The 55158-nt window shown below is 74.3% G+C and carries 53 protein-coding genes and 1 pseudogene; 33 read left to right on the top strand and 21 right to left on the bottom strand.

Translation table 11 applies throughout. The annotated features are described in order from the left end of the window. Window positions 1-119: 119 nt before the first annotated feature. On the bottom strand, window positions 120-983 hold the full coding sequence (locus ACZ6R9_RS16730) for a universal stress protein (RefSeq protein WP_465538679.1): 864 nt from the start codon (window positions 981-983) through the stop codon (window positions 120-122). Between the two features lie 244 nt (window positions 984-1227). Between ACZ6R9_RS16730 and ACZ6R9_RS16725 the strand changes: the two genes are divergently transcribed. Further along, a complete protein-coding gene (locus ACZ6R9_RS16725) occupies window positions 1228-1920 on the top strand; it encodes a pyridoxamine 5'-phosphate oxidase family protein (protein ID WP_465538678.1) in 693 nt (230 codons plus the stop codon). 39 nt (window positions 1921-1959) lie between these two features. Here ACZ6R9_RS16725 and ACZ6R9_RS16720 read toward each other — a convergent pair whose 3' ends face one another. Further along, a complete protein-coding gene (locus tag ACZ6R9_RS16720) occupies window positions 1960-3336 on the bottom strand; it encodes an MFS transporter (protein WP_465538854.1) in 1377 nt (458 codons plus the stop codon). Window positions 3337-3419: 83 nt separating this feature from the next. Between ACZ6R9_RS16720 and ACZ6R9_RS16715 the strand changes: the two genes are divergently transcribed. The 5 genes from ACZ6R9_RS16715 to ACZ6R9_RS16695 all read left to right on the top strand — a co-directional run bounded on the left by ACZ6R9_RS16715 (window position 3420) and on the right by ACZ6R9_RS16695 (window position 9701). After that, window positions 3420-4007, top strand: coding sequence for a CGNR zinc finger domain-containing protein (locus ACZ6R9_RS16715; RefSeq protein ID WP_465538677.1), 588 nt, complete (start codon window positions 3420-3422; stop codon window positions 4005-4007). A 114-nt stretch (window positions 4008-4121) separates the two neighbouring features. Next, window positions 4122-5624 carry an SDR family oxidoreductase gene (locus ACZ6R9_RS16710; protein WP_465538676.1) on the top strand — a complete coding sequence of 501 codons (1503 nt, stop codon included), beginning with the start codon at window positions 4122-4124 and terminating at the stop codon, window positions 5622-5624. Window positions 5625-5725: 101 nt separating this feature from the next. Continuing rightward, on the top strand, window positions 5726-7945 hold the full coding sequence (locus tag ACZ6R9_RS16705; RefSeq protein WP_465538675.1) for an NADP-dependent isocitrate dehydrogenase: 2220 nt from the start codon (window positions 5726-5728) through the stop codon (window positions 7943-7945). Window positions 7946-8235: 290 nt separating this feature from the next. After that, a complete protein-coding gene (locus ACZ6R9_RS16700; protein WP_380480624.1) occupies window positions 8236-8706 on the top strand; it encodes an NUDIX hydrolase in 471 nt (156 codons plus the stop codon). Window positions 8707-8762: 56 nt separating this feature from the next. Further along, entirely contained in the window at window positions 8763-9701 is a 939-nt protein-coding gene (locus ACZ6R9_RS16695; RefSeq protein WP_465538674.1) for a CehA/McbA family metallohydrolase, read from the top strand. Window positions 9702-9757: 56 nt separating this feature from the next. On the opposite strand, the gene ACZ6R9_RS16690 is transcribed toward ACZ6R9_RS16695, so the two are convergent. Further along, window positions 9758-11455: a TROVE domain-containing protein gene (locus ACZ6R9_RS16690; RefSeq protein WP_465538673.1), complete on the bottom strand. Its 1698-nt coding sequence runs from the start codon at window positions 11453-11455 to the stop codon at window positions 9758-9760. A 429-nt stretch (window positions 11456-11884) separates the two neighbouring features. On the opposite strand from ACZ6R9_RS16690, the gene ACZ6R9_RS16685 reads away from it, so the two are divergent. Together ACZ6R9_RS16685 and ACZ6R9_RS16680 are read left to right on the top strand one after the other, a co-directional pair. Beyond that, window positions 11885-13225 carry an NAD(P)/FAD-dependent oxidoreductase gene (locus ACZ6R9_RS16685; RefSeq protein ID WP_465538672.1) on the top strand — a complete coding sequence of 447 codons (1341 nt, stop codon included), beginning with the start codon at window positions 11885-11887 and terminating at the stop codon, window positions 13223-13225. 108 nt (window positions 13226-13333) lie between these two features. After that, entirely contained in the window at window positions 13334-13993 is a 660-nt protein-coding gene (locus ACZ6R9_RS16680; RefSeq protein ID WP_380480631.1) for a double zinc ribbon domain-containing protein, read from the top strand. A gap of 393 nt (window positions 13994-14386) precedes the next feature. On the opposite strand, the gene ACZ6R9_RS16675 is transcribed toward ACZ6R9_RS16680, so the two are convergent. Next, the gene (locus ACZ6R9_RS16675; protein ID WP_465538671.1) at window positions 14387-14632 is read right to left on the bottom strand and encodes a hypothetical protein; all 246 of its coding nucleotides are present in this window, start codon (window positions 14630-14632) and stop codon (window positions 14387-14389) included. A gap of 160 nt (window positions 14633-14792) precedes the next feature. On the opposite strand from ACZ6R9_RS16675, the gene ACZ6R9_RS16670 reads away from it, so the two are divergent. Genes ACZ6R9_RS16670 through ACZ6R9_RS16660 form a run of 3 tightly spaced genes read left to right on the top strand, consistent with a single transcriptional unit; the run spans window position 14793 to window position 17409 of the window. Next, on the top strand, window positions 14793-15437 hold the full coding sequence (locus ACZ6R9_RS16670; RefSeq protein WP_380480635.1) for a helix-turn-helix transcriptional regulator: 645 nt from the start codon (window positions 14793-14795) through the stop codon (window positions 15435-15437). 32 nt (window positions 15438-15469) lie between these two features. Next, entirely contained in the window at window positions 15470-15949 is a 480-nt protein-coding gene (locus ACZ6R9_RS16665) for a DUF3291 domain-containing protein (RefSeq protein ID WP_380480637.1), read from the top strand. Window positions 15950-15993: 44 nt separating this feature from the next. After that, window positions 15994-17409 carry a tetratricopeptide repeat protein gene (locus ACZ6R9_RS16660; RefSeq protein WP_465538670.1) on the top strand — a complete coding sequence of 472 codons (1416 nt, stop codon included), beginning with the start codon at window positions 15994-15996 and terminating at the stop codon, window positions 17407-17409. Between the two features lie 37 nt (window positions 17410-17446). Here the strand turns inward: ACZ6R9_RS16660 and ACZ6R9_RS16655 are convergent, their stop codons facing one another. The 3 genes from ACZ6R9_RS16655 to ACZ6R9_RS16645 form a co-directional block, all read right to left on the bottom strand. After that, a complete protein-coding gene (locus ACZ6R9_RS16655; RefSeq protein WP_380480640.1) occupies window positions 17447-17848 on the bottom strand; it encodes a hypothetical protein in 402 nt (133 codons plus the stop codon). Further along, the gene (locus ACZ6R9_RS16650; RefSeq protein ID WP_465538669.1) at window positions 17812-18753 is read right to left on the bottom strand and encodes a threonine/serine dehydratase; all 942 of its coding nucleotides are present in this window, start codon (window positions 18751-18753) and stop codon (window positions 17812-17814) included. Before ACZ6R9_RS16650 ends, ACZ6R9_RS16655 begins: the two co-directional genes overlap by 37 nt. Before the next feature lie 109 nt (window positions 18754-18862). Then, complete coding sequence (locus ACZ6R9_RS16645; protein WP_465538668.1) at window positions 18863-19516, bottom strand: DUF5701 family protein; 654 nt, start codon at window positions 19514-19516, stop codon at window positions 18863-18865. A gap of 200 nt (window positions 19517-19716) precedes the next feature. On the opposite strand from ACZ6R9_RS16645, the gene ACZ6R9_RS16640 reads away from it, so the two are divergent. Continuing rightward, a complete protein-coding gene (locus tag ACZ6R9_RS16640; protein WP_465538667.1) occupies window positions 19717-21048 on the top strand; it encodes a cryptochrome/photolyase family protein in 1332 nt (443 codons plus the stop codon). Window positions 21049-21076: 28 nt separating this feature from the next. On the opposite strand, the gene ACZ6R9_RS16635 is transcribed toward ACZ6R9_RS16640, so the two are convergent. Further along, complete coding sequence (locus tag ACZ6R9_RS16635; protein ID WP_465538666.1) at window positions 21077-21880, bottom strand: VOC family protein; 804 nt, start codon at window positions 21878-21880, stop codon at window positions 21077-21079. Between the two features lie 287 nt (window positions 21881-22167). On the opposite strand from ACZ6R9_RS16635, the gene ACZ6R9_RS16630 reads away from it, so the two are divergent. After that, entirely contained in the window at window positions 22168-22605 is a 438-nt protein-coding gene (locus ACZ6R9_RS16630; protein WP_380480650.1) for an STAS domain-containing protein, read from the top strand. A 168-nt stretch (window positions 22606-22773) separates the two neighbouring features. On the opposite strand, the gene ACZ6R9_RS16625 is transcribed toward ACZ6R9_RS16630, so the two are convergent. Both ACZ6R9_RS16625 and ACZ6R9_RS16620 read right to left on the bottom strand, forming a co-directional pair. Continuing rightward, entirely contained in the window at window positions 22774-24402 is a 1629-nt protein-coding gene (locus ACZ6R9_RS16625; RefSeq protein ID WP_465538665.1) for a sigma-70 family RNA polymerase sigma factor, read from the bottom strand. Between the two features lie 288 nt (window positions 24403-24690). Next, complete coding sequence (locus tag ACZ6R9_RS16620) at window positions 24691-25950, bottom strand: SLC13 family permease (protein ID WP_465538664.1); 1260 nt, start codon at window positions 25948-25950, stop codon at window positions 24691-24693. A gap of 163 nt (window positions 25951-26113) precedes the next feature. On the opposite strand from ACZ6R9_RS16620, the gene ACZ6R9_RS16615 reads away from it, so the two are divergent. The 3 genes from ACZ6R9_RS16615 to ACZ6R9_RS16605 all read left to right on the top strand — a co-directional run bounded on the left by ACZ6R9_RS16615 (window position 26114) and on the right by ACZ6R9_RS16605 (window position 28745). Then, entirely contained in the window at window positions 26114-26413 is a 300-nt protein-coding gene (locus ACZ6R9_RS16615; RefSeq protein WP_380480655.1) for a hypothetical protein, read from the top strand. Between the two features lie 125 nt (window positions 26414-26538). Then, window positions 26539-27141, top strand: coding sequence for a LysE family transporter (locus tag ACZ6R9_RS16610; protein WP_380480657.1), 603 nt, complete (start codon window positions 26539-26541; stop codon window positions 27139-27141). Between the two features lie 101 nt (window positions 27142-27242). Continuing rightward, window positions 27243-28745, top strand: coding sequence for a carboxylesterase/lipase family protein (locus tag ACZ6R9_RS16605; RefSeq protein ID WP_465538663.1), 1503 nt, complete (start codon window positions 27243-27245; stop codon window positions 28743-28745). 43 nt (window positions 28746-28788) lie between these two features. Here the strand turns inward: ACZ6R9_RS16605 and ACZ6R9_RS16600 are convergent, their stop codons facing one another. Next, complete coding sequence (locus ACZ6R9_RS16600; RefSeq protein ID WP_465538662.1) at window positions 28789-28923, bottom strand: hypothetical protein; 135 nt, start codon at window positions 28921-28923, stop codon at window positions 28789-28791. Here ACZ6R9_RS16600 and ACZ6R9_RS16595 point away from each other — a divergent pair. From ACZ6R9_RS16595 to ACZ6R9_RS16580, 4 genes are all read left to right on the top strand, one after another. Beyond that, complete coding sequence (locus ACZ6R9_RS16595; RefSeq protein WP_465538661.1) at window positions 28900-29619, top strand: aminoglycoside phosphotransferase family protein; 720 nt, start codon at window positions 28900-28902, stop codon at window positions 29617-29619. The two genes, ACZ6R9_RS16600 and ACZ6R9_RS16595, sit on opposite strands and share 24 nt — an antisense overlap. Window positions 29620-29856: 237 nt before the next feature. Then, complete coding sequence (locus tag ACZ6R9_RS16590; protein WP_380480665.1) at window positions 29857-30213, top strand: hypothetical protein; 357 nt, start codon at window positions 29857-29859, stop codon at window positions 30211-30213. 248 nt (window positions 30214-30461) lie between these two features. After that, window positions 30462-30917, top strand: a complete 456-nt coding sequence (locus tag ACZ6R9_RS16585; RefSeq protein WP_465538660.1) for a hypothetical protein — start codon at window positions 30462-30464, stop codon at window positions 30915-30917. Between the two features lie 114 nt (window positions 30918-31031). After that, a complete protein-coding gene (locus ACZ6R9_RS16580; protein WP_465538659.1) occupies window positions 31032-31688 on the top strand; it encodes a class I SAM-dependent methyltransferase in 657 nt (218 codons plus the stop codon). Window positions 31689-31892: 204 nt separating this feature from the next. On the opposite strand, the gene ACZ6R9_RS16575 is transcribed toward ACZ6R9_RS16580, so the two are convergent. Then, window positions 31893-32165: a helix-turn-helix domain-containing protein gene (locus ACZ6R9_RS16575; RefSeq protein ID WP_380480670.1), complete on the bottom strand. Its 273-nt coding sequence runs from the start codon at window positions 32163-32165 to the stop codon at window positions 31893-31895. A gap of 165 nt (window positions 32166-32330) precedes the next feature. Continuing rightward, window positions 32331-32787: pseudogene (locus tag ACZ6R9_RS16570) on the bottom strand (nuclear transport factor 2 family protein). 114 nt (window positions 32788-32901) lie between these two features. On the opposite strand from ACZ6R9_RS16570, the gene ACZ6R9_RS16565 reads away from it, so the two are divergent. After that, window positions 32902-33462 (top strand): TetR/AcrR family transcriptional regulator, encoded by a 561-nt coding sequence (locus tag ACZ6R9_RS16565; protein ID WP_465538658.1) that lies wholly within the window; start codon window positions 32902-32904, stop codon window positions 33460-33462. A gap of 262 nt (window positions 33463-33724) precedes the next feature. Here ACZ6R9_RS16565 and ACZ6R9_RS16560 read toward each other — a convergent pair whose 3' ends face one another. After that, entirely contained in the window at window positions 33725-35323 is a 1599-nt protein-coding gene (locus tag ACZ6R9_RS16560) for a serine protease (protein WP_465538657.1), read from the bottom strand. A 147-nt stretch (window positions 35324-35470) separates the two neighbouring features. On the opposite strand from ACZ6R9_RS16560, the gene ACZ6R9_RS16555 reads away from it, so the two are divergent. From ACZ6R9_RS16555 to ACZ6R9_RS16540, 4 genes are all read left to right on the top strand, one after another. Further along, a complete protein-coding gene (locus tag ACZ6R9_RS16555) occupies window positions 35471-36208 on the top strand; it encodes an RNA polymerase sigma factor (protein WP_465538656.1) in 738 nt (245 codons plus the stop codon). Continuing rightward, entirely contained in the window at window positions 36205-37296 is a 1092-nt protein-coding gene (locus tag ACZ6R9_RS16550; protein ID WP_465538655.1) for a CU044_5270 family protein, read from the top strand. The genes ACZ6R9_RS16555 and ACZ6R9_RS16550 overlap by 4 nt, the downstream gene beginning before the upstream one ends. Before the next feature lie 385 nt (window positions 37297-37681). Next, complete coding sequence (gene map / locus ACZ6R9_RS16545; RefSeq protein ID WP_465538654.1) at window positions 37682-38449, top strand: type I methionyl aminopeptidase; 768 nt, start codon at window positions 37682-37684, stop codon at window positions 38447-38449. Window positions 38450-39060: 611 nt separating this feature from the next. Next, window positions 39061-39474: a transglycosylase family protein gene (locus tag ACZ6R9_RS16540; protein ID WP_380480683.1), complete on the top strand. Its 414-nt coding sequence runs from the start codon at window positions 39061-39063 to the stop codon at window positions 39472-39474. Window positions 39475-39576: 102 nt separating this feature from the next. Here the strand turns inward: ACZ6R9_RS16540 and ACZ6R9_RS16535 are convergent, their stop codons facing one another. Further along, window positions 39577-39933, bottom strand: coding sequence for an immunity 51 family protein (locus ACZ6R9_RS16535; RefSeq protein ID WP_380480685.1), 357 nt, complete (start codon window positions 39931-39933; stop codon window positions 39577-39579). Between the two features lie 185 nt (window positions 39934-40118). After that, on the bottom strand, window positions 40119-41216 hold the full coding sequence (locus ACZ6R9_RS16530) for a YihY/virulence factor BrkB family protein (protein ID WP_465538653.1): 1098 nt from the start codon (window positions 41214-41216) through the stop codon (window positions 40119-40121). A gap of 152 nt (window positions 41217-41368) precedes the next feature. Between ACZ6R9_RS16530 and ACZ6R9_RS16525 the strand changes: the two genes are divergently transcribed. The 3 genes from ACZ6R9_RS16525 to ACZ6R9_RS16515 are packed head-to-tail and all read left to right on the top strand — an operon-like array spanning window position 41369 to window position 44326. Then, window positions 41369-42385, top strand: coding sequence for a hypothetical protein (locus ACZ6R9_RS16525; RefSeq protein ID WP_380480688.1), 1017 nt, complete (start codon window positions 41369-41371; stop codon window positions 42383-42385). Beyond that, complete coding sequence (locus ACZ6R9_RS16520; protein ID WP_465538652.1) at window positions 42382-43689, top strand: sensor histidine kinase; 1308 nt, start codon at window positions 42382-42384, stop codon at window positions 43687-43689. Before ACZ6R9_RS16525 ends, ACZ6R9_RS16520 begins: the two co-directional genes overlap by 4 nt. Next, on the top strand, window positions 43679-44326 hold the full coding sequence (locus ACZ6R9_RS16515) for a response regulator (protein ID WP_380480692.1): 648 nt from the start codon (window positions 43679-43681) through the stop codon (window positions 44324-44326). The genes ACZ6R9_RS16520 and ACZ6R9_RS16515 overlap by 11 nt, the downstream gene beginning before the upstream one ends. 42 nt (window positions 44327-44368) lie before the next feature. Here the strand turns inward: ACZ6R9_RS16515 and ACZ6R9_RS16510 are convergent, their stop codons facing one another. Then, complete coding sequence (locus ACZ6R9_RS16510) at window positions 44369-45328, bottom strand: polysaccharide deacetylase family protein (RefSeq protein ID WP_465538651.1); 960 nt, start codon at window positions 45326-45328, stop codon at window positions 44369-44371. A 350-nt stretch (window positions 45329-45678) separates the two neighbouring features. On the opposite strand from ACZ6R9_RS16510, the gene ACZ6R9_RS16505 reads away from it, so the two are divergent. Together ACZ6R9_RS16505 and ACZ6R9_RS16500 are read left to right on the top strand one after the other, a co-directional pair. Beyond that, the gene (locus ACZ6R9_RS16505; RefSeq protein WP_465538650.1) at window positions 45679-47010 is read left to right on the top strand and encodes a methyltransferase domain-containing protein; all 1332 of its coding nucleotides are present in this window, start codon (window positions 45679-45681) and stop codon (window positions 47008-47010) included. 350 nt (window positions 47011-47360) lie between these two features. Then, window positions 47361-48995, top strand: a complete 1635-nt coding sequence (locus tag ACZ6R9_RS16500) for a sensor histidine kinase (protein ID WP_465538649.1) — start codon at window positions 47361-47363, stop codon at window positions 48993-48995. Here ACZ6R9_RS16500 and ACZ6R9_RS16495 read toward each other — a convergent pair. The 3 genes from ACZ6R9_RS16495 to ACZ6R9_RS16485 form a co-directional block, all read right to left on the bottom strand. Further along, window positions 48967-49272 (bottom strand): hypothetical protein, encoded by a 306-nt coding sequence (locus ACZ6R9_RS16495; RefSeq protein ID WP_465538648.1) that lies wholly within the window; start codon window positions 49270-49272, stop codon window positions 48967-48969. The genes ACZ6R9_RS16500 and ACZ6R9_RS16495 overlap by 29 nt on opposite strands. A 124-nt stretch (window positions 49273-49396) precedes the next feature. Further along, window positions 49397-50215 (bottom strand): hypothetical protein, encoded by an 819-nt coding sequence (locus tag ACZ6R9_RS16490; RefSeq protein WP_380480699.1) that lies wholly within the window; start codon window positions 50213-50215, stop codon window positions 49397-49399. Between the two features lie 53 nt (window positions 50216-50268). Further along, a complete protein-coding gene (locus tag ACZ6R9_RS16485) occupies window positions 50269-50976 on the bottom strand; it encodes a P-loop nucleotide/nucleoside kinase family protein (RefSeq protein ID WP_380480701.1) in 708 nt (235 codons plus the stop codon). 214 nt (window positions 50977-51190) lie between these two features. Between ACZ6R9_RS16485 and ACZ6R9_RS16480 the strand changes: the two genes are divergently transcribed. The 3 genes from ACZ6R9_RS16480 (at window position 51191) to ACZ6R9_RS16470 (ending at window position 54709) form a co-directional block, all read left to right on the top strand. Then, on the top strand, window positions 51191-52075 hold the full coding sequence (locus ACZ6R9_RS16480; protein WP_465538647.1) for an ATP-grasp domain-containing protein: 885 nt from the start codon (window positions 51191-51193) through the stop codon (window positions 52073-52075). Beyond that, window positions 52072-52851: an ATP-grasp domain-containing protein gene (locus ACZ6R9_RS16475; protein ID WP_465538646.1), complete on the top strand. Its 780-nt coding sequence runs from the start codon at window positions 52072-52074 to the stop codon at window positions 52849-52851. The genes ACZ6R9_RS16480 and ACZ6R9_RS16475 overlap by 4 nt, the downstream gene beginning before the upstream one ends. A 145-nt stretch (window positions 52852-52996) precedes the next feature. Next, complete coding sequence (locus ACZ6R9_RS16470) at window positions 52997-54709, top strand: sensor histidine kinase (protein WP_465538645.1); 1713 nt, start codon at window positions 52997-52999, stop codon at window positions 54707-54709. A gap of 67 nt (window positions 54710-54776) precedes the next feature. Here the strand turns inward: ACZ6R9_RS16470 and ACZ6R9_RS16465 are convergent, their stop codons facing one another. Beyond that, window positions 54777-55136, bottom strand: a complete 360-nt coding sequence (locus tag ACZ6R9_RS16465) for a winged helix-turn-helix transcriptional regulator (RefSeq protein ID WP_380480709.1) — start codon at window positions 55134-55136, stop codon at window positions 54777-54779. Window positions 55137-55158 lie beyond the last annotated feature (22 nt).

Raw genomic sequence — 55158 nt, 5'->3', positions numbered from 1 at the left:
TGTGACAGCGCACGGGCCCGAAGCCATGTGGCCGCCCCGTCGCCACCCGGAGGCGGTGGGCGGTGACGGGGCGGCCTGGCGACCCGGTCCGGGGGAGGAACCGGGGGCTTGAGGGGGCGTCAGTCGTGCGGGACGACCGCCACCGGGGCCTGCGCGTGGTGGATCACCGCGTGCGCGACCGAGCCGAGCTTCGGGCCGAGGTTGAGGGCGCGGGTACGGCGACCCACCACCACCAGGTCCGACTGCGCGGACGCCTCCACCAGCGCGGCCGCACCGCCGCCGGTCCGGACGTCCTCCAGCACCAGGGTGCGCGGGTACTTCTCCCGCCACGGCGCGACCGCGTCCGCGACCATGCCGACGGCCAGCGCACCGAGCTCCTGGCGCTCGGACTCCACCGGGACCCAGCCCGCGTACCCGTAGGTCGGCGGCAGCTCCCAGCCGTGCACCACCCGCACCCGGGCACCGCGCAGCTGCGCCTCCTCGAACGCGAACTCCAGGACGGCGTCCGCCGGTTCGAGCGCGTCGAAGCCGACCGTCACCTCTGGCTCGGGCGACTCCGGCGCGGGACCGCCCTCGCGGACCAGTACCACCGGCGTCTTCGACCGGCCGGCCACGCCCAGACTCACCGAACCGACCAGCAGCCCGTGGAACCCGCCCAGACCCCGGGTCCCGATCACCAGCAGCTGGCCCTGCTCGGCGGCGGCCGTCAGACCGTCGATCGCCGCGTCCGGCACCAGCTCGGAGGAGACCGCCACCCCCGGGTACGCGGCGGCGAGCTCCTGGGCGAGGTCGCCCAGCATGTTCTGTGCGCCCACCTCCAGCTCGTCGATCTTGACCAGGTCGTTGACCTTCCGGCCCATGTACGGCCAGGCGTGCAGCAGGCGCAGCGGCGCTCCCCGCCGGGCGGCCTCCTGCGCGGCCCACTGAGCGGCGGCCCGGCTGCGGACGGACGCGTCCACGGCGGCGAGAACGGGACGATTCATGGCGGTGCCTCCCTGTTCGAATCCCCGCGGGCCCTGTCGCCCGCCTCGGGAGTCGTTGACCACTCTTCCCCCAGCCCCGGGGGCTCGCCATGGGTCGCCGGGCCCGCCCGAGTGGGCCGTTGGTCCCTTCGGCGCAGCGGGGCACCGAGGTGGGCCCGAACGGGCCCAACTCCTGTGCCGGAGCGGGCCCCCGGCGCGCACCATGGAGCTACCGCCACCAGCCACCAGCAGGGAGGTGACCGAAGTGACCGACGAACACGCACCTGCCACGCCCGCGACACCGGCCGTGCCCGCGACACCGGCCGAGCTCGTCCGGCGTTTCGCCGACCGCCTCGCCGACCTCGGGCTCACCGAGGCGCAGGCCGCGACCAGGGCCGGCATGTCGATCGCCTACCTGCGCCGGGTGCTGGACCTCGGCTGCGACTTCGACCGGCCTGCGCTGCTCCGGCTGGCGGCGGTCCTCGGCCTGGAGTACCAGGAACTCGTCTCCGGCCGCCCCGAGGAACGCCTGCACGCCGGCGCGCCCGACGCGGACAGCGCCCCACTGGTCGGACCACCGCTCCTGGGCGAACTGACCGTCCCCGAATGCTGGACCCGCCTCGGCCCCGGCGGCCTCGGCCGCCTCGCCCGCACCGGCCCCGACGGCCCCGTGGTGCGACCGGTCGGATACCTGGTGCACGACCGGACGATCCTCTACCGCACCAACCCCGACGGTGCCCTCGCCCCCGACGCGAACCGCGAGGCCGCGTTCGAGGTGGACCGCACCGACCCGAAGCTCCACGAGGGCTGGAGCGTCCTGATGACCGGCCCCCTCGAATACGTCACCGACCTCGCCCTCCTCGCCGAGCTGCCCCAGCCCCCCGCCCATGGCCGCTGGGTCCGCCTGACGCCCGGGACTGTCACCGGACGGACGATCAGGACTGCGTCGGCCAGATGACGAAGGCGCCCACCGCGAGGGTGAGCCGGTGACGGGAGGTCAGGCCCGGGTGCGGTGGGGGCGCAGCGTCGTGGCGGCTGTCAGCGCGGCGGCGAGGACGAGTGCCGTGGGGACGGAGTGGGTGGCGATCGGGCCGGCCAGGGCGGTGCCCAGGGCGAAGGCGGTGATCTTGAGGCTGGCGCCGGTGGTGAAGATCTGGCCCCGCAGGTGGGCGGGTGCCTCGCGGTGACGGACGGCGAACAGGCCGGTCAGCAGCGGCCCGTCGCCGAGGCCCGCCAGCGTGGCCGCCAGGAGCAGCACCCACGGCCGACCGTTCGCTCCGGTCGCGGCCAGGGCCAGTGCGGCCGCCTGCACGAGCGCGCCGATGCGGACCGCCGCGTCCGGCGCGAGCAGGTGGGGGCGTCGGGCGAGTGCCGCGTTCGTCAGCAGGGCGGCCACCGCCGTGCAGGTCAGCAGCAGCGGGCCGCGGCTCGCGCCGCCCAGCGTGCGTTCGCCCAGCAACGGCAGGCAGGCCGCCAGCATGCCCTGGCCCGCGCAGGCGCCGACCGAGCTGAGAGTCGCCCGGGCCAGCGCCGGGCGGGACGTCAACGCCCGTAGGCCGGAGGCGAGTTCGGATCGCACCGAGACGGGTCTCCGGCCGGGTCGGGTGTGGTCCGGGCCCGCCCCGGTGTTCCGGTCGGAGCGGGAAGCGTCGCGGTGCGAGGCATCGTCCCGGGATGTGGCGGCGTCCTGGCCCGAGCGGGCGCGGCTGCGGCGCGAGCGGGCAGCGCGCCGGTGCGGGCGGGCGTCGTCCTGGCCTGGCGGGGCGCCCTGGCCCGGGCGGGCTCTGTCCCGGTCCGACGCGTCCCGGTCCGACGCGTCCCGGTCCGTTCGGGCGGCATTGTCATCCGACCGGGTCTCGGGCCGGCCCGGCAGTGTCCAGGCCGCCGGGAGGGCGGTGGCGATCAGGGCTGCCGCGAGCAGCACCGCCGCGTCCGCCCCGCAGGCGGCCGCGAGCACGCCGGCCAGGGCCGGGCCGGCGAGGGCTGCCACGTCGTACGTCATGGCGTCGAGGGCGTTGGCGCGGGGGAGTCGGTCGGGTGGTGCGACGTGGGGGAGTTGGGCCGTCCAGCCGCCGGACAGGGCGGGGCCGAGCAGGCCGGTCGCGGCAGCGAGGGCCAGGACGGCGGGCAGCGGGAGGTGGCCCAGGGAAGCGAGGACGGCGAGGAGGCCCGCCGCGTACAGCGCGAGTGCCCGGGCGAGCAGCCGGCCGGGGTGGCGGGCGCGGTCCAGGCGGACGCCGAGCAGGGGGCCGCCGAGGGCCGATGCGGCGGTCAGGGCTGCCAGCAGGGCCGATGCCTCGCCCGTCGAGCCCGCTGCGGCGAAACCCGCCAGCAGCAGGGCGGGCCCCGACATTTCGTCACCCGTTCGGGCCACCGCGGCCCCCGCCAAACACCGTCCGAGGAAAGAACTCCTGATCACCCGCCGGACGCTACGTCGGTAACGGAAAACTCGACAAGATGCGTTACATTGCCGAGGTGTCGACCACATCGCCCGCCGACCCGCCGCTACGGCCCTCCGTCCTGACCTCGGCGGCCCGCGCCACCGCGCTGATCAACGCCTTCGCCGCCGACCACGCCCCCGGCCCGGCCGAGCTCGCCGCGATCCTGCGCGCCCACGGCGAACCCGAGCCTGTCGATCTCACCGCCGAGGACGTGGCCGCCCTGCGCACCGCCACCGACCGGCTGCGGGAGGTGTTCCTCGCGCCCGACACCGACCGCGCGGCCGCCGCCCTCAACCGGCTGCTGCGCGAACACACCGGCCCGCTGCGGCTCACCACCCACGGCGGCGCCACCGGCTGGCACCCCCACCTCGACCACGCGGACGACGCCCCGTGGGACGAGTGGCTGATCGCCTCGTCCTGTCTGGCCCTCGCCGTCCTGCTGTGGGAGCGTGGCCGCCCGCCCGGCGGGAGCTGCGCCGCATCCCGCTGCCGGAACGTGTACCTCACCCAGGGCAGCGGCATCGAGCGCCGCTACTGCTCCCGCCGCTGCGCCACCCGCGAACGTGTCGCCGCCCACCGCCGCGCCCGCGCCACGCCGAGCTGACGCGCGGGCGCTGCGGAGCGCGCGAGCTTCCTTCGCCCGGTTCTGCCGGGCATGGCACGGCCGGCCAGCATGCTTCGGTCGATCATGTGACGCTGGGGACGGGAGGCGGTGGCGGTGCGGTGTCTGGTGACGGGGGCGACGGGGTATCTCGGTGGGCGGCTGGTGCCCGAACTGCTGGCCGCCGGCCATCGGGTGCGCTGTCTGGTGCGGGAGCCCGCGCGGCTGCGTGACTACCCGTGGCGGGGCGCGGTGGAGGCCGTCGCGGGGGACGTCACCCGGCCCGAGACGCTCGACGGGCCGCTGGACGGCATCGACGTCGCGTACTACCTGGTGCATTCGCTCGGCACCGGGCCGGACTTCGAAGCCGTGGACCGGGAGGCCGCCCGCGCGTTCGGGTGGGCGGCGGCCCGGGCCGGGGTGCGGCGGATCGTCTACCTCGGCGGACTGGTGCCACCGGACGTGCCGCAGGCGCAGCTCTCGCCGCACCTGCGGTCCCGGGTCGCCACCGGCCGGGCGCTGCGCGAGGGCGGGGTGGCCGTCACGGAGCTGCGGGCGGCGGTGGTGATCGGGTCCGGTTCGGCGTCCTTCGAGGTGCTGCGGTACCTGACCGAGCGGCTGCCCGTGATGGTCACGCCGCGCTGGGTGGACACCCGGATCCAGCCGATCGCGGTGCGTGACGTGCTGCGGTGCCTGGTCGGCGCGGCCGGCCTGCCGGACGGGCCGGACACCGACCGGGTGTTCGACATCGGCGGGCCGGAGGTGCTCACGTACCGCGCGATGATGCAGCGCTACACCCGCGTGGCGGGCCTGCGGCGCCGGCTGATCGTCGCGGTGCCGGTGCTCTCGCCCGGTCTGTCCGCGCGGTGGGTCGGCCTGGTGACGCCCGTCCCCGGCGCGCTGGCCCGGCCGCTGGTCGAGTCGCTGCGGTACGAGGTGGTGTGCGGCGAGCGTGACCTCGCCCGGTGGATTCCGGACCCGCCGGGTGGCGCGATCGGGTTCGACCGGGCCGTCGAACTCGCGCTGCGCCGGATCCGCGACGACGAGGTCGCCACCCGCTGGTCCTCCGCCTCGCTGCCGGGCGCGCCCAGCGACCCGCTGCCGACCGACCCGGACTGGGCCGGCGGCAGCCTGTACCAGGACGTCCGGGAGCGGTACGCCGACGCCCCGCCGCAGGCGTTGTGGCAGGTGGTCGAGGGGATCGGCGGCGAGCACGGCTGGTACTCGTTCCCGCTGGCCTGGTGGGTGCGCGGCGCGCTGGACCGGCTGGCGGGCGGCGTCGGGCTGCGGCGCGGGCGCCGCTCGCCCGGGCGGCTGCGGGTCGGCGATTCGCTGGACTTTTGGCGGGTCGAGGAGATCGAACCCGGCCGGCTGCTGCGGCTGCGCGCCGAGATGCGCCTGCCGGGTCTGGCCTGGCTGGAACTCACCGTCACCCCCGAGGGCGAGGGCGCGCGTTACCACCAGCGCGCCCTGTTCCACCCGCACGGCCTGCCCGGCCAGGCGTACTGGTGGTCGGTCGCGCCGTTCCACGCCGTGGTGTTCGGTGGAATGGCACGCAACATCGCCGCCCGCGCACAGGCCGCGGCCCGTGCCGAAGCCGCCCGCGCGAAGGCGCACTGAGACCTGGGGACGGACCCCGCGCGGGGGGTTGGTTGCGGAGATGCCCCCGAGTCGAGATATCTTGACGTCAAGACGTTGCAGACGTGGAAGCTGGAGCTACGGTGACTGACTCGACCATCATCTACACCCACACGGACGAGGCCCCCGCCCTCGCCACGTACTCCTTCCTGCCGGTTGTCCAGGCCTACGCCGCCACCGCAGGTGTGAGCGTGGAGACCCGTGACATCTCGCTGGCCGGTCGGATCATCGCCGTCTTCCCGGAGTACCTCCAGGAGGACCAGCGCATCGCGGACGCCCTCGCCGAGCTGGGCGAGCTGGCCAAGACCCCCGGCGCGAACATCATCAAGCTGCCGAACATCTCGGCCTCCATGCCGCAGCTGAAGGCGGCCATCGCCGAGCTGCAGGCCCAGGGCTACGCGCTGCCGGAGTACCCGGACGAGCCGAAGACCGACGAGGAGCGCGACATCCGCGCCCGCTACGACAAGGTCAAGGGCTCCGCCGTCAACCCGGTGCTGCGCGAGGGCAACTCCGACCGCCGCGCCCCGCTGTCGGTGAAGAACTACGCCAAGACCCACCCGCACCGCATGGGTGCCTGGTCGGCCGACTCCAAGACCAACGTCGCCACCATGGGCGTCAACGACTTCGCCTCCACCGAGAAGTCCGCCGTGATCGCCGCCGACGGCGCGCTGCGCATCGAGCTGGTCGCCGAGGACGGCGCCGTCACCGTGCTGCGCGAGAAGGTCCCGGTGCTGGCCGGCGAGGTCGTCGACGCCTCCGTGATGCGCGCCGCCGCGCTGAACGAGTTCCTGGCCGCGCAGGTCGCCCGCGCCAAGGCCGAGGGCGTGCTGTTCTCGGTGCACCTCAAGGCCACCATGATGAAGGTCTCCGACCCGATCATGTTCGGCCACGTGGTGCGCAGCTTCTTCCCGAAGACCTTCGCCGCGTTCGGCGCCGACCTGGCCGCTGCCGGTCTGAACCCGAACAACGGCCTCGGCGGCATCCTGGCCGGCCTGGACAAGCTCGCCAACGGCGCCGAGATCAAGGCCTCCTTCGACGCCGAGATCGCCGACGGCCCGGCCCTCGCCATGGTCGACTCCGACAAGGGCATCACCAACCTGCACGTCCCCAGCGACGTCATCGTGGACGCCTCGATGCCGGCCATGATCCGCACCTCCGGCCACATGTGGGGCCCGGACGGCCAGGAGGCCGACACCCTCGCCGTGCTGCCGGACAGCTCCTACGCGGGCGTCTACCAGGCCGTCATCGACGACTGCCGCGCCCACGGCGCGCTGGACCCGGCCACCATGGGCTCCGTCCCGAACGTCGGCCTGATGGCCCAGGCCGCCGAGGAGTACGGCAGCCACGACAAGACCTTCGAGATCGGCGCCGCCGGCACCGTCCGCCTGGTCGACACCAACGGCGAGACCGTGCTGGAGCAGGCCGTCCAGCCGGGCGACATCTTCCGCGCCTGCCAGACCAAGGACCTGCCGATCCAGGACTGGGTCAAGCTGGCCGTCACCCGCGCCCGCGCCACCGGCGACCCGGCCGTGTTCTGGCTGGACCCGAACCGTGCGCACGACGCCGTGCTGATCGAGAAGATCAAGACCTACCTCCCCGAGCACGACACCGAGGGCCTGGACATCCAGATCCTCTCCCCGGTCGAGGCCACCAAGCTCTCCCTGGAGCGCATCCGCCGCGGCGAGAACACCATCTCGGTCACCGGCAACGTGCTGCGCGACTACCTGACCGACCTGTTCCCGATCCTGGAGCTGGGCACCAGCGCCAAGATGCTGTCGGTCGTCCCGCTGATGGCGGGCGGCGGCCTGTTCGAGACCGGCGCCGGCGGCTCCGCCCCGAAGCACGTCCAGCAGCTGGTCAAGGAGAACTACCTGCGCTGGGACTCGCTCGGCGAGTTCTTCGCGCTGGCCGCCTCCTTCGAGCACCTGGCCACCACCACCGGCAACGCCGGCGCGAAGGTCCTGGCCGACACCCTGGACCGCGCCACCGGCACCTTCCTCAACGAGGACAAGTCGCCGTCGCGTCGCCTCGGCGGCATCGACAACCGCGGCAGCCACTTCTACCTGGCCATGTACTGGGCCCAGGAGCTGGCCGCCCAGAGCGAGAACGCCGCGCTCGCCGCCGCGTTCGCCCCGCTCGCGAAGTCCCTCGCCGAGCACGAGCAGACCATCGTCGACGAGCTGATCGCCGTCCAGGGCCAGCACGCCGAGCTCGGCGGCTACTACCAGCCCGACCCGGCCAAGGCCGCCGCCGTGATGCGCCCGTCGAAGACCTTCAACGACGCGCTCGCCACGCTGGCCTGACGCCACGTCGCACTCTGACGCCGGTGCGCCGTCGTCGGCCCCTTCGCGGGGGTCGGCGGCGGCGCACCGCGCGTTTCGGCGGCGGACCGCGCGTTTCGGCGGCGGACCGCGCGTTCGGCGGCGGACCGCGCGTTTCGGCGGCGCCGTACTACTACTTCTCCGCTTGGGAATTCCGCATCCAGGGCTTCGGCCGCAGGCGGGGTGGCGGGCAGCGTTCCGCGTTCCGGCGGCCCCGGACACGGTGCGGACAGTGGTTGCCTCCCCGTCGTGCCGCTGCCTAGGGTGCGGGCATGGCGACCCCGAAGTTCATCCTCGACCTGCGCGAGCACATCGGACACGCCCCGCTGTGGCTGTCCGGCGTCACCGCGGTGGTCGTTCAGGAAGGCAGGATCCTGCTCAACCGGCGCTCCGACAGCGGCCGTTGGGCGCTGCTGCACGGCATCATGGAACCCGGCGAGCAGCCCGCCGACGCGGTGGTGCGCGAGGTGCGGGAGGAGACCGGCGTCAGCGTCCGCCCCGAGCGGATCACCAGCGTGCACACCCTCCCCGCGTCCGTCTGCGCCAACGGCGACCACGTCCAGTTCCTCAACGTCGCCTTCCGCTGCCGCTTCCTGGCCGGCACCGCGCACGTCAACGACGACGAATCCCTCGCCGTCGAGTGGTTCCCGCTGGACGCGCTGCCGCCGCTGTCCGCGAACGACACCTTCCTGCTCGGCAAGGCGCTGGAGGATGCCCCGTCCCCGTGGTTCGCCCTGGGCTGATCCCCCGGCGGAACTCCCTTGCCGCGCAATGCCGTTGACGGCGGGGGAGGTGGACGATGGGCGGACGGACGCGCGGACCGGGCTGGTACCGGGGTGACTGCCACGTGCACTCGGTGCATTCGGACGGGGAGCTCACCCCCGCCGAACTGGCAGCGGCGGCCCGCGCCGCCGGGCTGGATTTCCTGGCCGTCACCGAACACAACTTCCCTGCCCCGTCCGGCGCTTGGGACGGCATCGGTGGCGACGATCTGCTGATCCTGCCCGGTCAGGAAGTCACCACCCGCACCGGCCACTGGCTGGCGCTCGGACTGCGACCCGGCCAACTCGTCGACTGGCAGCACCGGGTGGGCGAAGAGGCGTTCCGCCGGGCGCTGCGCGAGGTGCGGGCGGCGGGCGGGCTGTGCGTCGCCGCGCACCCCCACGCGCCGTACCCCGGCGGGGACTTGATGTTCCCGCTGGGGAGCTTCGACACGGTCGAGGTGTGGAACGGCGAGTGGACCTCGGACCGGCCGTGGAACGCCGACAACGAAGCCGCGCACGCCGAATGGGGCCGTCGCCTGGCCGCCGGTGTGCACGCCGGTCACTGGCAGCCCGTCCTCGGCAACAGCGACACCCATCTGGCGGGCCAGCTCGGCACCCCGCAGACCGTGGTGTACGCCGAGGAGCTCAGCACCCCGGCGATCCTTGCCGCACTGCGTGCCGGGCGCAGTTGGATCGCCGAATCCGCCGCCGTGGAGCTGGAGTTCACCGCCGAGGCGGACGGCCGCCGGGCCGGCGTCGGCGAGCGCCTGGCCACTGGCGGCCGCCCCGTCGAGCTGCGTCTGCGGCTGGCCGGTGTCCCCGACCCGCGGGTGCGTGTGCACACTGAACGCGGCAAGGCGGACTGGGAGACCGGGCGGGTCGTGGGCGCCGCCGGGACGTCCTTCGTGCGGGTCGAGGTTCGGCACCCGGACGGGCGGATGGCGGCGCTGACCAATCCGATCCTGCTGTCCTGACCTTGGAGGCCGCTCTCGTCACCCCGTTCTTTCCGGGCCGGGCCCGGCGCGGTCGATCAGCCGGTGGTCGGCGACTCCCACGGCCACCGGTCGAGCCCGCCGGCCTCCAGCAGCGGCACCAGCCGGAAGGCGGCGTCGGAGAGGCCGCCGAAGAGGTGGCGGTGCGGGCCGGTCGGGGCGTGACCGAACTGGTAGCCGCCCAAGTTCCAGGTGTACACCGGGACTTCGGGCGGGATCGGGGCGAACGGGTCGGCTGCCCCGGAGTAGTGCGGCTGCTCGTCGGTGATCACCACCACGCGGTCGTGGCCCTGGTAACGCCTGGCCACCGCGCCCGCGGTGTCGGTGCCGCCCAGGTTGTGGAAGCGGTCGACGGTACGCAGCAGCGAGCCGTCCGGTGCCGGCGGCACGTTGCGGCTGCCGGTGCCGAACTCGATCAGGTCGGCCTGTTCGGCGCGCAGCGCGAGCGCACTGCCGAACACCGCCGCCGCGTCCGCCCTGGTGAGGGAGGTGCCGGTTTCGGGGATGTAGAACATCGACCCGGAGCGGTCCACCAGGATCAGCGTCCGGCCGGGCAGCGCCGGGACGTTGGCCAGCGAGTGGCCGAGCGCCGCCTCCAGGGCGTCCGCCCAGTGGGCGGAGCGGGCCGCGCGGTGGGCGGCCAGGAAGCGGAACGGGAACTGGCGGGACCGGGCGACCCCGGCCGGGTCGGAGATCCGTGCGGCGACCTCGGCCACGGCCCGGTCGTCGATCCCGGCCCGGTCGAAGTTGCGCAGGTTGCGCACCAGGGCCATCGGGCCCATGGACGGGACGACCGCCTCCCAGGCCGCCGCGTCCATCGGGCCCTGCAGCCAGCCCGCCAGCGCCTCCCAGGTCATTCCGGCGGCGGCAAACGTGTCGGCGGCGTCCGGTTCGTCCAGCAGGGCGCGGCGATCCGCGACCGGCACGGCGAGCAGCCGGTCGTGGGCCGTCAGCATCGGCTCGGTGGCGGGCGGGAGAGCGTGCCGGGGGCGGTGGCGGCGGTCCAGGGCGTAGCGGAACAGCTCGCCCTGCCAGGGCCGGTCGGCGGCGGGGGCGGGGTGGACGAGTTCCAGCACGTCGGCGAAGCGGAAGGCGTGCGAGGGGGTGTCGTACTTGAGCAGGGCCCGGCCGGTGTACAGGCGGCGCACCGCGTCGCCGAGCCCCCGGCGGACCGGCTGGGGAATCCGGCGGCCGTACCTGGCCGTCCAGAGGGCGAGGAACTCGCCCGGCTCGTCCGGGCGTTGGAGCACCGCATCGACGGCCTGCCGGGAGAGGCCGGGGGCCTTGGCCTCCGTCCTGGCCCGGGCGAACTCGACCGCGCCGGCGAGCGCGGCGGACCGGATGTGGGCCTCGGTGCGCAGCCAGCGCAGCAGGCCCAGCGTCCACTCCGGGTCCTCCAGTGCGAAGCGGCGCACCAGCGAGGTGAAGCGCGCCTCGCGGCTGTCGGCGCTCTCGTAGAAGGTGTGCTGGCCGGAGAAGTGCGTCACGGCGAGCACGAACAGTTCCGACCGGGGATCGCGCTGCCACCCGTGCCCGCCCTGGTGGTTGACCAGCGGCGGAACGACCTGCGGCGGCGCGGGCGGCGCGGGCGGCGCCTGCACGGCCCGCGGGGCGACCGGCCACTGCCCGTGCATCACCAATGCCCCACTGGCCCCGCCTGCGAACAATTCCGGTGTCTCGGTGCGGATTTCCGCCCTGGTCTCGGCCTTGCTGCGCTGACGGTTGAAGCGGGCCATGCAGAAATCCCCCAGGTGGGTGGGTGTGCCGACGGAAGGCAGGCCGGGGCGCGGCCGGCGCGAAGCAGCGGGCCGGACAGCGGCGGGCCGAGGAACGCCCCCCGTGATCGAAGCGGGTGCCGGTGCGTCATTGTCAGGAAGTAACCGGAAGACCCAGCGCATCGGGAGGCGTCCGGGGGACACCGTAGACGGCGCGCGCGGCGCTGTCATCCGAATTTGTCGTCCGGTCGATGTGCCGTCGGGCCGACCGCCCCCAGCCCGGCCAATGTGCCGTCGGGCCGGCCGCCCCAGGCCCGGCCGATGTGCCGTCAGGCCGACCGCCCCCAGGTCGGCCGATGTGCCGTCGGGCCGGCCCCGGGGCGCTGCGCCCGGCGAGCGGGTGTGTCCGCACCGGTGACGGTGCGGGGCGGGTCGCCTACTGTACGGGGCATGAGTCCTGCGGGGAGGGCGGTCGGGGACCGCGGTACGGCGGTGGTGATCGGTGGCGGGCTGGCCGGGTGTCTGGCCGCGTGGGCGTTGCGCGGGGTCGCGCGGCGGGTGGTGGTGGTCGAACGCGACCGCTACCCGGACGGGGTGGACTTCCGGGCGGGCGTGCCGCAGGCCCGGCACGGGCACCTGCTGCTGGAGGCCGGGCACCGCACCATCGACGAGCTGATGCCCGGTGCGCGGGCCGAACTGCTCGCCGCGGGCGCCGAGTTGGTGCCCGTCCCCGGTGGGCTGCGGTGGCTCACCCCGGTGGGGCGACTCGCCTCGTACGACAGCCGGCTGGCGATGCTCAGTTGCAGCCGCCCGCTGCTCGACCACACGGTGCTGCAACGGGTGCGCAGCGAGCCGGCGATCGAGATCCTGGAGGGCACCGAGGTGGTCGGCCTGCTCGGCACCCGGCACGGCGTCACCGGGGTGCAGCTGCGTGAACGCGGCCGGGACGGCGCCCCCGTCACCGAACTGTCCGCCGAGCTGGTGATCGACGCCGCCGGACGCGGCACCCGTTCCGGGCGGTGGCTGATCGACCTCGGCTTCCCGACCACCCCCGTGGAGCGGGTGGACACCGGTGTCGCCTACGCCAGCCGGTTCTACCACCGGCCGCCCGGCCGCGAGGACCAGCCCGCCGTCTACGTGCAGACACACGCCCCCGAGCACGGCCGGTTCGGCGTCCTGCTGCCCGTCGAGGGAAACCGCTGGATCGTCGGCATCGGTGGCATGCGCGGCTTCGAACCGTCCATCCAGCCCGAGGAGTTCGAGAAGCAGCTCGGCCAACTCCGCGACCCCGCCATCGCGGAGGCCGTCGCAGGCGCCCAACCCGTGGGCCCCGCACGCGGGTTCGTGCCCGGGCCGAGCGTCCGGCGCAAGCACGAACGCATCGACCCGCTCGGGTTCCTCGCCCTCGGCGACGCCTCCTGCACCTTCAACCCGGTCTACGGGCAGGGCATCTCCGTCGCCGCGCTCGGTGCCCGCGCCCTGCGCGAGGCCGCCCGCCGGCGCGGCGGACTCGGGCCCGCCACCGTCCGCGAGGCCCGCCGGGCGATCGCCGCCACCGCCAAGAACCCGTGGGTGATGGCCGCCGGCGAGGACGTCCGCTTCCCCGGCACCACCGGCGGCCCGCGCGGCCCCGTGATCCGCCTCCAGCACCGCTTCCTCGACCGCCTGCTGACCCGCGCCACCACCGACGCCACCGTCTCCGCCGCGTTCGGCCACGTCACCGCCATGGTGGAACCGCCGAGCACACTGCTCCGTCCCTCCGTGCTGGGACCGGTCCTGTTCGGTCGTTGACGCACCGTCAGCATCCCGATAAGGGCCCGGTTCCGGCTCCGCACATCCGTGTGGGAGCCTGTGTGACTGCGGCGAACATGTGAGAAGTGTGGGGGTATGGCGGCGGCCATGAGTGAGATCTACTTCAGCAACAACTACCGCGACCTGAGCGAGCAGCACGGCACCGGCGCCGGATTCCAGTTCGAGTTCTCCTGCTCGCGCTGCTACGACACCTGGCGCTCACCGTTCGAGCCGTTCCGCACCGGACAGGCCGCGAGCTGGATCAACAAGGGCGTCAGCGCCGCGTGGAGCCTGATCGGCGGCAACGCCTCCAACGGCCTCACCAACGCCGCCGACGGCCTGGCCGGCGCCAGTTGGGGCAGCGGCCGGGACGCCGCGTTCCAGCGCGCCGTCACCAACGCGCAGCAGCACTTCAACCGCTGCGCCCGCTGCACCCACTACGTCTGCGAACGCTGCTGGAGCGCCGCTCAGGGCCTGTGCCTGGGCTGCGCGCCCGACACCGCCGCCGAGGCCGTCGCCGCCCAGCAGCGCGGCCTCAACGACGCCGTGGTCGAGAACGCGTACCGGCACGGCCAGTCCCAGGCCCAGCAGTTCGACGTCACCGCCGCGCGCCAGCTGGTCTGCCCGCAGTGCAGTGCCGACACCCACGGCACCCCGTTCTGCCCGTCCTGCGGCTTCCGCCTCGCCCAACCCCCGCAATGCACCTCGTGCCACGCCGAGTTGCCCGCCAACTCCGCGTTCTGCCCCAGCTGCGGCACACGCCGCTGACCGCCCGACCTACCGCCCGACTGCCCGTCAGGCCCGGCCGGGTGCGCGGCGGCCGGGCCGCGGGGCGGCCGCCGACAGCGGTCGGCGGGTGAAGTCGCGGATCCTGAGGACCGTTGGAAAGTGTGCCACGCGGCCGCCGAGAGGCCGGTGAAGGACGGACGGACGGAGGAAGCGGCCGCACTGCTGCGGGAGTTCGGGAACGACGAGCTGACGGACTCCACCTGCCGGGGCCGGGCGCTCGCAGGAACCGCGGCCCGTCGTGGTCCGTGCCCCGGGGGCTGTTGCCGGTCGAGGAGTTCGCGCGGGTCGCCCCGGAACCCGTCCCGCTGCTGGTGGATTGGTGGACCCGGTGGTGGCGGACGAGGAACCGGCGGTCGGCGCCGGGTGAGCCCGTCAGGTGCCGTTCGTGGGCAGGAGCAGGATCCGTTCCGGGTCGTACGGACACCACAGCGGCGCCGCGCCGATGAGGCGCAGGCGGCACCAGGGGGTGCCGTCGGGGGCGTGCCACCAGGCGTTGATCCGGCCGAGGGTCCAGGTGGCAGTGTCGTCGAGGCGGACTTCGACGGGTTGGTAGGCGGGGCGGACTTCGGGTTCCGGCGGGGACCAGGTGGGGTCGGTCTGCAGCTGCGGAGGGAGCACGGTGGGCCTCCTTCGAGTCCGATCGGGGGAGATCACTCTACAGAGGTGTAGATAGTGGTGGCGGGGAATCCCGGAGCCTGGCGCAAGGTGGCCGGTGCGGGCAGTGATTCGCGCCACCGGGGGGTCTTTCGGATACGACCATTGGTCATAGACTCGGTGGATGGCTTCTGAGGACGACTCGTACGCGGCGCTGGGCGCGCTGGGCGATCCGGTGCGGCGCCGGCTGTACTGGCATGTGGCGGCGGCGCCGGAGGAGGTGGGGCGGGACGCGGCGGCGGAGGCGGCGGGGATCTCCCGGTCGCTGGCGGCGTTCCACCTGGACAAGCTGGTCGAGGCGGGGCTGCTGGCGGTGTCGTACCGGCGGCTCTCGGGGCGGACCGGCCCGGGCGCGGGGCGGCCGGCGAAGCTGTACCGGCGGGCGGAGGGGGAGTTCGCGGTGTCGGTGCCGCCGCGTTCGTACGACGCGGCGGGCCGGCTGCTCGCGGAGACGGTGGAACGGGCGGGGCTGGACCGGGAGTTGCAGGCGGCGGCGAAGGCCGCGGGCGCGGCGGATCCGGACGCGGCCGGGTCGGGGGCGGACCTGGAGGAGGTGCTGCGGGCGCGCGGGTACGCGCCGTTCTGGGACGGCGAGGTGCTGCGGCTGCGCAACTGCCCGTTCCACGCGCTGGCGGAGGAGTTCCCGGGGCTGGTGTGCGGGATGAACCTGGCGCTGCTGGGCGGGCTGGCGGGGGAGCAGTGGGCGCCGAGGATGGAGGCGTGCGCGGGCGGCTGCTGCGTGGCGCTTTCTAAAAACAAAATTCGTTGACGTTACATCGTGGGCCGCGCCATGCTTGTCCCATGACCGGTTTTCAGCTCGCGCAGATCAACGTCGGCCGCCTTCTCGCGCCGCCCACCGACCCGCAGGTCGCGGACTTCATCGGTCAGATCGGCGAGATGAACGCGCTCGCCGAGCGCAGCCCCGGGTTCGTCTGGCGGCTGGTGGACGACGCGGACGCGGAGGCGGTGGCCGCCTTCCCCGAGGTGGCCGACGAGCGGTTCCAGATCAACTGCTCGGTGTGGGAGTCGGTCGAAGCGCTGTGGGAATACGCGTTCCGCAGTGACCACCTGCGGGTGCTGAGCCGCCGCCGGGAGTGGTTCGAGCGCCCCGACGGCCCGCACCAGGCGCTGTGGTGGGTGCCGGCCGGCCACCGCCCGAGCCTCACCGAGGCGATGGGGCGGATCGCCCGCATCCGCGACCACGGCACCGGCCCGGACGCGTTCACCTTCCGCGACCGCCACCCGGCACCGGCCGCCCAGGTGACGGCCGCGCAGCTCTGACGGTGGGCCGGGGCGCTGTCGGAGCGAACTCCTATGCTCCGGCCGTGAACATCGACGATCTTGAATGGCAGGAGAGGTCCCATGCCGGCGGGGTGCCCCCGGCGATGGCCGAGCGGTTGGTCGGGCTCGGACGCCTGGATCTGGTGATCCGGGCGGCGGCCGAGCGCGGCGAGTGGTTCTGTGCCGTGGTGGCGGTGCGCGAGCTGTGCGCGGTGGGGGACTTCGACGGGGCGTGCACGGCCGTCGAACCGTTCGCCGCCACGGGCTGGAAGCCTGCGGTGGTGCTGTTGGCGGACGTGCTGTTCCAGTGGGGCCGGACCGAGGAAGCCCTGGCGCTGGTCCGGCCGGCCGCGGACGTCCAGGACGGGCGCGAGTGGCGGGAGTTCGCCCTGATGCTGGCCCGGGCCGGGCGGGTGGACGACGCGATCGAGGTGCTCGTCCCACACCTGCGCGACTGGTGGCTGGTGGAGACCCTGGTCGATCTGACGGAGGGACAGGGCCGCGACGAGCAGGTCCTGGAACTGCTCGACCCGCTGGCCGAGGCGGCCGGACAGTGCGGGGCGAACCGCGACCACCGTCACGAGCCCTGGAACGCCCAGGAACTCCGGGCCCGCGTCCTGGAACGCACCGGCCGCGCGGACGAGGCGATCCGGACCCTCGGGGCGGACGTGGCAGCGGGCCGGTACCTGAGTCAGAACACGCTCACCTGCTACGCCGAACTGCTCGCGCGGCACGGGCGGATCGAGGAACTCCGGATCCTGGGCACCGGTGCGAAGGCCTCCGCCGTCCTGGGGCACTACGCGAAGGCACTGGAGGACGCGGGCCGGGCGCAGGAGGCCGAGGTCGTGCTGCGCGAGTTCCTCGAGATCACCGGCCACGACACCCACCGCATCAGCCTGATCGGCCTGTTGAGCCGGCAGGGGCGGATCGACGAGGCCGTCGAGGTGGGGCGGCCCACCTTCGAGTACGACGGCGGCTGGAACCAGCTCGACCTGATCACCCAGCTGCTGGTCGAGGACGGCCGGCCGGAACGGGCGCTGGAGCTCCTGGACGAACGCAGCGCCTCCTACGTCCAGGAACACCTCTGGTGGTTGCGGCCCACCAGGCTCCGGCTGCTGGCGGAGGCCGGCCGCCTGGACCAGGCCGTCGCGGAGGCCAAGGCGCTGACCGTGGAGGAGTGCGGCGAGCGGGACTGCGAGACCGCACGGCTGCTGGCCAGGAACGGGTGCGTGGAGGAAGCCGTCGAGCTGCTGCGCTCGTCGGCCGAGACCTTCGCGCCCCGGAGGCTGGCGGAGCTCCTGATCGAGCAGGGCCGGGCCGAGGAGGCCATCGCCGCCCTTCCCCCGGTGTCCGTCGCGCGCCGGCGGGCCGAGGAGCGTCGGCGGGCCGACCCCAGCGACATGGATCTGCTGTTCGACCGCCTGCTGGCCGCCCAGGACCGTGACACCGCGACGGACTGACCTGCGGCCGCCCCGCCGGGTCGGCCGCGGGCGGGAATCAGGTGCCCGCGACCGGCGGGCTCAGGCGGAGGACGGCCAGGTCGAGTTGGCCGAAGCCGTCCTGCCAGCCCATCACCGGCGCGCAGCCGTACGCGTCGAGGCCCCAGGCCGGGGCGTCCTCGACCATCGGCATCAGGCCCTCCTCGCCGTCGGTGAGGAAGTGGGCGAGGTGGGCACGCAGGCCGGGGTGCTCGACGGTGGCGAGGCCCTCCTCCCAGCTCTCCTCGGGCTCGGTCTCGAACGGCACCAGGTCCTCGGGGGCGCGGCCGGTGTCGAGCGCGGCACGGAAGGCGTCCAGCAGGGTGCCGTCGGAGCGCAGCCGGGCGAAGAACTGGCCGCCCTCCGACAGCGCGCCACGCGTCCTCAGCCGAGCGTGCCCGGGTCCGTGTTCGCCCCGCACAGCACCACGCACACCCGCTCGCCCTCGGCGGGCCGGTACGCGCCGCCGGTGAGCGCGGCCAGCGCCGTCGAGGCGGCATGCTCGACGGCCAACCGGTAGCCGTCCCACAGGAGTTGACGGGCCCGGACGATCTCGCTGTCGGGGACGAGAACGGTGCGGACGCCGTCCTGCCCGGTGGCCCACAGGGCGGTCGCGGAGGCCCGCCGGGCACCGAGCGCGTCGGCGGCGACCGAATCGACGGCCACGTCCACCGGGCGGCCCGCGGCCATCGCGGCGTGCAGCGCCTGCGAACCCTCCGGCTCGACGGCGACGGTCCGCACCCCGTGCTCGCGGGCCGCCGTGGCCACGCCCGCGAACAGGCCGCCACCGCCGACGGACACCACCACCGTGTCCAGCTGCGGGAGTTGACGGCGGATCTCGTCCAGCAGGGTGCCCGCGCCGGCGGCGATCAGCGGGTGGTCGTAGGCGTGCGAGGCCAGCGCGCCGGAGGACGCCGCGTACTCCTCGCAGGCCGCCAGCGCCTGCGCGTACTCGCTGCCCACCTGCCGCACTTCGGCGCCGTAGCCGCGCAGCCGGGCCACCTTCACCGCCGGCGCGGTCTCCGGCACGAACACCGTGGCCCGGACGCCCAGTTGCTGCGCCGCCCAGGCGCACGCCAGGCCCGCGTTGCCACCGGAGGCGATGGTCACGCCCGGGTCGGGGAGCGTGCCGGCCTCGCGGTGCGCCCGCAGGAAGTTCTGTGCGCCCCGGGCCTTGAACGACCCGGTGTGCTGCAGGAGTTCGAGCGCCGCCCAGACCTCCCCACCCCCGTCGGGAAGGTCGAGCGGGGCCACCGCGACGGGCCGGACCCGCCCGGCGATCCGCTCGCCGGCCGCCTTGATGTCGCCGTACGTGAGCTGGTGCACGCTGTCACTCCTGTCGCGTCGAGGGCGCGCGGGCCGGTCGGGGGCCCGCGCCGTTCGGACCCGACGGTACTGGGACTCCCGACCCGACCCGCCGCGCTTTTCGCGGTTGCTACCGGTGGCGGCCCGTCGCGGACCCGAAGCCCAGCCAGGTGTGCCGGTTGCCCGCCCAACACCAGCCGACCTTCGGGGCGTTGCGGCGCTCACGGCCGTCCCGCCCCGTGCCGTTGCTGATCCAGATCGCCGGGGTACGGGCGTCCAACGCGCCGTTCGGTTTGCGCAGCCGGGAGCCGATGGTCATGAAGCAGCGGTTGCGTTCCAGCGCGGCGGGCTGCTGGAGCACCCAGTGGATGCCTTCGGTGAGCAGCAGCGGGGTGCGGGCCTCGCCGGTGAGGGCGGGCAGCGCCTCGTCCGGGCTCCAGTTGGCCATCCGGTCGCCCCGGTTGACGCCGGTCAGCAGGTAGAGCGGGCCGTCGGGCAGCGCCACCGTGTCGAGCGGAGCGAAGTCGTCCACGTCGGGCATGTCGACCACGACGAAGCCCGGCTTGTCGTCGCGGCGCAGCAGCGGTGCGAGTACGGAAGCGGGTGCGCGGTCCGGGTGGACGGCGAGCAGGGCGCCTTCGCCGGACGGGGTGGCGCCGGCGGCCTCGGCGAAGGCGCGGAGTTCGGCGGCGGACAGACCGGCGAGCTCGTGCACCCCCAGCTCGATCAGCCGTTCGGCCTGCACAGTGAGGGACGGAAGGACGGCGGACGCAGTTTCGGGCACGACGCTCCTGAGCAGTGAGGCAGCGGGACCTCGGGTGAACGAGACCCGCCGCCGAGATGTTCCCGCACCGGGGACACTCATCCAAACCGGTGCGGCCGCCGATGAGGAGACGGGGACGGCCCGTCCCCCGCGGCCCGCCCCAGGCCCGCGCATCCCCAACGCCCCACCGCCGGGCCCGAGTACGGAAGCCGCGCCCCGAAATGACCCTCGCCGTCGTCCTGTTCACCCAGGACCTGCGCCTGCATGACAACCCCGCCCTGCACGCCGCCCGCACCGCCGCCGACCAGGTGGTGCCACTGTTCGTCACCGACCCGGCGATCGCCGCCGCCGGCTTCGACGCGCCCAACCGCCGGGCGTTCCTGGCCGGTTGCCTCACCGACCTGGACGCCTCGCTGCGCCGCGCGGGCGGCCGGCTGCTGGTGCGCGAGGGCGACACCGCCGAACAGACGGCCCGACTGGCCGCCGAACTCGGCGCGCGGAGCGTGCACGTCGCCGCCGGAGTCAGCGCCTACGCCCGGCGGCGCGAACAGCGTCTGCGCCGCGCGCTCGGCGAGCGCCTGCGGGTGCACGAGGGATCGCTGACGGCCGTGCCACCCGGTGCGGTGACACCCGGGGGACGCGACCACTACGCGGTGTTCACCCCGTACCACCGGGCCTGGCAGCAGGCCGGCCGCCGCACCCCGCTGCCCGCGCCGCACACCCTGAACACCCCGAAGGGCCTGCACGGCAAGGCAGTTGAAACCGCGAAGCCCACCGCCCGCGGCCTGCCCGAGCCCGGCGAGCGCGCCGCCCGCCGGGCCTGGCAGCACTGGCACACCGCCCAGTACGCGCAGCTGCACGACGACCTCGCCGCCGACGGCACCTCGCACCTGTCGCCGTACCTGCACTTCGGCTGCCTGTCCGCGAACGAACTCGTCCACCTCGCCGAGCGGCGCGGCGGGGCGGGCGCCGAGGCGTTCGTCCGGCAGCTGGTGTGGCGCGACTTCCACCACCAGGTACTGGCCGCCCGCCCCGCCGCCGCACACGCCGACTACCGTACCCGGCACGACAGTTGGCGCACCGACGAGGCCGAACTCACCGCCTGGCGGCAGGGCCGCACCGGGTTCCCGATCATCGACGCCGGGATGCGGCAGCTCGCCGAGACCGGCTGGATGCACAACCGGGCACGGCTGCTCACCGCGAGCTTCCTGGCCAAGTCCCTGTACCTGGACTGGCGGCTCGGCGCCCGGCACTTCCTCCACCACCTGGTTGACGGCGACGTGGCCAACAACCAGCTGAACTGGCAGTGGGTCGCCGGTACCGGCACCGACACCCGGCCCAACCGGGTCCTCAACCCGCTTGCCCAGGCCGACCGTTACGACCCCGAGGGCGCATACGTCCGCCGCTGGGTGCCCGAACTCGCCGAGCTGCCCGGTCGGTCGATCCACCGCCCCTGGCAGGCCCGTCATCGCCCCGTCGGCTATCCGGCCCCGCTGATCGCGCCCGGCAGCACCGGACACCGGCTGCGCGAGGCGCGCGGGCTCGCCAAGTGATTAGATCTGTATGGTAATTGACGAGACGTCAGGGCGTGCTCGGCGCCGGGGTCAGCAGCACGAAGTCCGCGCCCGCGCCGTCCACGCACACCGCCATCCGTCCGATGCCGGGCGCGTCCGAGGGGCCCATCAACACCTCTCCGCCCTTGCTGCGCACGGTGGTGGCGGCCGCGTCGCAGTCGGTGACCGTGAACACCGGGTGCCAGGACGGCACGCCCCGGGACACGGCCAACTGCTCCGGCGGCACCTGCAGCACACCGCCGTGCATCCGCTCCGAGGGCTGCCCGGCCGGGGTGACGATGGTGTAGGTGGTGTCCCCGCCGCCCGGCATCGGCATGTCCTCGCGCTGCCAGCCGAACACCGTCTCGTAGAACGCCAGCGCCGCCGAGGCGTCCGTGGTGTACAGCTCCGTCCAGCACAGCGCGCCCGGGTCGTCCGTCGTCTCCAGACCGCGCGCCCGGCCCGGCGTCCACGCCGCGAACTGGCCGCCCAGCGGGTCGCTGAACTGCGCGATCGACGCCCAGCCGTCCGCGTCCTGCGGCTCCAGCCGGACCGTGCCGCCCGCCCGCAGCACGGAGGCGGCGGTCTCGTGGACGTCCGGGGTGAAGAAGTACACCATCCACGCCGAACGGGCGCCGCGCTCGGTGAGCAGCCCGATCCCGGCGGCCGTGCGACCGCCCGAGGTGGCCAGCCCGAACGTGCCGTCGGTGCCCTCCAGCGGCTTGAACTCCCAACCCAGCACCGCCCCGTAGAAGTCCCCGGCGGTGGACACGTCCGGCGCGCCCAGGTCGAGCCAGCACGGTGAACCGGGCACGAAATCGGTGGTGATCATGATGGTCTCCCTTCGCCGGGCACTTCTCTCCCCAGCCTGTCACCGGCCCCCGCCCGGCGCGTCCCGGCCCGGACGGGTGGGCAGCCGTCCCGGTACCGCCAAGCGGAGGAAATCCTGTGCAGATCGTCGGGTGGAGCAACGAATTCGACCGTCGAACGGAGCCGCGCCATGACATTTCGCGGAAATTCCTCCCGCTGGCCGCGAAATCGTCACCCGGAACAGGGTTCGGGCCGCAGGAATCGGGCAGAGGCCGCATACCCCCAGCGATCCCAGAGAAAGGCACCAGAGTGGCACTGAGCGTGAGCTACGGGGAGCGATACGGCTGGACGGTCGTCCAGGTCGCCGGAGAGGTGGACATCAGCGGAGTCTCCGCACTTCGCGAGCGCCTCCAGCGACTGGTCACCGAAGGCTGCCTGCGGATGGTGGTGGACATCAGCCGGGTCGACTTCTGCGACTCCACCGGCTTTGCCGTCCTGGTCGCGACCCGTCGCATGCTGTCCTCCCGCGGCGGCCGGCTCCGGCTGGTCCTCCCCGGCCCCGAGACCCACACCCGCAAGATCCTCCAACTCTTCGGCATCCAACGGATCTTCGATGTCCACGACTCGGTCGACGACGCCCTCGCCGACCTGCGCGCGGCGGCGATGGGCGAGAGCGCGCCGGCCATGAGCGCCGACGCCGACGCCGTCCCGCGCCCGCGCGGGGGCAGCCGCGCCGCCGCCGACTGACCCGCCCGGCGCGCGGGAGGCCGTCAACGGTGACGGCCGGACCCGCACCCGCCCGTCGGACGGCCGGACCCGCACCCGTCGGGCAGCCCGGCCGGACCCGCACCCGCCCGTCAGTGGACAGCCCGCAGCGTCAACGGCGACGGCTGCGGTATCCACAGCGGCGAGGCATCAGCTCGGAGTACCGAAATCCTGTGTCCACCAGGGCCCACCCGCGCCCTGGTGCACCCCCACGCCCAGCTCGGTGAACGTGCAGTTCAGGATGTTCGCCCGGTGGCTCGGGCTGTTCATCCAGCTGGCCATCACCGCCGCTGGGTCGTTCTGACCGCGCGCGATGTTCTCGCCCCAGCCGCTCCACTCGTAACCGGCGGCGTCGATCCGCTCCGCCGGGCCGTCGCCGTCCGGGTTGGTGTGGTCGAAGAACGAGCGCTCCGCCATGTCGTCCGACTGCTCCTGCGCCGCGTCCGCCAGCTGCCCGTTCGCCGACACCGCCGGACAACCCGCCTGCGCACGTTGGGCGTTGACCAGATCCAGCACCTGCTGCCCGAGATCCCCCACACGCTTCCCGGCCGACGGCGCGAGCGCCCGCGACGAGGGCCGGGCCGGGACCGTCGCCTTTCCGGACGCCGAAGCCGACGCCGAGGGTGACGCCGACGCGGACGGCGAGGCGCTCGCGGACGGCGCGGTGCCGACCGCCGGATCGGCCAGCGCCTCCACATGCTCCGCACCGGCCACCACTGGCGGCTGCTGCGCGTCCGGGCCGTCCGCCGTCGGCGAGGAGCCCGGCAGGAGCACCGCCACCAGCAGCCCCGCCGCGACCGTCACCACCCCGCCGCCCACCAGCAACCGGCCCCGCCCCGGCCCCCGGCGAGGCGCCGCCCGACGGCCGTGCCGGGCGCCGGCCCGGTGCGACTCCTTCCGGGACACCCGCCGGTGCGAGGACGCGTTGTGCGCCGAGCCGGCCGAGCGGGGTGAGCCAGCCGAGCCAGCCGATTCAGCCGAGCCGACCGCACCCGTGGGCTCCATCCTCGGCAGGGCCGCCAAGCCGTCCGGCACCGGCACCATCGCCAGGCCCGCCAGCAGCCCCTCGGCCGGCATCAGCCCGCGCCGCTGCTCCCCGCACACCGCGCACTCGCGCACATGACGGCCGATCCGCTTGCGCCACAACGCGCCCGGTACACCGTCCCAACCCGCCGTCAGCTCCGCCAACCACGCGCACCCCGGCACCGCGCCCAGCGCCCGCACCGCCATCCGGGCCGCCTCCAACTGACCCTTCATCCGCTGCACCCGCACCGCCGCGTGCTGCGGCGACACCTCCAGCGCCGCCGCCAACTCCGGCCGCGACAGCTCGCCCGCCGCCTCCAGCCACCACAGCGCCAGCAGATCCCGGTCGCCCTCGTCCAGCCAGCGGGTCGCCTCCGCGACCTCCCGCCGCTGCTCCGACAGCCCCAACCGGACGATCGTCAGCCCGACGAAATCGGCGGCCGGATCCGCGACCGCCGCCGCGTCCGGCACCGCCCGCGCCGCGCCCCCGTCGCCCTGGTCGTCCTCGTCGCGGAACCGGCGACGCACCTGGTTCAGCGCGATCGCCACCAGCCAGCTGCGGAAGCCGCCGGGATCCCGCAGCCCCGGCAGCCCGTCCACCGCCCGCAGCATGGTCTCCTGGACCACGTCGTCGGTGTCCGGATGCCCCGACAGCGCCCGGCCCACCACGTTGTACACCAGCGGCAGGTGACCCCCCACCAGCTCCGCCACCGCCTGCCGGTCACCGTGCTGCGCCCGGCCGACCAGCGTCGTCACCTGCCCACTGTCCACAGCCCGGCCCGTCCTCGTGTTCTCGCGTCGTGCCCTCACACCATCGGAGATCCACCGGCGGTCGGCGGATAACGGAAAAGTGCGGGGAGATTTTCCCGACGTGCGGGGGAGCTCCCCGACGTGGGCCGAAACGACCCTATGACCTGCCCGACGGGCGGTGCCGGAGGGCCGGGCGGGCCCGTGAGGTTTTCATCCGGGCCGCCCGGGCGTTCAGCCGTTCGGCTGCGCGCGGGTGGCTGTTCGAGAGGCGGCAGGTCAGGCGCCCCGGCCGGGTCAGGTGCCGAGCAGGCGGAGGGAGGCCCAGAGCGCCAGGACGGCGGTGGCGAGGGTGGCCGGGGTGGTGATCGCGCCGAGGCGGGTGAAGGTGCGCAGGCCGCCGTCGTCGATCGCCCGGTCCTGCACGATGCGCCGCCACAGCAGGGTGGCGAGCGAGCCGGCGTACGTCAGGTTGGGGCCGAGGTTGACGCCCAGCAGCACGGCCAGCACGGCGCCCGGGCCGGACGGTGCGGCGAGCGGGACGAGCAGCAGCGTGGCGGGCAGGTTGTTCACCAGGTTCGCGAGCAGCGCGGCCAGGCCCGCCAGCGCGAACAGTGTCGGCAGCGAACCGCCGGACGGGACCAGCGCGGCCAGCCACCCGGCCAGCCCGTTGTCCACCACCGCCTTCACCACCACGCCCAGCGCCAGCACGAACGCCAGGAACGGCAGTGCCGCCGCCTGCACGATCCGGCGGGCGTCGGTCCGTCTCGCCGCCAACGCGCGGACCGCCAGCACCGTCGCGCCGAGCGCCGCCGCCCACACCGGGGAGACGCCGAGCGCGGAGGCCACCACGAAACCGGCCAGCGTGCCGGCCACCGTCAGCAGCGCGAACCGGGGCAGCCGGGGGCGATCGGCGGGCGCGGGGAGAGCAGCAGGAACGGCGAGCTCGGCGGCGAAGAAACGGCGCAGCAGCAGGTACTCGACGCCGACGGCGCCCAGCCACGGCAGCGCCATCAGTGCGGTGAACCGGCCGAAGGTCAGGCCGCTGGCGGTGAACGCGAGCAGATTGGTCAGGTTCGACACCGGCAGCAGCAGCGACGCGGTGTTGGCCAGGTGCCCGCACGCGTACACGTGCGGCCGGGCCCGGACCGCGAGGACACCCGCCGTCGCCGCCACCACGGGCGTCAGCAGCACCACCGTGGCGTCCAGGCTGAGTACCGCCGTCACCACCGCCGCCACCCCGAACACCTGCCCCAGCAGCCGCACCGGTCGGCCGCCCGACGCGCTCGCCATCCAGCGGCCGCACGCCTCGAACAGCCCCTCGTCGTCGCAGAGTTGGGCCAGTACCAGGACCGCCGCCAGGAACCCCACCACCGGCCCGAGCCGCCCCAGCTCGCCCCATGCCGCCGCCGGGGACACCGCGCCGACCGCCACCAGCAGCCCCGCCGCCGGAACCGCCACCACCGCCTCCGGCCACCCGAACGGTCGCCGCACCGCACTCACCAGCACGACGCCCAGCAACCCCAACGACAGGATCTCGGCGCCCACCGTGCCCATGCCTACCCCTTCCGACCTGCGAGGTTCCGATCCTCGGCTTCCGCCCGTCGGGCGACCGGCCCCCATCCAAGCAGGTGCCTCGCGGTGCCGAGCAGCCCGCCTGTCGGGTATGACTGGTCGGACAAATTCAGTTGTTCGCTTCGGGTGCGGAGGACGGGCCGTGATGGACTGCCGGGACGGGTGGCGCAGGGCGCTGGACGCGGGATTCTCGATCGGATCGGTGGGGTCGTTCCTGTCGATCGGGTCGGCGTACTCCGTGCTGTCGATCGGCTCGGTGGGCTCGGCGCTGTCGCTCGGCAGCGTCGGCTCGTCGTTCTCGGTGCTGTCGGTGGGCTCCTGGCGCAGCGCCGCGTCCGTGCTGTCGGCGGACTCGGTGCTGTCCCTGCTCTCCTACCGCTCGGTGCTCGCGCGGCGGGCCGCGCACCAGCGGCGCGGGGGAGCGGGCTGCGTGCGGACCGAGTGAACTCGGCCTGCTGCCACGGGTGTTGACTGTACGGGTAGTGAAGTGGCGGTTCGGGGGCGTCAGTTGACCGTCGGCGGAGCGAAAAACCGGTGCGGGCGGGCGGGTTCGGCCGCCATTGTGGGGGGATGACGACAGGCGCGGCGCTCGAAGGTGTGGTGGCGGGGCTCGGAGTGGCGGTGCCGCTCGGCGCGGTCGGGGTCCTGCTGCTCCAGGAGGGCCGCCGGGGCTGGGCGCCCGCCGCCGGCGGGGCGACGGCGGTCGCGGCGGTGGACGGCGCGTACGCGACGGTCGCCGTGCTGGCCGGCCCCCGGGTCGCCCACCTGCTCGCCGGCCACGAGAGCGCGGTGCACGCCGTCTCCGCCCTGCTGCTCGGCGCGATCGCCGTCCACGGCCTGCTCGGCCTTCGCCGCACCGCCGAACCCACCGAGGCCCCGTCGCCCGGCAGCGCGGCCCGCGCGTTCGTCCGCTTCGCCCTGCTGACCCTCGTCAACCCGACCACCGCCCTCTACTTCACCGCCCTGATCGCCGCCCGCGGCACCGACGCCCGGTCCGGCGCCACCGCCTTCGTGGCCGGTGTCTTCCTGGCCTCGCTCGTCTGGCAGCACGTCCTCGCCGCGGCGGGCGCCTTCGCCGGCGCGAAGCTGGGACCCCGGGTGCGGCGCTCCACGTACGCGGCGGGCTACGGGCTGGTCGCGGTGCTGGCCCTGCGGCTGGCGTTCAGCGGCTGAACCGGGCGCCGGGCACGGGGAATTCGGTTGCGGCCGCGGTGAGCGGGCGGAAGGCTCGAAGCGCCCGAACCACCCCGAGCCCTTCCGAAACCGGACTTCCGATGAGCAACGTCACAGTCAGCACCCGCCACGGCCAGGTCCGCGGCCGCCTCCACGACGGCACCGCGTCCTTCCTGGGAATCCCTTACGCCGCACCGCCGTTCGGCGCCAACCGGATGCGACCGCCGGTGGCCCCCGAGCCGTGGAGCGGCGTCCGCGACGCGCTCGTCCCCGGCCCGAGTGCCCCGCAACCCGGCTACGCCCCCGCGATGGCCGGGCTTCTGGTGGAGGCCGGCCCGCAGGGCGAGGACTGCCTCAACCTCAACGTCTGGACGCCGTCGCCGAGTTGCTCCGGTGAGGGGCTGCCCGTCATGGTGTGGATCCACGGCGGCGCCTTCCGCAACGGGTCCGGCTCGCTGCCCACCTACGACGGCTCCGTCCTCGCCCGGGACGGCGTCGTCTGCGTCACCCTGAACTACCGGCTCGGCGCGGAGGGCTTCCTGCTGCTGCCCGACGGCACCGCCAACCTCGGCCTGTTGGACCAGATCGCCGCGCTGGAGTGGGTGCGCGACAACATCGCCGCGTTCGGCGGCGACCCCGGCAACGTCACCGTCTTCGGGCAGTCCGCCGGAGCGATCGGCATCACCGCGCTCATGACGATGCCCCGCGCCGAGGGCCTGTTTCGCCGGGCCATCACCCAGAGCGGCGCCGGACACCACGTCCACACCCCCGAGATCGGGCGCCGCATCACCGCACGGCTGGCCGAACTCGCCGGCGCCGAGTGCACCGTCGAAGCCCTCGCCGCCGTCCCGCCGGCGGAGTTGGCCGCCGCCAACAGCCGACTCGCCCAGGAGATCGCCCGCAGCACCGAACCGGCCCAGTGGGGCGAGTCCGCGGGCGGCGGCACCACCGTCCTGCCGGTCACCGGCACCGCGACGCTCCCCGAACGCCCCATCGACGCCATCGCCGCCGGCGCGGGCCGCCACCTCGACCTGCTCACCGGCGTCACCGCCGAGGAGTTCCGCCTGTTCCTCGTCCCGCTCGGCATGGCCGACCGTATCAACGACGGCTTCCTGCACGGCTTCCTCGCCGCCCTCGGCCTCGACCCCGTCGCCGCGCGCGCCGCCTACGCCTCGCACCGACCGGACGCCGACGCCGCCGACCTGTTCTCGGCCGTGATGACCGACCACGGCTACCGCCTGCCCGCGATCCGCATCGCCGAGGCCCGCGCCGCCCACGGCGCCGACACCTACTTCTACGAGTTCACCCAGCCCTCCCCGGCCCTGAACGGCGCCCTCGGCGCCTGCCACATGGCCGAACTCGGCCCCGTCTTCGGCAACCTGCACGACCCGCTGATGAACACCCCCGACCAGCCCTTGCTCTCCGAGCGGATCCGTACCGCCTGGACCACCTTCGCCCAGCACGGCCACCCCACCACCAGCCTGCTCCCGCCCTGGCCCCCCTACCTCCCCGACCGCTCCGTCATGCGCCTGAACGCCACCGCCCCCACCATCCACCTCGACCCGGCCGGCCCTGAGCGCCTCCTGTGGACGGACCTGCGCTGATCACCGCGCCGGCGCGACCACCCCACCAGGGGGCCACATCCCGTCAGGGCTCCTCGACCAGGCCGGTGGCGGAAGGGAAGGACTTCAGGAACTCGCGCCGGCGCGGGTCCGGTTCGTCCTCGGCCAGGTCGGCGAGGACCCTCAGGAGTCGGCCGTGCTGAAGGTCTCGTTCCCGCACCCCGGCAACGCCTACGAGACGGACGCGTTCGCCGTCTGGGGCGGTCACGGTGCGGTGCGGTTGCTCCGGCGCGACGACGCCCGGTTCGCGATGCTGCTGGAGCGGGCCGACCGGCGCACCCTCGCCGAGCACCGGGACGTCGCCGTGGACGAAGCCGTCGCCATTGCCGGCCGCCTCACCCACAGACTGGCGGTGGCCGCACCGCCCGGCCTGCCACGGCTCAGCGACCGTGGCGAACAGTGGGCGGCCGACCTTCGCGCGGACGCCGACCGGCTGGCCCGGCCGCTGCCGCGCCAGGTGGTGGACGCCGCGATCGCCACCGTCCGCGAACTCGGAACCGACCAGCCCGACACCCTCGTCCACGGCGACCTGCACCTCGGCAACATCCTGCGCGCCGAGCGCGAACCCTGGCTGGCCATCGACCCCAAGGGCTACGTCGGCGACCCGGCCTACGACGCAATCACCCTGCTTCGCAGCCGATTTGACGATTTGCTCGCCGCAGGCGACCTGCGCCGGGCGGTGCTGCGCCGACTCGCGATCTACGCGGACGCCGCCGAACTCGACCACGACCGGGTCCGCCGCTGGGCCCAGGCCCGCGCGGTGAGCGCCGCCCACTGGGGGCGGGAACACGGCGACCCCGGCCGGCTGGTCGAAGTCACCGATCGGATCGCGCAGTTGCTGAGCACGCAGGCATGAGTCCATCGGTCTGCGGAGTACAAGCCGGGCGGAGCGAATACCCACGCCGGTTACCTGACCGGAACGGGGAGATGGCCGGGCCGGAACGGGAGCGGGTGCTGAGTCACTTTGCACCCGGTGCGTCTTGAACTGCGGGTGGGGGATGCAGGATGCTCGCTGGCGGAGAATCAACCTGTCTGGGGAGGACCGGAGTTGGACTGGGCTCACGCGGCCGGGTACGGCGGCGTCGGGGGAGCGTTGGTCGAACTGGTGGTCGCCAATGGGCGGTTGCTGGCGTGGCAGGCGGCGCGGCATCGGGCACGGCAGGAGAGGCGGCGGCGGATGCCGCCGTTGCGTCATTACGTCGACTTCTCGGCGGACTTGGCTGCCGGACTGAGCCGGATAGCGCTGGGGGCGGTCACGGGGTGGCTGTTGCACTCCCAGATCACCGGACTGTACGCGGCGGTGGCGGCCGGGGCCTCGGCGCCCGCGTTGTTGCGGCAGATCGGGTCGTTCACCTCGGCGCAGGCCGTCACGAGGGGTGAAGAGCCACCGGAATCCGGGGAGTTGGAGTCCGTTCCGGTGCCGGGGCGGCCGGGGGAGGCCGGGTCATGAGCTTCGGACGTCGTTACCTGGACTCGCTCACTGCCGAGGGGCGGACGCCGGTGCCGTTCCGCCCTCGACTCGGGCCCGAAGTGCCCTGGTGGCGAAGGTACTTGGAGTCGCTTGTCGGAGTCGGGCCGACCGGCGGAGCAGATCGTGCGGCGGACGCGCCGACGCGGAAGTCCGAGTTCATTGTTCTGCGCCCGACGGCGCAGTTCCGGACGGCCATCTGGGCGGGCCCGGACCAAACGGCGGCCGTGATGCGCCGACGCGTTCGCTTGGCGCCCGGGCTGGGGCTCGCTGCCGCCGCCGCCCTGCTCGCCGGTCTGGTTCTGTTCGTCCCGCACGGTACCGAGCGCGATCCGGCGGTGCCGCCCCCGGAGCCCGGGCAGTCCGGCTCCCACCTGCCCGCACCGGCGGGCTGCGGCGAGGCACAACGGGCACTGGACGCGTACCGAGCGGCGGCGGTGGGGACGGGCAGTGCGGGGCAGGCCGTTGCGGCGCGGGCAGCGAACGGCGCGTTGCAGTCCGCGAGTTCGGCGGCGGACCCGTATGTCCGGCCGGTGATCCTCAGGCTGGCGGAGGAGTTCCGGGAGTTGAGCCTCCGCCTGGACGGCACGGCGAGCGGCGATCCCGGGCAGACGACGGCGAACATCGAAGCCGACACCCGGCGGCTCGAACTTCGGTGCACAGAAAGCCTGTTCGGTTCACCCTGACCATCGGCGTTCGGACGCCCGCAGCCCGGGCTGGGCGCAACCCGGATGAGGAAAGCGGAAGTTGATGAGCTGATCGGGCCGAGGGATGTCAGCGACCGATGGGAGGGTGCTCGGATGGACACTCGCCTGCACGCCATCGCCGAGTACTGGAACGACGCCGCTCCCGCCTTCGACCAGGAGCCCGATCACGGGTTGGGGATCGAGACCACGCGGCGGGCGTGGGTACGGAAGTTGGCGGAATGGGTGCCCAGTGGGCCGCTGGAGGTGCTGGACGCCGGATGCGGGACGGGGTCGCTGTCGCGGCTGCTGGCGGAGGCCGGGCACCGGGTGACCGGGGTGGACCTGGCGGCGGGGATGGTGGAGCGGGCCCGGGCGAAGCTGGCGGGGGTGGGGCTGACCGGGCACTTCATGGTGGGGGACGCGTCGCGGCCGCCCGTCGGGGAGGAGCGGTTCGACGCGGTGCTCTGCCGGCACCTGCTGTGGACACTGCCCGACCCGGAGGCGGCGCTGCACCACTGGACGACCATGCTGCGCCCGGGCGGTCGGCTGGTCCTGATCGAGGGCCGGTGGCGCGAGGCGGGCGCGGAGCCGGAGCCGTACGTGAACGGCGCGGAGGGGCTGCCCTGGGCGGGTGGCGCGACCGCGGACGAACTGGCCCGTGCGGTACGGCCGTTGGTGCGCGAGCTGCGAGTGGAGCCGCTGTCGCAGGACGCCGAACTGTGGGGCGGGCCGGTGTCGGACGAGCGGTACGCGGTGCTGGCGACGGTCTGAGGCGGGTTCCCGATCGCGGCATCCTGGGCCTGGGCGAGAGGTGCGTGGTGCTGGCGACAGTCCGACGCGGGTTCCCGATCGCGGCAGCCTGGGCCGGGGGGCGGTACGCCGTCCTGGCGACCGGCCGAGGCAGGTCCCCAGCTCTGGCAGTCCGGTTCCGGGCAAGAGGTATGCGGTGCCGACGGCCGCACGAGGCGGCCCAGGTCAGCCCGCGGCGCGCCGGTCGTCGGTGACCACGCCCAGCCAGACCTGGGCGGCGTCGTCCAGCGGGACGTCCAGCGCGGCGCACAGGCCGACCACGGTGCCGAAGCCGGGGCTGGGGAGGCGGCCCATCTCGATCTTGCGGAGGGTCTCGGGGGAGATGCCGGCGCTCTGGGCGACGGCGACCGGGTCGCGGCCGGCCCTGGTCTCGCGGAACAGCGCGCCCAGGCGCCGGCCGGCTTCGATCTGCTCGGGAGTGAGGGGGACTCGCACCATGCCGCCACGCTACTGAACACGGCGGCCCGTCGTCGCCCCGCCCGGGAATTGGGGACACCGGGGGAGTCGGCGCACCGGCAGCTCGGGCTCGTCGCCCTGCCGGGGCCAAGGGTGCGGTGGCCCGCCGTCGCCCCGCCCGGTAGCGGCCCGGGGTGGCGGCGGGGGTCAGCGCACCGGGAGCTCGGGTTCGTCGTCCTGCCGGGGGCCGAGAATGCGGCGGTCGGCGGCGTCGATCCGGACGTCGTCGATGCTGGCTTCACGCCGCCGCATCAGGCCGTTCGGGTCGAACTCCCCACAGTTCGTTGCCGTGGCTGCGCCACCACTGGCCCTCGTCGTCGTGCCACTCGTACTGGAAGCGGACGGCGATCCGGTCGCCGTCGAACGCCCACAGGTTCTTGCGCAGTGCGTACTCGTGTTCGCGGGCCCACTTGGCGGTTAGGAAGGCGACGATCTCGGTGCGGCCGGTGAGGAAGGTGTCGCGGTTCCGCCACACCGAGTCGGGTGTGTAGGCGAGGGCGACGCGCTGCGGGTCGCGGCTGTTCCAGGCGTCCTCGGCGGCCCGGACCTTGGCGAGTGCGCTGTCGCGGGTGAACGGCGGGTAGGGCGGGCGGCCCTCGGTCATGGTGGCCTCCTGGGGCGGATGCGGGCAGGTGGAGAATGACCGTTCTCCACCCTTGTCGGGCGCTAGGCTAGGGAACGACCGTTCTCCACGTCAATCCCTCGCAGGAGTGCGCCGATGCCCGCCCCGCTCACCGAAGAGCAGACCCGGCAGGACCACGAAAAGCTGCTGGACGCCGCCGAAGCGCTGTTCTACGAGAAGGGCATTCGCGCTGGCGGCATGGACGAGGTGCGGGCCGCCTCCGGGCTCCCGCTGAAACGCATCTACCGCTTCCACCCCACCAAGGACGACCTGGTGGTGGCGGTGCTGCGCCGCCGGGACGTGCGCTGGCGCGGGCGACTGGTCGCCGCCGCCGAGGCGCAAGCCGATCCGCAGGCCCGGCTGCTGGCCGCGTTCGACTGGCTGGCCGGATGGTGCGCCGAACCGGGCTTCCGGGGCTGCGCCTGGATCAATGCCTTCGGTGAGATGGGCCCGGCCTCCCCGGCAGTGCTCGCCGAGGTGCGCTCCCACAAGGACGCCTTCCACCGGCAGCTGGCCGACTGGTGCGCTGCCGCCGGCCTCGCCGACCCCGCGCCCGTGCAACTGCTCGCCGAGGGCGCCATCGTCACCGCCGCGATCACCGGCACCGACGCCCCGGCCCGACAGGCGCGTGCCGCTGTCGAGGCGCTGCTGGTGTAGTTCCTCGGTCCTGGTCCGGCGGCGGAACTCCCAACTGGCCGACGGGCACGGCCGGTCGGGCCCGCAGGCGGCACGTGCCGGCCTCGTGACCCCGGGCGCCGGAGAGCTGCTGGACGAGTCGCAGGCCGGTGACCGCAACGGGTGGCCGGACCGGGGAAGTGGTCCGGCCACCCGTGAACCATGTGCGATCCGCGCCGTGCGAGGCCGGCTCGGCCCGGCGGTTCCGGGCGGTTCCCGGAGGGGCCTCAGGCGGCCGACGGGGTCACTGGGTGCGGTAGGCGTCGGTGATGGTCTGGTCGAGGGTGTTGCCGTCGGCGTCGGTCAGCTCGGCGCGCAGGGAGACACCGGTGCCGGCCGACGGGTTCTGGACCGTCACCGCGCCCGCTTCGAGCGGGAGGCGGGTCCACGAGGCGCCGCCGTCGGTGGAGGCCGAGACGGTCAGCGAGCGGGTGCGTCCGTCCGCGGCGGCTCCCTGCACGGTGACCGGAATCCGGAGCGCACTGCCGGCCACCGCGGTGCCGGCCGGGCTGAGCTCGGGAGAGAACCGCACGACGCTCACCGGGAGCGCGGTCGGCCCGGTCGTGGTGGCCGAGGCGAAGGTCCACAACGCGTTCACGCGGGTGGTCGCGCCGGCCGCGGCCTTGCGGGTCACCGTGGTGGACAGGCGGTACGAGGCCTTGCCCGAGGGCACGGTGAACTCGCCGCGTCCGGGCGCCTCGGACGCGGCGCCGACCAGCACGCCGTCGCGGTACAGCGACGTGTACGCGGTGTCGAACAACGGGCGCCACGATGCGTGGCCGTCGCCGTCGGCGAGCAGCGGGACGTTCGCGGTGATTCGGTCGCCGTCGCGTGAGACGGCGGGACGGTCGGTGAGCGCGGGGCCGAAGACCGGGCCGTCGAAGGTCTGGGTGGTCGTGGCCCCGGCCCGTACGGCGATGCGGTCGGCGGTGTAGGAGTTCGGCGCGGTGCCGTCGGCGCGGGGGACGGTGAAGCTGATGTCCCAGGTGCCGCGCTCGGGTGCGACGAGGAAGGTGGCGGTGCCGGGTGTCGGCATGGACCGGGAGACGCCGAGGGACGCTCCGTCGGTCGGCAGGAGGCTGAAGTGCGTGGTTCCCGTGCTGCCCGGCCCGACGGCGCTACGGATGTTCAGGGTGGCCAGCTCCTGCGCGGAGTAGTGCCGGGTGAGCCCGGTCAGCGCACGGGTGCCGATGAAGGTCCGGCCGAGCGCGTAGTTGACGGTGTCGGTCTTCCAGTTGACGTCGATCCACTGCTTCAGCGCCCCGGCTTCGGTCTCGGGCCCAAGGTGGGCCACGCGCAGGTTCGGCGACCCGTTGACGACGTTGCCGCTCCTGGTGACACCGTTGTGTGTGACCTCGACGACCGTCGAACCGTGCACGAAGCTCGCGGAGCCGTCCGGGGGGCGGACGTCGACGGGGACGGTGGTCCGCGCGTCGACGGTGACGGTGGTGTCCCGGTCGAGGTCGAGGCGCGGCTGGACGATCCAGTCCGTCCCGATCGTGCCGTTCGCCCCCTGGATCGAGCTCAGGGTGCTGTCCAGCAGGTACCGGCCCTTGGGCAGCCGCACGGTGGTGACGCCGGAGGTGTCCTGCTGCTCGAGGAACTCCTCGCCGCCGTCCTTGAAGACCCCGGCGACATGGGTGCGGAACTTCGTGGCCGGTTGGCCGGCGCGGTCCACGTGCTTGATGGTGAGGGTGTACGTCTGCGGCTCCGCGGCGAAGGCCGCGCTGCCGAAGGCGGGAGTCGAGGTGCCGACCAGGGCGACGGCGACGGCCAGGGCCCGGAGGGCGCTGCGGCGGGGAACGGAACGAGGGACGGAGCGGGGGGCAGAAGTTGTGGTCATGCTCTGCACTGGTCGGACCGGCTCCGGAGTTCCTGTGAGCTGGACCACATCCGGAGCGGGGCGGCCCCCGGCGGCGCGGCGGCGCCTGTGACACAGGTCACCGGAACCGGGGCGGCGGACCGGGCAGGGCAGAGCGTGGAAGCACTCATGAGAACGCGTCTTCGCCGCGGCGATCCCGACGTCCTGGGCGAGCTGTACGACGAGCACGCCCAGGTGTTGTACCGCTACGCCCTCCGCGTGACGGGCGACTGGGCGGAGGCCGAGGACGTCGTCTCGACGACCTTCCTGGAGGCGTGGCGGGGCCGGGAGCAACTGCACCCCGACGGTGACGGGCTGCGCCCGTGGCTGCTGGGGATCGCGACCAACATCATGCGCCGCACCGCCCGGGCCCGCCGGCGCCGTGACATCGCGCTCGCCCGGATCCCGGAACGCGGCTCGGTCCCGGACTTCGCCGACGACCTGGTCGCGCACCTCGCGGACGTCGAGCACCTGCGTGCCGCGCACCGCGCGCTCGCCCGGCTCCGGCGCCGCGACCGGGAGGTATTCACCCTCGTGGTGTGGGCCGGGCTGGACTACGCGAGCGCGGCCGAGGCGCTCGGCACGCCGGTCGGCACTGTCCGCTCGCGGCTCTCCCGGGCCCGGGCCCGACTGCGTGAACTCACCGAGGCGGAAGCCAGGGCCCAGGCCAAGGCCGAAGCCAAGGCCAGGGCCAGGGCCGAGGCCCGCGTCCTGCCGGCGCGGCACCGGCACACCGGAACCGGAAGGCCCCCCGCGGCGGAGGGGCGGACCCCTTCCGCCGTCACCGCCCTGCCCGTACCGGGCCGCATCCCCGCGCTCCGGCCGTCGATCCACTCGATCCAGTCGATCCAGGAGAGCCACGGATGAACGCCACCCCACGGCGCGATACGCAGTGTCCGTCCTCCGCGCAGGACGAGCGCCGCGAACTCGCCGAACTGCTGCCCCCGCCGGCCGTGCCCGGCTTGGACACGGATCGTCAACTGCTGCTGAGACGGGAGGTGTTGCGCAGGGCCGCCGCGTCCGCCGAACCGCGGGGCGGCGCCACCCGGCGTCCGGCCCGGTACCGGCGTCCGGTCCGGATCGCGGTGCCGGCGCTCGCCTGCGCCCTCGCGGTCGTCGGCGTCGTGACGGTGGACCTTGGGGGTTCGGCCGGGCACGACCGCGCGGCGGTGACCGGGGGTGGCGCCGCCGACACCTCCCACGCGGTACAACTGCTCGACCACATCGCGCTCGCCGCCGGAGCGGAGCAGTCGACGGTCCGCGCCGACCAGTTCGTCTACGTCGAGAGCAGGGTCGCCTACGCGGCTCAGAGTACGGCGGGCGGTCCCGTGACCATGGCTCCCGTACACACCCGGCAGGTTTGGCTGTCCGCCGACGGCAGCCGCCCCGGTCTGCTGCGCGAGGAGGGCGGGCCCGACACCCGGCTCCGCGAGAACGGCCCGGTCCTCCACCTCGACCGGCCGGGGGAGACCGCCGGACCCGACACCCCGCGCGGGAACGGTCCGTCGATCGGTGAAGCGACCAACGCGTACGTCGCCTCGCTGCCCACCGACCCGGACGCCCTGCTGAAGCTGATCAGGGAACAGACCCGCGGCGAGGGCCAGGACCCGGACCAGCGGGCGTTCACGGCGATCGGCGACCTGCTGGCCGAGACCTGGGCGCCGCCGCAGGTCAGCGCCGCGCTCTACCGGGCCGCCGGGCGGATTCCGGGGGTCACGGAGGTTGCTTCGGCCGTCGACGCCGCCGGACGTGAAGGCGTCGCCGTGGCGCGTACGGCGCACGGGCAGCAGACTCAGTGGGTCTTCGACCGGACCACGTACGCGTTCCTCGGCGAGCGAACGGTCCTCGCCGAGGCCGGCGAGGCAGGGCCGGCCGGGACGGTGGTCGGCACCTCGGCGGTCCTCGCGAAGGCCGCCGTCGACCGCGTCGGCCAACTCCCCTCAACGGGCCGGTGATGCGGCCGGCAGTCGACTGACCGGCTCCGCGCCGTCCTCGACTCACCCGACTCCCGGGCCGGCGGATGGGCCGAACGACCGGATCAGTGGACGGTGACCTGGACGCGGTGGCGTTCCAGGCCTCGCTGTCGGTGGGGAACGCGATCTCCAGCTTCGGTCGGCCGGTGGATGGTCCGGCCACCGCCCCCGAGGCGGAAGGCGGTGGTCGCGGCCGGGACATGCGGTTCTCGTTCGCAAGGTATCGATCACGGTCACAGGCTGGAGAGCGGATCCCCAAGCGGTATTTAAATACCGTTCTGCTGCTAGGGTGTCCCCGTCCCGCCGGTATTCAAATACCGGCAGCCTCATGGAGCGGGCGGCGCTGCCGCTGTGCAGGGAGCGTGTCGTGATCGAGTACAAGACGCCGCAGGCGATCGAGAAGATGGCCGTCACCGGCAGGTTCGTGGCCGAGACACTGGCCGAGCTGTCGGGGATGGTCGAGCCCGGCCGTGAGGTGATGGAGCTGGAGCGCCGGGCCCGGAAGCTGGTCGAGAAGCGTGGCGCGGTCTCCTGCTACTGGGACTACGCGCCGTCGTTCGGCCGCGGGCCGTTCCGCAACGTGATCTGCCTGTCCGTGAACGACGCGGTGCTGCACGGGCAGCCGCACCCCTATGTGCTGCGCGACGGGGACGTGATCAGCCTGGACTTCGCGGTGTCGATCGACGGTTGGGTCGCCGACTCCGCCGTCACCGTCGTCGCGGGCGCGGCCGCCGAGCAGGACGTCCGCCTGATCGACTCCACCCGGGCCGCGCTGGACGCGGCGATCGCCGCGGCGGTGCCCGGCAACCGGATCGGCGACCTGTCGGCGGCCATCGCCAAGGTCGGCCACGGGGCCGGCTACCGGATCAACACCGACTTCGGCGGTCACGGCCTGGGCCGCACCATGCACGAGGACCCGCACGTCGCCAACGTCGGGCGGGCGGGGCGCGGCCTCGAGCTGCGCCCGGGGCTGACGCTGGCGCTGGAGCCGTGGTGGTGCGCGGGGACGGCGGAGCTGCGGGTGGACCGGGACGGCTGGACGCTGCGATCGGCGGACGGCTCGCGCGGCGCGCACTCCGAGCACACCGTGGCGATCACCGAGGACGGGCCGCGGGTGCTCACCGCGCTGTCCTGAGACCGTCCTGGGGTCGCCCCGGGGTCGTCCTGGGGCCGCCCCGGGGTCGTCCTGGGGTCGCCCCGGGGTCGTCCTGGGGTCGCCCCGGGGAAGTCGCGGGGCCGTCCCGGGGGCGTCGATTCGGCCACGGTCGGTGACCGCGAGACGAGCCGGTCGTGACCGCTGTGGCCCGGCCCATACGCGGAAGGGCGGGTGGTCGGCGCGCGGTCACCGGTCGAGTACGCGGTGTGTGCGGCGCCTCGGGAGAGGTGGTCCAAAGCCGGTGAGGCCGGTCACAGCACACGCCGGCCGGGCCCGGGAAATCGCGGGCGGAGGCGGCGCGAAACCCCGATATACCGCCGGTAACGCGACTCTGACCTGCGCAGACCTTCGAATGCTTGGACATCGGCCCGGACGCCCGTAGCTTCGTAACCAGTGCAGGGCGCACTACCCGGGATCACCCGACACCAACGCCCCGGAGCGGCCACCGAGCCGCACCGCACGGGCAGGGTGACCGCGACGGAGAGCACGTCGGCCAACGACGGCACCGTCCGATCAACAAGCGCGAAACAGCAGGCCCGTCAGGGGTCCTGGTTCCGCCTTGCCTGCCCGGGGCAGCCGAAAGGATTCGCATGATCTTCCGTAACGAGACCGCCGCCGCCACGACCGCCGCCACCACCGCCGAGAAGGGCAGCCGTACCCGCAAGCGCGTCCGTGCCGCCATTGTGGTGGGCGCCGCGGTGGCCGTTCTGCCGGTGGCCGGACTCGTCACGGCAACCTCGGCCCACGCCGCCGACGCGTCCACCTGGGACAAGGTCGCGCAGTGCGAGTCGAGCGGCAACTGGTCGATCAACACCGGCAACGGCTTCTACGGTGGCCTGCAGTTCACCTCCTCCACCTGGGCCGCGTTCGGTGGCACCGCCTACGCCCCGCAGGCCAACCAGGCCACCAAGGCGCAGCAGATCGAGATCGCCGAGAAGGTGCTCGCCAACCAGGGCCCCGGCGCCTGGCCGGTGTGCTCCGTCAAGGCCGGTCTGACCAAGTGACGCACTGAGCACGATCGCCGCATCCGCACACGCCGACGGCCGCCCCCCACCTCGGGAGGGGCGGCCGTCGGCGTGCGCGCGTGTTCGTGGGGTGCGCGGCGCTCAGTCGAACCAGTCGGGCTCGGCGGCGTCGATCAGCTCGCGCAGCGTCGGCCGGTCGTGGAACGCGCCGGACAGCAGCGCGCCGAGTTCGCGCAGCGCCGCCGCGTCCTCGCCGTACGCCACGAACATGCCGGCCTCCGGGTCGTAGCGGAACCGGCCCTCCAGGTGCGGCGCGCGCGAGCGCACCGCGGAGCGGGCCACCGCCTCCCAGCTGTAGCCGCCGTTCGGCTGCCCGGCGGCCTCGAACACCTCGTCCACCGCGACCATCCGGTCGTCCGACAGCAGCAGGCAGTACGAGCCGGGTCGGTGGTCGTACTCGAAGAACGACAGCGGGGCGTACGTCTCACGATCAGTCATGGACCGGACGGTATCGGCGGCCACCGACACTCACGCGGGAGGGGACGGATCGGCACGGTCAGCCGGTGCGCGAGTCGCCAACTGCCGTAGTCGGCCGGTCACTTGGCAAGCTCCGCCATCCGGTCGGCCAGCGCGCGGGCGGCCGGGCGGCGGTACACCTCCGGGGCCGGTTCGGCGGTGGGAGGCTACCGCCGCTCCTCGGGGCCCTGTTCCTCGTCCGGCCCCTTCTCCGGCGCGGGTCCGCCGTCCCCCTTCGGTTCGGGCTCGCCCCCCTTCGGCTCGTGCTCGCCCCCCTCCGGCTCGGGCTCGTCCCCCTCCGGTTCGGCTTCGGGCGGGACGAAATCGACCGCCACGCGCTGCTCGGGGCGGCGTTCCTCCTGGCGGGCCAGCGACTCCAGCACCTCCTGGTCCGGGCCGGTCAGCGGCGGCTGGAGCAGCGAACGCGGCCACAGCCGCCGGGCCAGCACCACGTTCGTCTCGGACGCGTACACGGTGATCTGCGACGCCAGGTACAGCCAGGACAGCAGGCCGATGACCGTCGCGAAGAAGCCGTACACGGCGGTGGCGTGCCGCAGTTGATGCGCCACCAGCACCGCGCCGAACGCCTGCAGGACGGTGAACAGCGGGCCCGCCACCAGGCTGCCCGGCAGCAGCTGGCGGGTCGGCACCTCCTTCGGCGTGAGGACCCGCAGGCAGGCCGCGAACACCGCGATGTTCAGCACCGCCGACAGCAGCAGCCCGCCGACCCGGGCGAGGGTGCCCGCCAGCGTGGTGCTGACCAGCGCCGCGGCCGCCGTGGTCACCACCAGGCCGAGGCCCAGCGCACCGAACAGGGCCAGGCTGCGCGCCAGCCGCGGCCAGTAGCCGGGCCGCCGCACGCCGGGGACGTTCCACACCTCGGCCATGGTGTGCTGGAGGACCTGCGCGATGCCCAGCGCGCCGTACAGCAGGCCGAGGACGCCGATCACCAGCGCCAGCCCACTGCCCTGCACCGAGTGCACGTTCTCCCGCAACTGGTTGCCGATGATCGGAAAATCAGCCAGCGCGGAGTTGACCACCGCCTCCTGCGCCCCCGGATGACCGTGCAGCACGAAGCCCAGCACGGTGGAGAGCAGGAGCAGCAGCGGGATCAGGGACACGAAGCCGTAGTAGGTGATCAGCGCGGCCAGCAGACCGCCCCGGTCGTCGCCGTACTTCTTGATCACGCCGAACACCACGGCCGGCGGCCCGTGCCGCTGCTGGGTGCGGTCGACGGCACGCAGCGCGCGTTCGATCGGATTCACGGGCGGTCCTCCTCGCTGGTCGGCATCCCCGCACCTATCGCGGACCGGCGCGAACCGTCACCCGCAGCCGGGCCACGCTCCCCCGAACGGGGGAGCCAAGTCCCCTGTCCGGGGGAATCGACGCACCCCGGGCGATTGCGATCGTCGGAGCCATGACGACACCGAACCTCCTGGCCAGCACCCGCCGGGACCGCCTGCGGACGGTCATCTGCGTGGGGACGATCGCCGCCACGCTGCCCTACCTGGCACTGAAGATCGCCTGGGTCGCGGGCAGCAGCATCGGCGTGCACGGCGACGGCATGCACAGCGGCAGCATGATCGGCGCCAACCTGGCGACGCTCGGCATGGACGCGATCGCGGCCGCGCTCGCCCTCGCCCTGGCCCGCCCGTGGGGGCGGCGGGTCCCCGGCTGGCTGCTGATCCTGCCGATGTGGGTGGCCACCGGACTGCTCGCGCCGATCGCCCTGGTGGTGCCCGTCGCGGCCGTGGTCGGCGCGTTCACCGACGGCTTCTCCTCCTCCGGCAGCCCGGACCAGGACACCATCGACGGCTGGGTGTACGCCATGGTCTACGGCGGGTTCGGCCTCCAGGCCGTCGGACTGGTCGCCGGGTTCGTCCTGCACGCCCGGGAACGCTGGGCCGGCGTGTTCGCGCTGCGCCTGCGCGACCTGCCCCTCGGCCCGGCCGCCGGCGCGCGGCGGCTGATCGCGGCCGGGGTCGCCGCGTTCGGCCTGATCCCGGTCGGCATCCAACTGTCCTGGGCGTTCGGCAGCCACGCCCTGCGCCCCGGCGACACCCGCACGGCGAGCCAGTCCCTGATCATCGACAGCGGGTACGCCCTGATCATCCTGGCCGGCCTGGTCGGCATGCTGGCGGTGACCCGGCAGCGGCAGGACGGCCGGCCTGCCCTCCGGCTGCTGGTCATGGCCTGGGTGGGCACCGGCACGGCCTTCGGCTGGGGGTTCTTCTGGCTGGTCACCTCCTCCCTGCACACCCCGCTGAACGATGGCTCGGACATGCGCGGCCTGGCACTCCTCGGCGGGTTCCAGACCCTGACGGGCGCGGTGCTCGCGACGGTACTGGCCCTGATGGTGGTTCAGGCCGCCGCACCGGCCGGGCAGGGGGCGTCCGAGGACGGCGGCGACCGGGGTGGGATGATCCGGGCGTGACGCTACGGGGGGAGCTCCGCCGGACCGCCCAGGCCCTGCTCGGCCGGGCGGCCCTGCGGCGCTGGGCGCTGCTGATCCTGGGCGGCGCGATGATGACGCCGTTCTGGTTCGTCACGAACATCGTCCTCGGGATCACCCTCGACCGGGTGGTCCCGCAGACCTCGCTGGGCCGGGCACTGCTGGTCCAGTTCCTGGCCTACCTGGCCGCGCTGCCGCTGGTCGCCGCGACCGCCGCGGCCCTCCCGTTCATCCGGCAACTCGAGTCCGCGATCGTCCGGACGCTGCTTCCGGCCGGGACGTGGGCGGAGGGCCCGGACGACCGGACCGCCTCGCGCGGACGGACCGCCGCCTGGGCCGTGCTGCACCTCGGACTCGGCGCGCCCCTCTCCGGGGCCACGCTGGCAATCCCGCCAGCCGTCGTGGCGCTACTGGCCGTACGTCCGTTCCTGGACCAGGCCCCCGGGTGGCTGGGCGCGGTACCGGCCTGGCTCGGCCCGGCCGCCGGCCTGCTGCTCGCGGCGCTGATGCCGACGGCCGCCTGGGCGGCCGGCCTGCTCCTGGAACGCTCGGCACCCGCCCTGCTCGGACCGTCCGCCGCCGAGAAGCTCGCCGAGGCCGAACGCCACAGTGCCCGCCTCGCCGAACGCAACCGGCTCGCACGGGAGTTGCACGACTCCGTCGGCCACGCACTGGGTGTGGTGACGCTCCAGGCCGCAGCCGCCGGCCGGATCCTCGACCGCGACCCGGCGTTCGCCCGCAGCGCCCTCGCCGCCATCGAGGAAGCCGCCCGGTCGGCCGCCGACGAACTCGACCACGTCCTCGGCCTGCTCCGCGAGGAGAGCCCCGGCCGCACCCCCCAACCCGACCTGCGCGACGTCCACCACCTCGCGGACTCCGCCCGCGCCACCGGCTCACCCGTCACACTCACCGTCGGCGACCTCGACCCCACGCCCGCCGTGGTCTCCCGCGAGGCCTACCGCATCGTCCAGGAGGCCCTCACCAACGCCCTCCGCCACGCGGCCGGTTCACCCGTGGACGTGACGATCGAGGCCACCGCGGGGGAGCTGCGCCTGCGGGTCTCCAACCCGCTGCCCGCGCCGCGCCGCCCCACCCGCCGCGGCGGCCGGGGCACCCGAGGCATCGCCGAACGCGCCCAACTCGTCGGCGGCCACGCCGAGTTCGGACCGGTCGGCAGCCACTGGCAGGTGACCGCCCGGCTGCCACTGACCCTCGGCGGGGCCCTCGGCCCGGCCCGCCCCGCCGCGCAACCACCGACCGCCCCGGAGGGGACCTGTGAGTGCTGAGCCCATCCGGGTACTGATCGCCGACGACGAACCGCTGGTGCGTTCCGGCCTGGCCGTGATCCTGTCCGCCGAACCCGACATCGAGGTGGTCGGCGAGGCCGAGAGCGGCGCCCAGGCCCTCGCACTCGCCCGCGCCCTGACACCCGACGTGGTGCTCACCGACGTCCGGATGCCCGCCCTCGACGGCATCCAGGCCGCCCGGCGGATCCTCGACACCGTCGTCCCCGCCCCGCGGGTCGTGGTGATCACCACCTTCGAGAACGACGACAGCGTCCACGACGCCCTCCTCGCCGGCGCTGCGGGCTTCCTGCTCAAACGCTCACGGCCGGAAGCCATCGTGCAGGCCGTCCGGCTGGCCGCGTTCGGCGACACCCTGATGTTCCCCGACTCCGTACGCGACCTGGCACTGCGTCACCGCCGCGAGGCCACCCCGTTCGCGCACCCGCTCTCCGACCGCGAACAGGAGGTGCTGCGCCTGATGGCCGCCGGCCTCGGCAACGCGGAGATCGCCAGGTCGCTGTTCCTCGGCGCGGAGACCGTCAAGACCCACGTCGCGAACATCCTCACCAAGCTCGGCGCCCGCAACCGCACCCACGCCGTGGTCCTCGCCTACCGTTCCGGCTTCGTCGCGCCCTGACCACCGCGTTCGGGCGTCGGGGTTGCCGCGGCCGGGGCGCGGTCAGAGGTAGTCCTCCAGGCGGCCGATGGCGAAGCCCTCGGCGGTGGCGGTGTCGACGACGCGGCGGAGCATGTCGGACATGGTGCCCTTCCAGCCCGGGGCCGGGGCGCGGAAGTGGGTGAGGATGATGTCGCCGGAGTGGAGCTTCTGGCCCGAGTAGCGGTATTCGAGGTGGTCGGGGAAGGCCTCCTCGGTCCACAGGGGGACGGCCGTGACGCCGCAGGAGGCGGCGGTGCGCAGGGCGGCGTCGGTGTACTCGCCGTACGGGGGGCGGAACAGGTAGGGGCGGGTGCCGATCTCCTCCTCCAGGCGGTCCTGCTGGCCGCAGATCTCGCGGCGCAGCGCGTCGGCGTCGAGGCGGCGCAGGTCGGGGTGGGTGATGGTGTGGTTGTTGACGGACACCCCGCGCTCGGTCATGGCGCGGAAGTAGCCGTAGTCGGAGCGTGCCAGGTAGTCGGAGACGAACACGGACAGCGGCACGTCCAGCTCGGCGGCCATCTCGGCGAACTCCGGGTCCTTCTCGGCGCCGTCGTCCACGGTCAGGAACACCACCTTGTCCTCGGTGGGGACGCGGTGGACGACCGGTGGCAGGCCGTCGGCGAGCAGCACGTTCGGCCCTGCGGTCAGCTCCGGCTTCTCGGCGGGCGCGGCCGGCGCCGTCAGCGGGAGGGCGGCCAGGCCCCAGCGCCGGGCGGCGGTGAGCGCCGCCTCATGATGCCTCGACTTCTGTTCGGCGGCGGCCAGTTGACTGTTCATCTCCTGCCCGGCCGCGCCCTGCGGGACAGCGGCGGCGGGCTGAGCGGCGGCGGGTGGTGCGGCGGGGGCGGCCTGGGTTCCGGTGTCGTCCCGGGTGTGCGGGGAGGTACAGCCGGTGGCGAGAGCGCCGAGGGCGGCGAGCGCGGTGAGGGTGGCGAGGTGGCGGCGGCGCGAGGACCGGCGGCCACGGATCTTCGTCGGCATACCGGCCGGTGATCCCCGCTTTGCACGGTGGGTAATCGGCTCCTCACCCGGCCGGCGCACCTGCGCCGCCCGTTCGACACGCCGTGGCAGCCGCCACCGCCAGGTGGGCGCCCGCGCGGGTCGTACGCCCCCGTACGACCCCGGCGCGCCCTGTCGGCGGGAACGGGCCGACGGGAAGATGGGGTCCTCGCCGCGTGCGCGGCGGCCGTCGTCAGGGGAGGAGTGGTCGCGATGGGTGAGCACGAGAAGCCCGCGCCGGACCCGGGCCAGGGCACCCCGCCCCCCGGAAACTCGGACGGACAGGTGCCGCCCCCGCCGCCCGGTACCGGCAAGCGGCGCAAGTAGCGGCGGTGGCCTTGGAATTGGACCTGCCGTCGTACCGGTCGCGGCTCGACCGGGTGATGGCGGAACGCGGGGCATGGCCCGAGGGAGCGCCGTGGGTGCGGGACGCGATGGCGGCACTGCCCCGGGACGGGTTCGCGCCGCGGCGGCTGTGGCGGTGGGACGGCCGGGCGTGGGCGCCGGTGGACCGGGCCGTCGATCCGGCGGGCTGGGCGGGGGAGTTGTACCGCTCCCCGGACGAGGCGGCGGTGACGCAGCTAGGGTCTGTCCGGCCGATCTTGCCGGGCGCGCGCCGCCGGATCATCCCGCCTGGAAGCACCGGCAAACCATCCAAGTACACCCAGTACGAGGACGGTTCGCCGGCACTCCCAGCCGGGCGCCCGACGCCGCACGCTGATCCGACAAGATCGACCGGACAGACCCTCGGTGACGGCCTGCCCACGTCGAGCCTGTCCTGCCAGGCCGTGGTCGCCGACATGGCGGACAGCCTCCGGCTGGAGCCCGGGCACCGCGTCCTCGAACTCGGCACCGGCAGCGGCTGGAACGCGGCGCTGCTGGCCCGCCGCGCCGGACCGGGCCAGGTGGTCAGTGTCGAGGCGGACCCGGCGCTCGCGGCCGCCGCCGCGAGTCGGCTGGCCGCCGCGGGCCTGGAGGTCCACGTCCTCACCGGCGACGGCGACTTGGGCGCACCCGGCCGCCCTCCGTTCGACCGGGTGATCGCCACCTACGCCGTCGAGCAGATCCCCTGGGCCTGGATCGAACAGACCGCCCCCGGCGGACGGATCGTCACCCCCTGGGGCCACCTCGGCCACGTCGCGCTCACCGTCGCCGAGGACGGCAAGTCCGCCACCGGCTGGATGCAGGGCCTGGCCCGGTTCATGCCCACCCGCACCCAACACGCCCTCCGGCAACGGACGTTCGCCGACATCCGGCGAGCCTCGGAGCCCGGCGCCACCGAGGCCACCGACCGTGACCCGGCCCGGCTCGCCGACCCGTGGGGGCTGGGCTTCGCCCTGCGCGTCGCCCTCCCCGAGCTGACCGTGCACACCGGCCACGACCAGGACGGCACCAGCGCGTGGATCACCGACGGCCACACCTCCTGGGCCGTCCTCTCCGCCCGCCCCACCGGCGGCGCCTGGACCACCCAGGGCGGACCACGCCGCCTCGCCGACGAACTCGAAACCGCCTGGACCGAGTGGGAGACCGCCGGCCGGCCCGGCGTATACGACTACGGCCTCACCCGCACCCCCACCGAGCAGTACGCCTGGGCGAACGACCCGCACACCGGCCCCCGCTGGCCGGCCGGCGGCCCGGGTCGCGCGCCGGTGGTGAGCTCGTAGAGGGGCGTGACGGCCCGGCGGTGGCTTCGGCGCGGCTCGCGCGCCCGCTGTCGCGGCCCGGGTTCCGGCCCCGTTGGCCCGGTGCGACCCCGGCTCGGACGCCGCTGGTGCGCCGCCCGGCCCCGGCAGCGGTTGCGGTGTGACTCGTGCGGGCCCCGGCGTCGGCCGGTACCCGGGCGCTGCTCGCGGGTCGCGTGTCGTTGGCGGGCGTGACGGCCCGGCACCGGCGGTGGCGTCGGCCCCACTTGTAGCCCCCGTCGTCGGTGGAGCGCTGTCCGGCGCCGCCGGTCCTCTCGTCGGCCGGAGGCGGGATCGGTCGGCGGGTGTGGGGCCGCTAGGGTCTGAGGGTGATGCGTGAGTGGGTGGAGCGGGCGGTGCCGGGGCCCTGGTCGTGGCGGGCGGTGGCCCGGGAGGTGCTGGGCGGGCTCGTGGTGTGCGGGCTGGCCGCGCTGTTTCAGCGGGCGGACAGCGGGGGGTGGCCGTCGGGGCTGGTGGTGGGTGCGGCGGGAGTGCTGTTCCTGTTGCGGCGGGGGTTGCCGGGGACGGTGCTGGTGCTGTCGGCGGCGGGTGCCGGCGGGCCGAGCGGGTTCCTGCCGCTGCTGGTCGCGGCGGGCTACTCGGCGGGCCGCCGGATCACCAAGCCCTGGTACGCGCCGGCGGTCTTCACGATCGGCTTCGTGCTGAACTTCGCGGCGGGCGTGCTGCAGTACCGCCGCGACCACTTCCCGCTGCCCGCGCTGCTCGGCATCTGCGTGGTCGGCTACCTGCTGCTGGGCGTGCTGCCCGCACTGTTCGGCCGGTACCGGGCGCAGCGCACCGCGCTGCTGGACAGCCTGCGCGAGCGCAACGAGCAGCTGGTCCGCGAACGCGTGATGATCGCGCATCAGGCGCGGCTGCGCGAACGCCACCGGATCGCCCAGGACATGCACGACAGCCTCGGCCACCAGCTCGCGCTGATCGCCGTGCACACCGGCGCGCTGGAGGTGGACCGCACGCTCGGCGAGCGGCAGCGCGAGGCCGTCGGGGTGCTGCGGCAGGCCGCGACCGGCGCGATGCACGAGCTGCGCCAGGTGGTGGGCCTGCTGCGGGACGACTCGCTGCCGGCGGCCGGCGGCGTGGACGCGATAGACCGGCTGGCGGAGACCTCGCAGGCGGCGGGCGCGAACGTGGAACTGCGGCACGAGGGCACGCCGCGCGAACTCGCCGCGGCCACCGGCCACGCCGCGTACCGGATCGCCCAGGAGGGCCTGACGAACGCGCACAAGCACGCCCCGGGCGCGCTGATCGTGGTGACGGTGCGCTTCGAACGGGACTCCGTGATCGTGGAGGTGGTGAACGGGCCCGGCGGGGACGCGACGGCGGCGGTCTCCGGCGGCCAGGGCCTGACCGGCCTGCGCGAGCGGGCCCGGCTGCTGGGCGGGGCGATACAGGCGACCGCCCGGCCGGACGGCGGATTCCGGCTGAGCGGTCGACTCCCGTACACCTCGGACGGGGCGCTGGCGGCGATCCCCGAGGAGGAGGAACTGCGCGAACTGGCCGGTCAGTTGATCGGCCCCGAGAAGCGCCGCCGGAGCCCCGCGATGGGCTGCGCACTCGGCGCGGTCGCGGTGCTGGGCGTGGTCGGGGTGGTCGCCACGATCGGGGTGCTGGTGTTCATCAGCTCGATGCGCGACGCCACCGTGTCGACCAAGCTGTACGACTCGATCGAGGAAGGCCAGTCCGAGGGCACGGTGAACGCCCGGCTGCCGGTCGGCAGCGACTTCCTGACCGGCGACTTCAAGAAGTACGGCCCGCCGGTGCCGGACGGCGCGCACTGCCGCTGGTTCGCGGGCGACGTGCGGGTCGGCGCCGGAGACGGCCAGGACGTGGTCCGGTTCTGCTTCAAGGACGGCCTGCTGCTGGAGAAGCAGCACTTCCAGACCTCGCAGACGGGGCGGCCCACGTCCGGTGCGAGCGTCAACTCCTCGCAATCCCCAGCTCCTTGAGTCGCTTCGCGTGCTCATGACGGATCCGGGTCAGCGCCTGCGCCCGGAACGGATCGTCGGGGGCGATGGCGTCCGCCGCCTCCAAGGCCTCGTCCAACAGCCGCAGTTGGAGGTCCCGGCGGAGCAGCACCGGGTGGTGGCGGGTCAGTTCGACGGCCGCGAGGGCCAGCTTCGGCAGGTGCACCCGCGGGTTGTCCAGGGCCAGCAGGCGGTGCGCCCGGTAGGCCTGCCACGGGGTGGGGGGTTCGCTGCCGACCAGCAACACCCGGGCACGCATGGCCATTTCCTGATCGACGTGTACGGACACACGACTCCCATCAACTCGTCCGAAGGGGGGAATGCGGACGAGTCTGCGCCCGAACGAACCGCCCGGACAAGGAAAAACGCGTGTGTGCCCGGTCCTACCGCGAGCGCTCGTGAGCAGGCAGAATAGGGGTCGACACGCTGCCGGAGCCGACGACGGCGGCCAACCGGGCCTCGACGGCGTCGAGTTCCGCGCAGGCCTGGGCGCGCAGCGCGGGCAGCAGGGTGAGGGCGGCGCGGGCCGCGTCCGGGTCGGGCTCCGGATCCTGGTGGGCCGCGGTGACGGCGGCGCGCAGCGGCAGGGTGGCGAGCGCCGTCTCCCACGCGGCGCGGTGCACGCCCGTCGCGTAGCGGGACGTCAGGTACTCCAGCGGGCTCAGCGCGAGGGCGTCCTGGTCGGCCGGCCCCGCCAAACGGTGCTCGGGCAGCAGCCAGGCGACGCCGTCGCGGGCCACCAGGTCGAACGCGCGGGCCAGGTCGGGCGCGCTGCTGCCACGGGCGGCGGCGGTCGAGGCGGCCGCCAACAGCCGCTCCAGCATGGCCGCTTCGCGCGGATCGGCGGTCCGGTCCGGATGCTCCTGCTCGGCGAGCAACTGCTCCAGGTGGTAGCGCTGGCCCCAACTGCCCACCGAGCGGTGCATCGCCCCCGCCCGGGTCTCCCGGATCGCGGCCAGCACCAGCGCCCTGGTGGTCAGATCGCGCCGCACCGCGAACCGGTCCCCGTCCGGGAACAGCCGCTCCAGCGCGCAGCGCACCGCGGTGACGGTCGGCCCGTCGTACCAGCGCAACGTCCAGCGGTGCCCGGCCTGTTCGTACTGCGGCTCGATCGGGACGCGGAACTGCACGGACAGCCGGTCGGCGATCCGCCGTGCCTGCGGGCCGCGTTGCGGCCGGGGGGAGGGGGAGGGGGTGCGCATGGCCCGGAGACTAGCCAGCATGCGGCGGGGCGGCGGGCGACGCGCGGGGCGGCTCAGCCGTTCGCCGCAGCGCCCGCCGCCGTCCGGGCCGAGGCCGCCGCGAGCTGCGGCGCGGGCACCCGCCGACCCGCCGCCACCTGCGCGTTCACCGGCCGGACGGTGGCCCGGCCGTGCGGCGCGGTGAACTCGATGGCGGTCAGCCGGGCCGCCGACGCGCGCGGCAGCAGCACCACCGAGGCCACCCCCGGCGGCAGCGGCCCGTCCGCCGAGGCCAGGGCACGCAGCGCGGCGCCGGCCCGGCGGTGGCGGGCGAACGCGTACCGGGACACCCGGCGGCCGCGCCGCCGCTGGCCGTCCGCGGCCTGCGCGGGCGTGGCGTCCAACAGCAGCAGGTGCAGGTGCCGGCCCTGACGGTGCGCGGTACGGGCGATGGCCCGGCGCACCCACGGCAGCGCCCCGCAGTCGTGCACCACCAGCGGCCCGCCGGCCCGCAGCGCGGCCCGCAGCCGCAGATAGTGGGCGGCGCGGACCAGCGGCCGGTACAGGGCGTACGGGACGCCGGGCAGGGCGGCGGCGAAACGCTGCCGGGTGTGCTGGGAGTCGATCACCCGGGCCCGGGCGCAGCGCGCCATCAAGGTGCTCTTGCCGCTGCCGGGCAGGCCCGAGACCACCAGAACGTCGAGCGCCGGGTAGGCCAGCACGGTCGGCGCCGGCCGGTCCGTCAGGTCGTGCCGGGCGTGCGGACGCAGCAATGGATGCACACGGTCCCCCTCAAGAGTGTGCCAAATGAACGTCATGTCAACGTCATGCCCCTGGCGTTGGGTTCCAGACCTGCGGAAATGCGCCTGTGACGTGTCTGTGGCCGTTCCCGTACACCCTGCGCGTTTTCCGAACAAAGATCCGTGGCAGGGTGGACAGATGCGAACGGCCTCCCGGCACGCGCGCGGGGGGACAGAGGGGAATGGGTGGGCACAGATGAGGTTCTGCTTCCTGGTCGAGGAGCACTACCGCCACGACGGGATGCCGCTGGAGGTGGTCCACCACCTGCGGGCGGCCGGCCACCGGGTGGACGTACTGCGCCCCGGCGCCGAACTGCTCGACCTCGCCCGGCTGATACGCAGCGGCACGCACGACGCGTGGGTGCTGAAGACCGTCTCCGGCGGGCCCGGCCTCGGACTGCTGGAATCCGCCGCCGCGGCCGGACTGACCACCGTCAACGACGCCCGGGCGATCCGGCCGGTCCGCGACAAGGCGCAGACCGCCGTGGTCGCCGCCCTGCACGGCCTGCCGATGCCGCGCACCTGGGCCGCGGCCGACCCGGCCGTGTTCGCCGCGATACCCGAGCGGCACTACCCGCTGGTGGTCAAGCCCGCCGACGGCTCCTCCGGGCGCGCCGTCCACCTCGTCCAGCACCCCTCCCAGCTCGCCGAACTGGCCGGGCCCGACGGCGGGGGCCTGCTGATCGCGCAACCGTACGTCGCCAACGACGGACTCGACCTCAAGGTGTACTGCGCGGGCGGCGAGTTCTTCGCCACCCAGCGCACCTCGCCGCTGCACCCGCACCGGCCCGCCACCGAACGGCCCGTCCCGCTGCCGCGCGAGGTCGCCGCACTCGCCGCGCAGGTCGGCGAGGTCTTCGGCCTCGACCTGTACGGCCTCGACGTACTGCTCGGACCGGACGGACCCACCGTCGTCGACATCAACGACTTCCCGAGCTTCCGGCAAGTACCGCACGCCGTCGAGCGGGTGGCCGACGCCGTGGTCCGCCTGGCCCGCACCGGCTCGTCCTGGCCGACCCCCGAGGCCGACACACTGCTCACCCCCGCCCCCGCCCCGGCGCCCGCCCCGGCCGCCCGGTGACGGCGCTGCGCATCGCGGTCCTGGCCCGCGACCCGGACCACCCGCTGCTCGCCGCCACCCGCGAACTCCTCGCCGCGGCGGGCCACTCGACGGTGCCGGCCGGCCAGGACGCGGACCTGCTGCTGCTCAAGGCGCGCAGCGCCGCCGCGCTCCAGGCCGCCCGCCGCTACGAGCAGGCCGGCACACCCGTGCTCAACTCGGCCGCCGCCACCGCGTTCTGCCAGGACCGGGCGGCGATGGAACAGCGCGCCCGCCGGGCCGGCCTGCCGTTCGCACCCACCGTCGCGGACGGCGCACTCGGCGAACTCACCTGGGCCGGGCCGGTGGTGGTGAAGAGCCGGCACAGCCGGCGCGAAGACCTGGTGGCCCGCGCCGACACCGCCGAACAGTGGCGGGCACTGACCGCCCGGTGGCCGCACGAACCGGTCATCACCCAGCGGCCGGTGGCCGGCGACGGCTGGGACCGCAAACTGTGGGTGATCGACGGACACCTGTTCGCCGAACAGCGCCGCTCCGAACTCCACCCCGGCGGCCCCGCCCGCCGCCCCTGGACCCCCGGACCCGAGGAGAGCGCCCTCGCCCTGGCCGCCGGGCCCGCGTTCGGCCTCGACGTGTACGGCATCGACCTGCTGGACGGGCCCGACGGCCCGATCGCCGTCGACGTCAACGCCTTCCCCGGCATCCGCCACCAGGCGGGCGCGCCGGAGGCACTGGCAGCACTGGCCGTCCGCACCGCGCTCGTTGCCCGCGCCGCCCGCGCCGCCGCACCCGGCTGACCTGCGAACGCGGGCCCGCCACGGCCCGGTTCCACCCCGGCACCTGCCCGGTCGCGATGCTCCGGGCGACCCCGTCGGTGCACCCCCGCCGCCCGATCTGCGAGAATCGGGCGGCGAACAGGGCCAACGGACGAGGAGGAACGCAGTGCGCGAGGAGGAACCGCGGTCGCGGCTTCCCCAGCTTCGGCTGGACGAGCTGCTGGCCGAACTTCAGGCCCGGATCGATGTGGCACGCGGCACCCGGGACCGGGTACACAGCCTGCTGGAGGCGGTGCTCTCGGTCGGCCGGGAGCTGGAGCTCACCCAGGTGCTGCGCCGGATCGTCGAGGCGGCGGCCGTCCTCGCCGACGCCAAGTACGCGGCGCTCGGCGTGATCGGCGCCGACGGCGACACCCTGTCGCAGTTCCTCACCGTTGGCCTCAGCGACGAGGAGATCGCCAGGATCGGCCCCTACCCGACCGGCAAGGGCCTGCTCGGCGAACTCATCCGCAACCCCGAACCGCTGCGCCTGGACGACCTGCGCGAGCACCCGGCGTCCACCGGCTGCCCCACCCACCACCCCGAGATGCGCACCTTCCTGGGCCTGCCGGTCCGGGTCCGCGACGAGGTGTTCGGCAACATCTACCTGACCGACAAGCGCGGCGCCGCCGGGTTCGACGACGACGACGAATCGGTGATCGCCACCCTCGCCGTCGCGGCGGGCGTGGCCATCGACAACGCCCGCCTGTACGAGGAGGCGCAGCGCCGGCAGCGCTGGCTGACCGCCACCGCCGAGATCAACCGCCGCCTGCTGTCCGGCAGCTCCCGCACCCAGGTGGTCGAGCTGATCGCCCAGCGGGCCTGCGACATCAGCGGCGCCCGGCAGGCCGACGTGCTCACCGTGCTGCCCGACGGAGGCGGCCTGCACATTGAGCTCTCCCTCGGCGGCGACCTGGCCGGCCGGGTCGGCGCGGACGTCCCGCTGGAGGGCACCATCTCGGGCGCGGCCTGCGTCCAGGGCGCGCCGGTGACGTCGAACGTGCTCGCCGAGGACCCGCGCTTCCCCGCCCGGGCGGACCGGTACGCGGGCCTCGGCCCGGCCGTCGCGGTGCCGCTGGGGCGCGCCGAGGGCCACACCGAGGGCGTGCTGCTGCTGGTGCGAGCGAGCGGCGAACCGGAGTTCACCGAGCGCGAGATCGAGCCGCTGCTGGCCTTCGCCGACCAGGCCGCGCTGGCCCTGGAGCTCGCCGAACGGCGGCGCGACGCCGAGCAGTTGGCCGTCCTGGAAGATCGCGACCGGATCGCCCGCGACCTGCACGACCTGGCCATCCAGCGCCTGTTCGCCACCGGCATGACGCTGCAGAGCGCCGCCCGCTTCATCGAACACCCCGGGGCCTCCGACCGGGTGCTGCGGGCGGTCGGCGACCTGGACGAGACCATCAAGATCATCCGTTCGACGATCTTCGGGCTGCGGGTCCGCGAGGCAGGCGTAGGACAGGGCCTGCGCGCCCGCGCCGTCCACGTGGTCGAACAGGCCCACTCCGCGCTCGGCTTCGCCCCCCGCCTGAGCATGGAAGGCCTGCTCGACACCGACGTCCCGCCCGCCGTCGCCGACCACTTGGTGGCCGTCCTCAACGAGGCACTCAGCAACGCCGCCCGGCACGCCAAGGCCGGCCGCGTCGAGGTCGCCCTCCAGGCCACCGGCAGCCAGGTCGTCCTCACCGTCCAGGACGACGGCGTCGGCATCCCCGCCCAGGGCCGCCGCAGCGGCCTGCGCAACCTCGAGGAACGCGCCCGCTCCCTCGGCGGCACCCTCACCGTCACGGCCCCCGACACCGGCGGCACCACCCTCAACTGGACGGCCCCACTGAGTCACTGAGACCCCTCGCCGCGCCTTCGCGCACCGCCGACAACCCGGCCGGGCGCGAAGGCCGGTCGGGCAGACCCTAGGGCAGCGGCCGGAGGGCGCGTTCGGTCTGCCGGTCGCGTGCCCACGCGGCCAGGGGCTGGAGGGCGTCGTTGAGGCGGGCGCCGTCCTCGGTGAGGGAGTATTCGACCCGGGGCGGAACCTCGTCGTAGGAGACCCGGCGCACCACGCCGTCCGTCTCCAGTTCCCGCAGATGGGAAGCCAGCACCTTCTCGGTGATCCCCGGCAGCAGCCGGCGCAACTCGCCGAAGCGGCAGCAGGGTTGCTCGTGGAGCGCCCACAGGATCAGCACCTTCCACTTGCCGCCGATCACCTCCATCGCGGCGTCGATCCCGCAGACGTGTCCCTCCGGCGTGCCCGGTCGGTTCAGCGTCGTCATGTTCCACCCTTCTGACCTGCTC

Source organism: Kitasatospora sp. NPDC048662 (assembly GCF_055587065.1).
This window is presented reverse-complemented; position numbering and strand designations above follow the sequence as displayed.

Bases quoted from the DNA above. Each gene is read 5' to 3' on its own strand.
- ACZ6R9_RS16610 (WP_380480657.1), top strand. From the start codon at position 26,539: ATGACGACAGGCGCGGCGCTCGAAGGTGTGGTGGCGGGGCTCGGAGTG.
- ACZ6R9_RS16480 (WP_465538647.1), top strand. From the start codon at position 51,191: ATGAGGTTCTGCTTCCTGGTCGAGGAGCACTACCGCCACGACGGGATG.
- ACZ6R9_RS16575 (WP_380480670.1), bottom strand. From the start codon at position 32,165: ATGGTGCGAGTCCCCCTCACTCCCGAGCAGATCGAAGCCGGCCGGCGC.
- ACZ6R9_RS16495 (WP_465538648.1), bottom strand. From the start codon at position 49,272: ATGCGTGCCCGGGTGTTGCTGGTCGGCAGCGAACCCCCCACCCCGTGG.
- ACZ6R9_RS16715 (WP_465538677.1), top strand. From the start codon at position 3,420: ATGCGTTACATTGCCGAGGTGTCGACCACATCGCCCGCCGACCCGCCG.
- ACZ6R9_RS16490 (WP_380480699.1), bottom strand. From the start codon at position 50,215: ATGCGCACCCCCTCCCCCTCCCCCCGGCCGCAACGCGGCCCGCAGGCA.
- ACZ6R9_RS16635 (WP_465538666.1), bottom strand. From the start codon at position 21,880: ATGATCACCACCGATTTCGTGCCCGGTTCACCGTGCTGGCTCGACCTG.
- ACZ6R9_RS16605 (WP_465538663.1), top strand. From the start codon at position 27,243: ATGAGCAACGTCACAGTCAGCACCCGCCACGGCCAGGTCCGCGGCCGC.
- ACZ6R9_RS16560 (WP_465538657.1), bottom strand. From the start codon at position 35,323: ATGACCACAACTTCTGCCCCCCGCTCCGTCCCTCGTTCCGTTCCCCGC.
- ACZ6R9_RS16690 (WP_465538673.1), bottom strand. From the start codon at position 11,455: ATGGCCCGCTTCAACCGTCAGCGCAGCAAGGCCGAGACCAGGGCGGAA.
- ACZ6R9_RS16615 (WP_380480655.1), top strand. From the start codon at position 26,114: ATGGACTGCCGGGACGGGTGGCGCAGGGCGCTGGACGCGGGATTCTCG.
- ACZ6R9_RS16700 (WP_380480624.1), top strand. From the start codon at position 8,236: ATGGCGACCCCGAAGTTCATCCTCGACCTGCGCGAGCACATCGGACAC.
- ACZ6R9_RS16640 (WP_465538667.1), top strand. From the start codon at position 19,717: ATGACCCTCGCCGTCGTCCTGTTCACCCAGGACCTGCGCCTGCATGAC.
- ACZ6R9_RS16540 (WP_380480683.1), top strand. From the start codon at position 39,061: ATGATCTTCCGTAACGAGACCGCCGCCGCCACGACCGCCGCCACCACC.
- ACZ6R9_RS16555 (WP_465538656.1), top strand. From the start codon at position 35,471: ATGAGAACGCGTCTTCGCCGCGGCGATCCCGACGTCCTGGGCGAGCTG.
- ACZ6R9_RS16730 (WP_465538679.1), bottom strand. From the start codon at position 983: ATGAATCGTCCCGTTCTCGCCGCCGTGGACGCGTCCGTCCGCAGCCGG.
- ACZ6R9_RS16695 (WP_465538674.1), top strand. From the start codon at position 8,763: ATGGGCGGACGGACGCGCGGACCGGGCTGGTACCGGGGTGACTGCCAC.
- ACZ6R9_RS16535 (WP_380480685.1), bottom strand. From the start codon at position 39,933: ATGACTGATCGTGAGACGTACGCCCCGCTGTCGTTCTTCGAGTACGAC.
- ACZ6R9_RS16500 (WP_465538649.1), top strand. From the start codon at position 47,361: ATGCGTGAGTGGGTGGAGCGGGCGGTGCCGGGGCCCTGGTCGTGGCGG.
- ACZ6R9_RS16670 (WP_380480635.1), top strand. From the start codon at position 14,793: ATGGCTTCTGAGGACGACTCGTACGCGGCGCTGGGCGCGCTGGGCGAT.
- ACZ6R9_RS16565 (WP_465538658.1), top strand. From the start codon at position 32,902: ATGCCCGCCCCGCTCACCGAAGAGCAGACCCGGCAGGACCACGAAAAG.
- ACZ6R9_RS16585 (WP_465538660.1), top strand. From the start codon at position 30,462: ATGCGCCGACGCGTTCGCTTGGCGCCCGGGCTGGGGCTCGCTGCCGCC.
- ACZ6R9_RS16685 (WP_465538672.1), top strand. From the start codon at position 11,885: ATGAGTCCTGCGGGGAGGGCGGTCGGGGACCGCGGTACGGCGGTGGTG.
- ACZ6R9_RS16525 (WP_380480688.1), top strand. From the start codon at position 41,369: ATGACGACACCGAACCTCCTGGCCAGCACCCGCCGGGACCGCCTGCGG.
- ACZ6R9_RS16665 (WP_380480637.1), top strand. From the start codon at position 15,470: ATGACCGGTTTTCAGCTCGCGCAGATCAACGTCGGCCGCCTTCTCGCG.
- ACZ6R9_RS16510 (WP_465538651.1), bottom strand. From the start codon at position 45,328: ATGCCGACGAAGATCCGTGGCCGCCGGTCCTCGCGCCGCCGCCACCTC.
- ACZ6R9_RS16620 (WP_465538664.1), bottom strand. From the start codon at position 25,950: ATGGGCACGGTGGGCGCCGAGATCCTGTCGTTGGGGTTGCTGGGCGTC.
- ACZ6R9_RS16465 (WP_380480709.1), bottom strand. From the start codon at position 55,136: ATGACGACGCTGAACCGACCGGGCACGCCGGAGGGACACGTCTGCGGG.
- ACZ6R9_RS16580 (WP_465538659.1), top strand. From the start codon at position 31,032: ATGGACACTCGCCTGCACGCCATCGCCGAGTACTGGAACGACGCCGCT.
- ACZ6R9_RS16550 (WP_465538655.1), top strand. From the start codon at position 36,205: ATGAACGCCACCCCACGGCGCGATACGCAGTGTCCGTCCTCCGCGCAG.
- ACZ6R9_RS16680 (WP_380480631.1), top strand. From the start codon at position 13,334: ATGAGTGAGATCTACTTCAGCAACAACTACCGCGACCTGAGCGAGCAG.